Source organism: Streptomyces sp. NPDC058307 (genome assembly GCF_042880295.1).
GTDB lineage: Bacteria > Actinomycetota > Actinomycetes > Streptomycetales > Streptomycetaceae > Streptomyces.
Genome location: NZ_JBHVYZ010000043.1, coordinates 1 through 55869 on the forward strand (window position 1 = coordinate 1; position 55869 = coordinate 55869).

The following is a 55869-nucleotide window of genomic DNA, read 5'->3' on the forward strand; positions in this document are numbered from 1 at the left end:
AGCAATCCGCCCCGCTGGATGAGAACCAGCGGGGCGGATTTACCAACAGCATCCGTCGGAGTGACGGGCGGGGCCTTCGACGTCGTACGACTACCGGCTACTTCAGCAGTGCCGGGATCGTCTCCTCGTGAGCCGTCCGCAGTTCCTCCAGGGACAGTTCGAACTCGCCCTGGAGCTCGACGGAGTCGCCGTCGACGACACCGATGCGGGTGACGGGCAGGCCCCGCGCGCCGCACATGTCGTTGAAGCGGAGCTCCTCGGAGCGGGGGACCGCCACCACCGCGCGGCCGGCCGACTCCGAGAACAGCAGCGTGAACGCGTCCAGACCGTCCGGGACGATCAGGCGGGCGCCCCTGCCGCCGAGCAGCGCCGACTCCACGACCGCCTGGATCAGGCCGCCGTCGGAGAGGTCGTGCGCGGAGTCGATCATGCCGTCGCGGCTGGCGGAGATCAGGATCTCGGCGAGCAGCCGCTCGCGCTCCAGGTCGACCTTGGGCGGCAGACCGCCGAGGTGGTCGTGGACGACCTGCGACCAGGCCGAGCCGCCGAACTCCTCACGGGTGTCACCGAGGAGGTACAGCAGCTGGCCCTCCTCCTGGAAGGCGACCGGGGTGCGGCGGGCGACGTCGTCGATGACGCCCAGGACCGCGACGACCGGGGTGGGGTGGATGGCCACGTCACCGGTCTGGTTGTAGAGCGAGACGTTGCCGCCGGTCACCGGGGTGCCCAACTGCTGGCAGGCGTCGGCCAGGCCGCGGATGGCCTCCGCGAACTGCCACATGACGGCCGGGTCCTCGGGCGAGCCGAAGTTCAGGCAGTCGGAGACCGCGAGGGGCTTGGCACCGGTCGTCGCCACGTTCCGGTAGGCCTCCGAGAGCGCCAGTTGCGCGCCCGCGTACGGGTCGAGCTTCGCGTAGCGGCCGTTGCCGTCCGTCGCGATGGCGACGCCGAGCCCCGTCTCCTCGTCGATGCGGATCATGCCGGAGTCCTCCGGCTGGGCCAGCACCGTGTTGCCCTGCACGAAGTGGTCGTACTGCGAGGTGATCCACTTCTTGGAGGCCTGGTTCGGGGAGGAGACCAGCGCGAGGACCTGGTCCTTCAGCTCCTCGCCCGTCTGCGGCCGGGGCAGCTTGTTCGCGTCGTCCGCCTGGAGCGCGTCCTGCCAGTCCGGACGGGCGTACGGGCGCTCGTAGACCGGGCCGTCGTGGGCCACGGTCCGCGGGTCGACGTCGACGATCTTGCCGCCGTGCCAGTAGATCTCCAGGCGGTCGCCGTCGGTGACCTCACCGATGACGGTGGCGATGACGTCCCACTTGTCGCAGATCTCCAGGAACCGGTCGACCTTCCCCGGCTCCACGACCGCGCACATGCGCTCCTGGGACTCGCTCATGAGGATCTCCTCGGGCGAGAGCGTGGAGTCGCGCAGCGGTACGTCGTCCAGCGTCACGCGCATGCCGCCGGAGCCGTTGGAGGCGAGCTCGGAGGTGGCACAGGACAGACCGGCCGCGCCCAGGTCCTGGATGCCGACGACCAGCTTCTCCTTGAAGGCCTCCAGGGTGCACTCGATGAGGAGCTTCTCCTGGAAGGGGTCGCCGACCTGGACGGCGGGGCGCTTGGACGGCTTTGCGTCGTCGAAGGTCTCGGAGGCGAGGATCGACGCGCCGCCGATGCCGTCACCGCCCGTGCGGGCCCCGTACAGGATGACCTTGTTGCCCGCGCCGGACGCCTTCGCGAGGTGGATGTCCTCATGCCGCATCACACCGATGGCACCGGCGTTGACCAGCGGGTTTCCCTGGTAGCAGGCGTCGAAGACGACCTCGCCGCCGATGTTCGGCAGGCCCAGGCAGTTGCCGTAGCCGCCGATGCCGGCGACGACACCGGGGAGCACGCGCTTGGTGTCCGGGTGGTCCGCGGCACCGAAGCGCAGGGGGTCGACCACGGCCACCGGCCGCGCGCCCATCGCGATGATGTCGCGGACGATGCCGCCGACACCGGTCGCCGCGCCCTGGTAGGGCTCGACGTAGGAGGGGTGGTTGTGCGACTCGACCTTGAAGGTGACCGCGTAGCCCTGGCCGACGTCCACGACGCCCGCGTTCTCGCCGATGCCGACGAGCAGCGCGTCACTCTGCGGGGCCTTCTCGCCGAACTGGCGCAGGTGCACCTTCGACGACTTGTAAGAGCAGTGTTCGGACCACATGACCGAGTACATGGCGAGCTCGGCACCGGTGGGCCGACGCCCGAGGATCTCGACGACCCTCTCGTACTCGTCCTTCTTCAGGCCCAGTTCGGCCCAGGGCAGCTCGACGTCGGGGGTCGCGGTCGCGTGCTCGACCGTGTCCAGAGGCGTCCGGCTCATACGTTGACCAGCTTCTTGAGGATCGAGGTGAAGAAGGGGAGGCCGTCGGTGCGGCCGGTGCCGATGAGCGGCTCCACGGCGTGCTCCGGGTGCGGCATCAGGCCCACGACGTTGCCCGCCTCGTTGGTGATGCCGGCGATGTCACGGAGGCTGCCGTTGGGGTTGAAGTCCAGGTACCGGAAGGCGACCCGGCCCTCGGCCTCCAGCTTGTCCAGCGTGTACTCGTCGGCGACGTACCGGCCGTCCATGTTCTTCAGCGGAATGTTGATCTCCTGGCCGGCCGAGTAGTCGGTCGTCCAGGCGGTGTCCGCGTTCTCCACCCGCAGCTTCTGGTCGCGGCAGATGAAGTGGAGGTGGTCGTTGCCGAGCATCCCGCCCGGGAGCAGGTGGGCCTCGGTGAGGATCTGGAAGCCGTTGCAGATGCCGAGGACCGGGAGGCCGGCCTTCGCCTGCTCGATGAGGGGCTCCATCACCGGCGAGAAGCGCGCGATGGCACCCGCGCGCAGATAGTCGCCGTAGGAGAAACCGCCGCACAGCACCACGGCGTCGACCTGGTGGAGGTCCTTGTCCTTGTGCCACAGGGCGACCGGCTCGGCGCCCGCGAGGCGGATCGCGCGCTGGGTGTCCCGGTCGTCGAGGCTGCCCGGGAAAGTGACGACGCCAATACGAGCGGTCACTTCGCGGCCCCCGCGACTTCCGCAGAGTCCTCGACCTTCACGGTGAAGTCCTCGATCACGGTGTTGGCGAGGAAGGATTCCGCAAGATCATGGATGCGGGCGAGCGCGGCCTCGTCGACCGGTCCGTCCACTTCCAGTTCGAATCGCTTTCCCTGACGTACGTCGGAGATGCCGTCGAAACCCAGTCGCGGCAGTGCACGCTGCACCGCCTGGCCCTGGGGGTCGAGGATCTCCGGCTTGAGCATGACGTCGACTACGACGCGTGCCACTGGCACTCCCGGTGGTGTGGTGCTGAGCAGGTTCCTTCAGACTACCCGCACAAAATTTCTACGCGCGTTGAGTTGTAGGAATCTACGTGACGGCCATCACGGCACATCGCAGAGGCGGCCGGTCGCGAAAATTTCCCGAAAAGATCTCAGATCGACACCCGATACCTATTGCGCTGGGACACGCGGAAGGATTTAGTCGAGCCCACAATGCATTGTTGGGCACTGTACAAATGAATTGGCAACGTGCCGTACGAAGGGACCGATATTCGTGGCGCAGAAGGTCGTGGTCACTCTCTTTGACGACATCGACGGCTCGGAAGCGGCGGAAACGATCGCCTTCGGACTCGACGGCAAGTCGTACGAGATCGACCTGAATCAAGCCAATGCCAAGAAGCTGCGTAAGGCGCTCGAGCCGTACGTGGAGGCCGGCCGCAAGCGGTCCAGGTCGGGCAAGGCGTACCAGCAGACCGAGGTCGCTCCCGACCCGGCGGCCGTCCGGGCCTGGGCCCAGGCCAACAAGATGGACGTCCCCGCACGCGGACGCATCCCCAAGAAGGTCTACGAGGCGTTCGCCGAGGCCCGGTAGGGCCGGTCGACGCCGGGTCACCCGCCCCTCGGGACAACCGACTTGCGTTGCACCCCACCTGGTCAGCTAGAGTCTGGAGCACGCCGAGGGGCGAGGCCGAAAGGCCCAGCTCACGGAGTACACGCGGGTGTAGTTCAGTAGTAGAACATCCCCCTTCCAGGGGGAAGGCGCAGTGTGCAATTCCTGTCACCCGCTCTGCATCGCCATCCGGACCACTCTGGTGGATCAGGTAGGATGGTGCTCGCGCCGATCGGTGAGAGCCGGTCGGAGGCAATGCGGACGTAGCTCAGTTGGTAGAGCGCAACCTTGCCAAGGTTGAGGTCGCCAGTTCGAACCTGGTCGTCCGCTCCACGAAGAAGGCCCCGGTCATCGCGACCGGGGTCTTTTTCATGCCCGCCGCACCGTCTGACATTTGTCATACGGAGTGGTGACAGCGCGCACTGCTGTCGCCTCCGCTCCGCCGGGACGCTGGCTTCATGAACACCGACGAACACGAACACGTGATTGAGGTCACCGGCCTACGGCGTGTGTACGGGGGCGGGTTCGAGGCCGTGCGGGGGATCAGCTTCTCCGTGGCCCGCGGAGAGGTCTTCGCCCTGCTCGGCACCAACGGCGCCGGCAAGACCTCCACCGTCGAACTCCTCGAGGGACTCGCCCGGCCGACCGACGGCCACGTCCGCGTCCTCGGCCACGATCCGTACACCGAGCGGGCCGCCGTACGTCCGCGGACCGGGGTGATGCTCCAGGAGGGCGGCTTCCCCTCCGAGCTGACCGTCGACGAGACCGCGCGGATGTGGGCCGGCTGCGTCAGCGGGGCCCGGCCACCGCTGGAGGTGCTGGAACTCGTCGGGCTCGCCCGGCGCACCGGCGTACGGGTCAAGCAGCTGTCCGGGGGCGAGCGGCGGCGCCTCGACCTGGCGCTCGCCCTGCTCGGCGACCCCGAGGTGCTGTTCCTGGACGAGCCGACGACCGGCCTCGACGCCGAAGGGCGCCGGGACACCTGGGAGTTGGTGCGGACACTGCGCGACCGAGGCACGACCGTGTTGCTCACCACGCATTACCTGGAGGAGGCCGAGGATCTCGCCGGCCGGCTGGCGATCCTCCACGAGGGGCGGATCGCGGCCACGGGCACACCGGCCGAGGTGACCGCCGCCCAGCCGGCCCGGATCTCCTTCGAGCTGCCGGACGGGTACTTCGTGGGAGACCTGCCCCCGCTCGCGGAGCTCGGGGTGTGCGGGCACGAGGTCGACGGGAACGTCGTACGACTGCGGACGCACGCGGTGCAGCGGGCCGCGACCGGGCTGCTGGTGTGGGCCGATCGGGCCGGTGTGGAGCTGCGGCGGCTCGATGTGCGGCCCGCCTCGCTGGAGGAGGCGTTCCTGGGGATCGCGGCGCGTGCGGAGGTCTCGGCATGAGCATGGTCACCACTCCCGGGAGCCGGCTGGGCGCCCTCGCCCGCGCCGAGTTCACGCTGCTCGGGCGCAGCCGGGCCACGCTCGTCTCGGCGGTACTGATGCCGCTCGCGCTGCCGTTCAGCCTGCGGCCCGTCGTGGACGGCATGGACGTCGAGAAGTCCGGGCTGAGCGTCGGCCTGGTGCTGCTGCCGGCCGCGGTCGGTTTCGCCCTGCTCTTCGGTGTCTACAGCGCCCTCGTCGGGATCTACACCGCCCGGCGCGAGGAACTCGTGCTGAAACGGCTGCGCACCGGCGAGCTGCGGGACGTCGAGATCCTGTGCGGGACCGCGCTGCCGATCGGCGCGACCGGGCTCACGCAGTCCGTGGTGCTGGCGGCCGCGAGCACGGTCCTGCTCGACGTGCCCGCGCCGCACGCGCCCCATCTCGTCGTGCTGGGGCTGCTGTTGGGGCTGGTGATGTGCGTGGCGCTCGCGGCCGTGACGGCGGCCGTGACCCGGACCGTGGAGAGCGCGCAGGTCACCACGCTGCCGTTCGTGGTGGTCTCGATGGCCCTCTCGGGCGTCACCGTGCCCCTGGAGATGCTGCCCGACTGGTTCGCGTCGATGTGCGACCTCCTGCCCCTGTCGCCCGTGATCACCCTGGTCCGCGGCGGCTGGTCGGGCACCCTCTCCGCCCACGATGCCCTGGGCGCCCTCGGCACGGCGGTGGCCTGGACGGTGCTGGCCGTGTTTGCTGTACAGCGGTGGTTCCGGTGGGAGCCGAGGCGCTGACGTACGGGGAGAGCATGCGCGAGGCAGGGGGCTGGTGGCGGCGGAAGAGCACGCCGGCGAAGGTGGAGACGTACACGCGCTGGTCGTTCCACTTCTTCGCGGTGATCTACGTCGCCTCGATCGGCCTGCCGGTCTTCGGGCAGGTGCCGGGGCAGCTCGCGGTCTGGCTGGTGCTGCTGGTGTGCGCGCATGCCCTGGCGTGCGCGGTGACCGCGTCGCGGGCGCTCGACTGGACGCGCGGGCGGCGCGAGCAGCCGGTGCGGGCGCTGTGGGTGCTCGGGGCGGTCACCGCCGCCATCTCCGTCGCGGTGATCGGCATCGCCGAGCGGGGGCCGCAGAGTGACGGGCTGACCATGGCCACGGGCGCGGTCTTCGTGGGCGTGCTGACCTTCGCGGCCGGCATCGGCGCGCTCGGCGTCCGCAGGCGACGGCGCGTGCTCGCGGTCGTGGGCGGCTTCGCCGCAGGCGCGGTGCTCGGCGGCTTCCCCCTGGGGTACGCCCTCCCGGAGTCCCTGGTCACCGGGGTCGTGGTGCTGATCGCCGCCGGGTTCCTCGCCTTCACGTCCGTGTTCTCCGTCTGGCTCCTGAACGCCGTCTACGAACTCGACTCGGCCCGCGAGACCCGCGCCCGGCTCGCCGTCGCCGAGGAACGGCTGCGGTTCGGGCGGGACCTGCACGACGTGATGGGGCGCAACCTGGCCGTGATCGCGCTGAAGAGCGAACTGGCCGTGCAGCTGGCGCGTCGGGGACGCGAGGAGGCCGTGGACCAGATGACCGAGGTGCAGCGGATCGCGCAGGAGACACAGCGCGAGGTGCGGGACGTCGTACGGGGATACCGGGAGGCCGATCTCGGGATCGAACTGGCCGGAGCGCGAGGCGTGTTGCTTGCCGCCGGCATCGACTGCGAGGTCACCGGGGAGCCGGGCGGGCTGCCCGCCGAGGTGCAGTCGGCGCTCGGCTGGGTGGTCCGGGAGGCCACCACGAACGTACTGCGACACGGGGACGCCAAGCGGTGCGAGGTGGCCGTACGGACGGAGGCGGGGCGGGTGGTGCTGACCGTGGAGAACGACGGGGTGCTGAGGTCGTCGGCCGGTGCCGGCGGGTCCGGGCTCGCCGGGCTGCGGGAGCGGCTCGCGGCGGTGGCCGGGACGCTGGAGGCGGGCCCGGTCCGAGAGGGTGTGTTCCGGCTGGTGGCTCAGGTGCCGCTGGTGGCGGCGGAGGGGGTTTCATGAATGGGGGCGGGGTCGTGACCGTATGTGTCGGGTCGCCGGAGGTGGTCTCGTGAGCGTGCGGGTGCTGCTCGCCGATGACGAGCATCTGATCCGGGGCGCGCTCGCCGCGCTACTCTCGCTGGAGGACGATCTGGCGGTCGTCGCGGAGGCGGCGACCGGCCCCGAGGCGCTGGCGATGGCCCGGGCGCACGGGCCCGACGTCGCCGTACTGGATCTCCAGATGCCCGGCGCGGACGGTGTGAAGGTCGCCACATCCCTGCGCACCGAACTGCCCTCGTGCAAGGTGCTGATCGTCACCAGTCACGGGCGGCCGGGGCATCTCAAGCGGGCCCTGGAGGCCGGTGTGCGGGGATTCGTCCCGAAGACCGTGAGCGCGCAGCGGCTCGCCGAGATCATCCGCACGGTGCACGCGGGAAACCGTTACGTCGACCCCGAGTTGGCCGCCGACGCGATCTCCGCCGGGGACTCGCCGCTGACCGCGCGGGAGGCCGAGGTGCTGGAACTCGCCGCCGACGGGGCGCCCGTCGCGGAGATCGCCGAACGGGCCGCGCTGTCGCAGGGGACCGTACGGAACTATCTGTCGTCGGCCGTCTCCAAACTGGGAGCGGAGAACCGTCACACGGCCGTGCGGCTCGCACGGGAGCGAGGTTGGGTATAGTGGTTCTCGCGCCACGGCGCATGCGAACGTAGCTCAGTTGGTAGAGCGCAACCTTGCCAAGGTTGAGGTCGCGAGTTCGAACCTCGTCGTTCGCTCCATCGAGAAGCCCCCCGGTTTTCACCGGGGGGCTTCTCCGTTATGACTACGACCAGCTCGTGCCCGTCAGGCGCTCGAACGCCTCGATGTACTTGGCGCGGGTGCGGTCCACGACCTCCTGCGGCAGCGGCGGCGGGGGCTGCTCGCTCTTGCGGTCCCAGCCGGACTCCGCCGAGGTCAGCCAGTCGCGCACGAACTGCTTGTCGTACGACGGCTGCGCGTGCCCCGGCTCCCACTGGTCGGCCGGCCAGAAGCGGGAGGAGTCCGGGGTGAGGACCTCGTCCGCGATGACGAGGGTGTCCCCGTCGAAGCCGAACTCGAACTTGGTGTCCGCGAGGATGATCCCGCGGTCCCGGGCGATGTCCCGGCCCCGCGAGTACACCGCGAGAGTCGCCTGGCGCAGCTGGGCGGCGGTGTCCGCGCCGACCTGGCGGGCGATCTCCTCGTAGGAGACGTTCTCGTCGTGCTCGCCGACGGCGGCCTTGGTGGCCGGGGTGAAGATCGGGGCGGGGAGCTCGCTGCCGTCGACCAGGCCCTCGGGGAGGGCGAGGCCGCAGACCGTGCGGGACTCGTTGTACTCCAGCAGTCCGGAGCCGGTGAGGTAGCCGCGGGCGACGGCCTCCACGGGGACCATCCGGAGCGACTTGCAGACCAGGGTGCGGCCGGCCCAGTCGGCGGGGGCGCCCTCCGGCACGTCCGTGCTCAGGACGTGGTTCGGCAGCAGGTCGGCGATCTGGTCGAACCACCACAGGGACAGCTGGGTGAGGACGCGGCCCTTGTCGGGGATCTCGGTCGGCAGCACCCAGTCGAAGGCGGAGATACGGTCGCTGGCGACCATCACGAGGTCGCCCGCCTCGTTCTGGTACAGCTCGCGCACCTTGCCGGTGTGCAGGTGCACCAGGCCCGGAACCTGGAGCGGCTCGGGCTTTTCTACGAATCCGGACACGGTTCCTCCCCGTGGGTTGGTCCAACGGGTCGATTGTCCCGTATACCGGGCTGACCTTGGACTTGGGGTCGGCCGCGGGTGCCGTGCGCGGGCTCAGTCACGCTTGCAGATGCGGTCCAGGAGGTTGGCGGTGGCGCGCTGGACGCGGGTGTCGACGTGGCCCGGGCGGTCCAGCGCCGGGGACCAGGCGAAGGTGCCGGCCGCGAAGACCAGGGCGCCGGAGGGGGCGCGGTACAGGGACGTCTCCTGATGGCGGAGGACGCCCTCGCTGTCGGCGTACGGCGAGTGGGCGAGCAGGATGCGGTCGTCGTGCTCGGGGAGCGGGGTGCGCGGGAAGTAGCGGTCGGCCTCGCCCGCGACCAGGCCGGTGAGTTCGTCGCCCTCCTGGGTGCCGGTCGCCTCCCAGAGCCAGTGCTCGGCGTTGCGGACGATCAGGGGATACGGCTCCGGCACCCGGCCCGCGTACTGGATGCCGACCAACTGCTGTTCGGGGCGGTCGACTTCGCGCCAGAGCGCCGGTTTTCCCGGGCCCCTGCGTTTTCGGCAGGTCAGCAGGCGGTCGGGGACGCCGGACGGCGAGGGGCCCAACTCGACCTGCCAGTACATGGTGTTGGCGGAGAGGAAGACCAGGGAGGTGCCGCCGTCCCGGGCGCGCTCGACCGTGCGGCGCATGGCCGTCGACCAGTACTCGTCGTGGCCGGGGAAGACCAGGCCCCGGTAGCGGGCGGGGTCGAGGTGGCCGGCGTGCAGGTCGCGGGCGTCGGCGTAGGCGAGGTCGTAGCCGTAGCGCTCGGCGAAGCGGATGAAGTCGTAGGCGTGGCCCACGTGCATCGGCAGGCCCGCGCCCGCGTACGGCCGGTCGAAGGAGACCGTCGTCGCGGCGTCGGCCTCGCCGAGGAGCCGGCCCTGTTCGTCCCAGGCGTGGTAGAGGCTGGCGCCGGTGCGGCCGTCCTCCGGGTAGAGGTTGTACGCCTGCCAGGTCACGTCGGGCAGCAGGAGCAGTAAGTCCGCGGGGTGGTTGTCGCGGACCGTGAAGGGGATGTGGGAGCGGTAGCCGTCGGCGGTGGTCAGGACGGCGACATACGCCCCGATGCTCCAGTACGACGGGATCTGCAGCCGCCAGGACAGCCACCAGTGATGGCAGGAGACCGTGCGGTCCGCGGTCAGCGGCGGGAGCTGGACGATGCCGGAGAGGCGGGGGCTGGTGGTGATCTTCGCCGCGCCGTCGCCGCCGTAGTGGCCGATGCGATAGATGTCGACGGCGAATTCCTGCGGCGGGTCGACGGTGATGTGGAAGTCGACGGCCTCGCCGGGGGCGACCGCGCCGGTCGAGGTGAAGCCCTTGATCTGGCGGCGGACGTCGTCTGCGGAGCGGGGGCCGCCGCCGGGGTCCGTGCGGGGGGCTGTGCGGGGGGCTGTGCGGGGGGCTGTGCGGGGGGCTGTGCGGGGGGAGGGGACTCGCGGGGTGCCCTGTTTCTGGGTGTGGGCGGGGTCCGTCTCGACGTACCAGGGGACCACCTGGCCGGTGTCGTCGAAGTACGTCTCGCTGCCGCGCAGCCAGGGGAGGGGGCCCTGGCCGAAGGGGTCCGTCACGGCGTGCGCGAGTGCTCCCGACTCCCAGCGGCGGATCTGCTCCGGTCCCGGCCCCATGGTCGCTCCCCTCCCTCGTGCCCCCGTCGTTCGTGCTGCGCGATGTTCTGGTACGCGTGTCGTGCACCTGTCCTATGGCGCGAGCCCTTGCCATGTGCGCGATCGGTCCCAGCACATCACATTCCGCACTTGCACTGTCACTATTCGTTGTGAATTGGCCGAAAGTGGAACTGGTTATTCCGTCTAGACCGTCGACACCGTCGACACCGTCGACACCGTCATCGTCAGACGAGGCGGACCGGCTTCTCGGGCCGTATCCCCGACTTGACCAGCCAGGCGCGCAGGGGGGCCGGGTCGCCGTCCTCCACGAGGCTCAGGACGCGGGGGGCGAGGTCCGCGGCCCGTTCGCCGTTGATGAGGAGCGACGGGCCGTCGAGCCAGTCCAGGCCCGGAGCGGCACCGGCCGTGTCGACCGCGGCACAGCAGACCATCGCGGTGACGTGGTCGGTGAGGAGTTCCCGGGCGCTGCGCGGGGGCTGGAGCGGGAAGAGGGGCAGCGCGGTGTCGTCCCAGGGGGTGTCGTCGGGAGCGGTACGGGAGTCCGGGGCGACGGCTTCCTCACGGGCGAGCTCGGCGGTGAGGGCTGCGGCGAGGATCTCGGCGAGGGGTTCGGGTTCGGGTTCGGGTTCGGTTTCGGGTTCGGTTTCGGCTTCGGCTTCCGCTTCTTTGCTTCGACGGAGGCCGTCGGCGCCGGTTTCGTCGTCGCGTGGAGATTGGGGGGCGGGCTCGCCGGACGGTGGAGTCGGTACGAGGTCTGCGGCGGCGGATGCCGGGACGGGTGCGTCGGTGGGTGCCGGGTGGACGGGCAGGCCGTCGGCCGTGGGGCGGGCCGCCGCGTCAGCGGGTCCCTCGGCTGCCGTGGATCGCGACGACGGACCGGCAAGTCCCTCAGCCTCCGTGGACCGTGACGTCGAGTCGGCGGCCTCGGCCGCGGCACCGGATGACGGACCCGCACCGGCGAGTCCCTCAGCCGGCGTGGGTCGTGCTGTGGGGCCCGTCGGCGGAGGGCAGGACAGATGGGAGAGGACTCGGGAGAGGGTGGGGGCCTCGGATTCCGACGGGGTTCCCGGGGGGCGGCGTACGCCCTGGGCGTCGAGGACTCGGTGGAGGCGGGCCGCGTCCAGGCGCCACTTCCGGTCCACGACCTCTTCCGGGTACTCCTGCCAGTCCACCGGCGACCAGTCCGGGCCGGTCTCCGCCGGACCGCCGTGGAAGAGGCGGGCGGCGAGCAGGGAAGCGGCCTCGTCGATCGCACCGGGCTCTTCGAGCAGGTCGCAGGCGGGGCGCTCACCGAGGCGGGAGGCGAAGCCCTCGGCCAGGCGGTCGCGACGCGACAGCTCGGTCAGGGCGGCCACCACGCCGGCGTCCAGACGGGAGGGCCAGCGGCCCATCCGCCAGGCGGGGAGGGCGACCCGGGTCAGCAGCCGGTCCCAGCCCGCGTACGCCAGGCCCACCTGCTCCTGGGCCACGATCCTGAGGCCGTAGTCCACAGCCTGTGCACGCTCGGAGGCCGCCGCGGCGACCCCGCGCTCCATCTGCGTCGCGTGCTCCCGGCAACTACGCAGGAGCAGGCGGGCCACCCAGGCGACGCCCGCGCACACCACTCGGGTGAGCGGACAGCGGCCGGGGACGGAGCCGACGGCCACCGCCGCGTCCAGACCCCGTACGAAACGGCGGGCCGCCGCTATGTCGGGGTGCGCCGAGGGGCCCGTACCGGCGACGACCGGGGCGAGGACCGCGCGCAGTTCGCCGACGCGCATCCACCACAGGAACGGCGACCCGATGACCAGCACCGGTGCGGCCGGAACCCCACGGTGGGAGCCGCGGACGCCCGCGATCTCGTCCTCGCGGCCCTCCTGCGGGGGCGGGCCGTGGGCCGGGTGGGTCCGGTCCTCGAGCCAGCTGTCGCAGTCCGGGGTGAGCGCTATGGCGGAGGGGGCCGGGACGTCCAGGCGGTCGGCGAGGTCGCGCACCATGCGGTACAGGTCGGGCGCGGACTCCTCGGCGATCGCGACGGTCGGACTGACGGCGGGGCGGGCGCGCGCGATGACCAGGGCGACGGCCCCGGCGGCGAGCAGCACCACGGCCCCGAGAACGCCCATGACCAGCCGGGCGGCGTCCCAGAACCCGCCCACGAGATGGTCGGTGGAACCTCCGGCGAGCAGCACCACGGCCACCGCCGCGGGCAACAGCGCCACGGCCAGCGCACGGCTGCGGATCCGCAGCACGGCCAGGGCCCAGGAGCGCGCGGCCTGCGCGCCCGCCTCCACACCGATACCGGTCATGACCGGACCTCACCCCCTCCCTGCCGTCCTGAATGCCCAGCTTTCCTGGTGTTGCTCACTCCCCCACTGTGGCACCCGCCACTGACATCGCAATGCCGGTGGGCCAAGTGCCGGACCGCTTGCGCCGCACCCTAGTTGGGCCCCGGGCCCCCGTCAGCCGTATAGCTCCCCGGTCACTCGATGGAATGGCTTTGGGGAAAGGTGGATGACGTACAGCAACGATCAGGCCCCGAATCCTTAGACGGATCCGGGGCCGGTCGGGTTGTTCGGGGCGGCTTCGGGAGCCGCTCGGGGGCTGATTGGGGGCCGCTTGGGGGCCGCTTGGGGCGGGGTTTTCGACCCGGTTTTTCGGGCTTCTCAGGCTTCGGACGCCGCCTTCGCCGCGATGTCCGTCCGGTGCTGGGAACCGTCGAGCCGGATACGGCCCACCGCCCGGTACGCGCGCTCGCGGGCCTCGGTGAGGTCCTTGCCGGACGCCGTCACCGACAGCACGCGGCCGCCGGCGCTGACGACGGCGTCGCCGTCCCGCCTGGTGCCGGCGTGCAGGACGTAAGCGTGCGGGGCGTCCTGCTCGGCCACCTCGTCGAGGCCGGTGATCGGGTCGCCGGTGCGCGGGGTGGCGGGGTAGTTGTGGGAGGCGACGACCACGGTGACCGCGGCGTCCTCGCTCCAGCGCAGGGGCGGCAGGTCCTCGAGGTTGCCGCTCGCGGCGGCGAGCAGGACACCGGCCAGCGGGGTCTTGAGGCGGTTCAGCACGACCTGGGTCTCGGGGTCGCCGAAGCGGGCGTTGAACTCGATGACCCGCACGCCCCGGGAAGTGATCGCGAGACCGGCGTACAGCAGTCCGGAGAAGGGGGTGCCGCGGCGGCGCATCTCGTCGACCGTCGGCTGCAGCACCGTCTGCAGGACCTCGTCCACCAGCTTCGGGTCGGCCCACGGCAGCGGGGAGTACGCGCCCATGCCGCCGGTGTTCGGGCCCTCGTCGCCGTCGAGGGCGCGCTTGAAGTCCTGGGCGGGCTGGAGGGGGAGGACGGTGTCGCCGTCGGTGATGGCGAAGAGGGAGACCTCGGGGCCGTCGAGGAACTCCTCGATGACGACTCGGTCGCAGGCGTTCGCGTGGGTCGTCGCGGCCTCGATGTCGTCGGTCACGACGACTCCCTTGCCCGCGGCGAGACCGTCGTCCTTGACGACGTACGGGGCGCCGAAGGCGTCGAGGGCCTCGGCGACCTCCTCGGGGGTCGTGCAGACGTAGGAGCGGGCGGTCGGCACTCCGGCCGCGGCCATGACGTCCTTGGCGAAGGCCTTCGAGCCCTCGAGCTGCGCGGCCTCCCCGGACGGGCCGAAGACCGGGATGCCCACCTCGCGCACGGCGTCGGCGACCCCCGCGACGAGCGGGGCCTCCGGGCCTACGACGACGAGGTCGGCGCCGAGTCGCTGCGCGAGCGCGGCCACCGCCTCGCCGTCGAGGGCGTCGACCGGGTGCAGCTCGGCGACCTCGGCGATACCGGCGTTGCCGGGTGCGCAGTGCAGTGCGCTGACGTCGGGGTCGAGGGACAGGGAGCGGCACAGGGCGTGTTCGCGGGCGCCGTTACCGATGACGAGGACCTTCACGGGGGTCAGCCTAACGGGGTTTTTGTGCGGGCTTCCCAAAGGGCGGAGGGAGAGGAGCCGTAGCTTCCTCCAAGGCTCCGAAGGTGAGGGCCCCTTGCTCGCTCCTTCGCCGCTCCCTACTCGTTGGTGATCTCCTCCACCACGGTCGCCCCGAGCTCCCGCACGATCAGTTCGCGGCCCGAGAGGGCCGACTCGTTGAGGTCGGGGTCGTCGTCCTCGGGGATGTCGTCCTCGATGGAGACGGGCGGGGGTTCCGGCGCGGACCGTTGTGCGGAGGGGGCCTGGGTGGAGGCGGGCGTCGGCCTGGGCTGGGCCGCCTGGGCGGGCGTCGGCTGAGGGGACGGCGGGGCCTGGGTGGCCGGAGCACCATAGCCGCCCGTGCCCGTGCCCGTGTTTCCGGTGCCGTAGCCGCCGGTGTTGCCGCCTCCGCCGTAGCCACCGCCGCCACCGCCGCTGTTGAAGCCGCCGGATGTCGGGGGTGCGGCGCCGCCGCCCGAGGGGTCGACGACGGCCTCGATCTTCCACTGCACGCTGAACTGCTCGGACAGCGCCTGGCGCAGCACCTCCTCGCTGCCGCTGCTCGCGAAGTTGTCGCGGGCGCCGGCGTTGACGAAGGCGAGTTGGAGGGTGGTGCCGTCGAAGCCGGCCACCTGGGCGTTCTGGCTGAGCAGGATCCACGTGAAGCGGCGGCGGTTCTTGACCGCTTCCAGGATGTTGGGCCAGAGCTGGCGGGGGTCGAGGCCACCGGCCGGCGGAGCGTAGGAGCCCGAACCGGGTGCGGAGGCCGCGGGGGCGGGCTGGGCCGGTGCCGGGACGGCCGCGGGTCGGTGCGCCGCGGGCGCCTGGGACTGGCCGCCGCCTGTCGGGGCCGGGGTGGGCCAGCCACCGGGACGCCGGCCGCCACCGGCGGAGGCGGCGGTGGGCCAGGCGCCGGGGGCGGGGGCGGGGGCCGCGGTGGACGGCTGCTGGTGGGTCGGGTGGGGCTGGTCCGGGTGGGCGGCGGCAGGGGATTGACCGGGCGGTGGACCGGCCGGAGCGCCATGGGGCTGGCCCGCGGGAGAGCCGTGCGCCTGGCCGGCGGACGGGCCCGAGGGCGGGCCGGTGGGGGCGGCCGGAGCGGCGAAGGGCGCCGAGTCGGCCGTAGCGCCGGGGAATCCGCCCGGACCACCTGCCGCGCCGGGAATGCCGCCGCCCTGCGCGCCACCGCCGGGGAGGCCACCACCCTGGGCGCCGCTGCCTTCGTTGCCGCTGCCAGGGGCGCCGCCGGACCCCTGACCGCCGGGCGCACCCACGCCGGACGCCCGGACGGCAGCCCTGACCGCAGCCGGACCCCCACCCGGCGGAACCGGGGCCGGAGGCGCAGCGGGAGCCGATGGCGGGACGGCGGCCGTCGAGGGACCCGGGGCGGCTCCCCCGTGCGCCTCCGGCCCCGGCCCCGGTACGTACCCCATCGCGGGGGCGCCGCCACCGGCCGAGAAGTTCACGCCCCGCTCGATGCGGTCGAGGCGGGCCATGACCGAACGCTGGTCCCCATAGGCCGCGGGGAGCAGCACGCGCGCGCAGATGAGTTCCAGCTGGAGGCGGGGCGAGTGGGCGCCGCGCATCTCCGTCAGGCCTTCGTTGACGAGGTCGGCGGCGCGGCTGAGCACCGCCGCGCCGAAGGTGCCGGCCTGGGCCTGCATGCGCTCGATGACGTCGGCGGGGGCGTCGATGAGCCCCTTCTCGGCGGCATCCGGGACGGCGGCGAGGATGACCAGGTCCCGCAGCCGCTCCAGCAGGTCGGCGACGAAACGGCGCGGGTCGTTGCCACCCTCGATGACACGGTCGACGACCTCGAAGGCGGCGGCCCCGTCACCGGTGGCGAAGGCCTCGACGACGGAGTCGAGGAGGGAGCCGTCGGTGTAGCCGAGGAGGGAGGTGGCCATGGCATACGTCACACCCTCCTCCCGCGCGCCGGCGAGCAGCTGGTCCATGACGGACATGGAGTCACGCACGGAGCCCTGCCCCGCCCGCACGACGAGCGGCAGCACGCCCTCCTCGACGGGGATCTTCTCCTTGCCGCACACCTCGCCGAGGTACTCCCGCAGGGTGCCGGGCGGTACGAGCCGGAAGGGGTAGTGATGGGTCCGCGACCGGATCGTCCCGATGACCTTCTCGGGCTCGGTGGTGGCGAAGATGAACTTGAGGTGCTCCGGTGGCTCCTCGACGACCTTCAGCAGCGCGTTGAACCCGGCCGACGTGACCATGTGGGCCTCGTCGATGATGTAGATCTTGTACCGGCTGCTCGCGGGCCCGAAGAAGGCCTTCTCGCGCAGCTCACGGGCGTCGTCCACACCGCCGTGGGAGGCGGCGTCGATCTCGATGACGTCGATGGAACCCGGGCCGTTCCTGGCGAGGTCCTGGCAGGACTGGCACTCACCGCAGGGCGTGGGCGTGGGCCCCTGCTCGCAGTTCAGGCACCTGGCGAGGATGCGCGCGCTGGTCGTCTTGCCGCATCCGCGCGGACCGCTGAACAGGTACGCGTGATTGACCCGGTTGTTCCGCAGCGCCTGCTGCAGCGGGTCGGTGACATGCTCCTGCCCAATGACCTCGGCGAAGGACTCCGGGCGATAGCGGCGGTACAACGCGAGAGACGACACGCATACGAGGTTATAGGCGCCCACTGACAACCCGACCCCGCGCGGGCCCTCCGTCCGGGAACGCGAACGCCCCCCACGCACCCGCCAGAGCCAACCTACCCTTGCTGCCTTCCGGCCCTGGGGGAGTTCAGTCAGATAGCGCCGCGTGAGGGGCTGCCCAAACAGTACCCGATGGCAGGGGGTGGGAACGAGTTCGCGAGCACTCCTCAACGTCTTGTATTGTTTGCCGCGGAGGATTCGCCTAGTGGCCTAGGGCGCACGCTTGGAAAGCGTGTTGGGGGCAACCCCTCACGAGTTCGAATCTCGTATCCTCCGCCAGTGCCTCACCGGGCACGATGTCGAAGGGCCCCACCGTCCGCGGTGGGGCCCTTCGTCGTGCGTGGTCTCAGTTTTGGTCTCAGTTGCAGTGATCGGACTCGGCTGGACCTCGGCGAACAGTGATCTGGTTCACCGCGCCTAATCAGTGAGCCCTTCGCAGCCCTTGGCAGCCCACCTCGATTGCCAGTGACGGTCGTTACGGTTGAGATCACGGAGCGTTCCGGCATGACCGAGCGGATCAGGGGACGACGATGAGCATTCTGCGGGCGGCATGGGTTCCGGACGACGATCCCGAGCGTGACTGGCAGGTGGCTGCCGACCTCGCCGTGCGCTGGGTGGAACGCGAGGCCGCCGAGCAGGATGCGACTGCCGTCCTGGTACTGAACGCCTTCGGTGCTGAGCAGACCGTCCCGGCGTTGCGACGGCTTGCTCAACGGCATCTCGTTGCAACGCCGCGATCGGGCAGACAACGCGTCGGAAGTGGCGTCGGACCAGTACTGGCCTACGTGCCGGACGCGAAGACGCTGGAGTTCGCCACTGGACTGGCGCGGGGCTCGTCGCTCGTGGCGGTTGAGGGGGCCAATCTGTTCCCTCTGCGCGGATGGGCCGCGCAGGTCCAAGCCATCGATCTCACTCGCCCGGAGGACGAAGCCGAGGAGGTGGACTCCCGGCTCACATCGGCGCTGGGCCGTTTGAAGTTCTACGGCAACAACGGCTACGGGCCGCCGTTCGACCGTCAGCAGGCCGCGCGAGTTCTCGATGATCTCCGGTCTGCTGGTCTGCTCGACCGTGACGTGGTTCTCGGCGCCATGGCCGCCCAAGGCATCAGTCCCAACGGTCTTAAGCGCCTTGGCCAGCTCATCGACTCTGCTGGTGGCCGGTAACCGCCGCCCGGCCATCGGGCCTTCTTGGAGTGCCCGGCATCAGTCGGGCACTCCAACTCAGTCCCGTCGGCTCAGACCATGGCAGGCGCACTGTCAGGCTCTGACACCGCGTCGATGTCCGTGCGCGCAGCCAGAGACCGCTCCGCGTCAAGCGCGGCCTGGCAGCCGCTTGCGGCGGCAGTGATGGCCTGGCGGTAGGTGTGATCGGCGACGTCGCCGGCGGCGAAGACACCTGGGATGTTCGTGCGCGTGGAGGGCGAGGCGACTTTCAGGTAGCCCTCGTCGTCCAGGTCCAGCTGATCCTTGAACAGCTCGGTACGCGGGTCGTGGCCGATGGCGATGAACAGGCCGGTCACGTCCAGGTCCCGGGTCTTGCCAGTGAAGACGTCCCGCAGGACGACCCCGGCGAGCATGCCGTTCGCTTCCTTGATCTCCGCGATCTCACTGTCGAAGGCGAAGGAGATCTTGTCGTCGGCGAAGGCACGGTTCTGCATGACCTGGGAGGCCCGCAGCGCCGAGCGGCGGTGCACGACGGTCACGGAGCGGGCGAAGCGCGTGAGGAAGGTGGCCTCCTCCATCGCGGTGTCGCCGCCGCCGACCACGACGATGTCGCGGTCGCGGAAGAAGAAGCCGTCGCAGGTGGCGCACCAGGACACGCCCCGGCCGGACAGTTCCTCCTCGTTCGGCAGGCCGAGCTTGCGGTAGCCGGAGCCGGTCGCCACGATCACCGTCTTCGCGCGGTGCACGGTGCCAGCGGTGTCGGTGACTTCCTTGACTGGACCGGTGAGGTCGACGGCGACGATGTCGTCCTCGACGATCTCGGCGCCGAACCTCTGGGCCTGCGCCCGCATGTTGAGCATCAGGTCCGGGCCGTCGATGCCCTCGGGGAAGCCGGGGAAGTTCTCGACCTCGGTCGTCGTGGTGAGCGAGCCGCCCACGAAGATGGCGCCGCCGAAGATGAGCGGCTTGAGCTGGGCTCGGGCGGTGTAGAGGGCGGCGGTGTATCCGGCGGGGCCGGAGCCGATGATGATGACCTCGCGTATGCCGGTTTCGGTCACGGGGTCACGCCTCCTGCTTCGCGTTGATCTCGGCGATGAGAGCCTCGATGCGCTGCTGGATCTCGTCGCGGATGGGACGGACAGCTTCGATGCCCTTTCCGGCCGGATCTTCGAGGGCCCAGTCGAGGTACTTCTTGCCCGGGAAGATGGGGCAGGCGTCGCCACAGCCCATGGTGATGACGTAGTCGGATGCCTGGACGGCCTCGGTGGTGAGGATCTTCGGCTTGGCGTCGCCGATGTCGATGCCGACTTCCTTCATGGCCTCGACGGCGGAGGGGTTGACCTGGTCGCCCGGGATGGAGCCAGCGGAGCGGACCTCGATCCGGTCGCCCGCGAGATGGGTCAGGAATCCGGCGGCCATCTGCGAGCGGCCGGCGTTGTGGACGCAGACGAACAGCACGGAGGCGAGCGGGCTGGAGGACATGGGTTCTTCCTTCGTGAGCGGTCAGCAGGCGGTGCGGGATGGGCGTCAGCTACTCGGCAGCGAGGCGAGCAGTTCGGTGATGTGGGCGTCGATCTCGTCGCGGATCCCTCGGACGACTACCAGCGAGGCGCCCTCGGGGTCGGTAACCGGCCAGTCGAGGTAGCGGCGGCCCGGAAGGATCGGGCAGGCGTCCCCGCACCCCATCGTGACGACGATGTCGGCGGCCTGCACGATCTCGTCCGTCAGCGGCTTGGGGAAGGCGTCTGCGAGGTCCACGCCCGCCTCGGTCAGGACCTGCGCGACGAGCGGCTCGACCTCGGCGGCCGGGTGCGTACCGGCGGAGGAGGCGATCACATGGCCTCCGGCGCGGTGCGCGAGGAGTGCAGCGGCCATCTGGGAGCGGCCGGCGTTGTGGCTGCACACGAACAGTACGCGCGGCAGGCCGCTGCCCGGGGCGCCCTCGGTACGGGCGAGCGCGTCGAGGCGCTCGGTGGCCAGGTGCTCGGCCAGCACGACCAGGTGAGTGCGGACGCGCGCGTGCTCGGCGAGGCGCTCGTAGGAGTCAGTGATCAGGCGCTGGATGGTCTCCGGCGAGAAGCGCCCCCGGTAGCGGACGGCAAGCCGGGCAATGCCTGCCACGAGGCGTTCGTCTGGCAGGACAGGCGGTGGGGACGCAGTCACGAGGATCCCCTTCGGGGTGTGGGTCCCCACCGGTGTGGGGATGCGGGTCCCATGGATCAGCCCGAGCTGGTATCAGCTAGGAGTGATGTGAGAGTATCAGTCCATGATGACTTCAGTCGACACTGATCTGATGCGAGTCCTCGCCGACCCGCTCCGCCTCCAGATCGTCACCCTCCTTGCCAAGGAGACGCTCTGCTCTACGCACCTGATCGAGGAGACCGGAGCCCGGCAGACCAACCTCTCCAACCACCTGAGAGTGCTGCGCGAGGCCGGGGTCGTGGAGACGGAGCCGTGCGGTCGCTTCACGTACTACAAGCTCAAGCCGGACGTCATCGCTTCGCTCGCCGGCCAGTTCGCTGACCTGGCCGAGTCCGCTCGCACCGCTGCCGACAACAAGAGGGCCTGCCCGTGACCCGCACCGAAGCATCCGCGACGTCCCCCACCGAGGATTCCTCGGTCGTCGCGAAGCTGTCGACGCTCGACCGTTTCCTCGCCGTCTGGATCCTGATCGCCATGGCGCTCGGGCTCGGCCTCGGCCGCGCCATCCCCGGCCTGAACGACGCCCTGGCGAAGGTGGAGATCGGCGGCATTTCCCTGCCGATCGCCGTCGGCCTGCTGATCATGATGTACCCGGTCCTGGCCAAGGTCCGCTACGACAAGCTCGACGCCGTCACCGGCGACAAGAAACTCATGGTCTCCTCGCTGGTCATCAACTGGATCGTCGGGCCCGCGGTGATGTTCGCGCTGGCCTGGATCTTCCTGCCGGACCTGCCCGAGTACCGCACCGGCCTGATCATCGTCGGCCTGGCCCGCTGCATCGCCATGGTCATCATCTGGAACGACCTCGCCTGCGGCGACCGCGAGGCCGCCGCCGTCCTGGTCGCCCTCAACTCCGTCTTCCAGGTCCTCGCATTCGGCCTGCTCGGCTGGTTCTACCTCGACCTGCTGCCCGGCTGGCTGAACCTGGGCGACGGCCAGCACCTCGACATCTCCATGTGGAAGATCGCCCTGAACGTCGTCATCTTCCTCGGCGCCCCGCTGCTGGCCGGCTTCCTCACCCGCCGCATCGGTGAGCAGAAGCTGGGCCGGGAAAAATACGAGACCAACTTCCTGCCGAAGATCGGCCCGTGGGCGCTGTACGGGCTGCTGTTCACGATCGTCATCCTCTTCGCCCTGCAGGGCAAGACGATCACCTCGCAGCCGCTGGACGTGGCCCGGATCGCGCTGCCGCTGCTGGTGTACTTCGCGGTGATGTGGTTCGGCACGTTCGCTCTCGGCAAGGTCATCGGCCTGGCCTACGACCGCACCGCGACCCTCGCCTTCACGGCTGCCGGCAACAACTTCGAGCTCGCGATCGCGGTCGCCATCGCCACCTTCGGCGTCACCTCCGGCCAGGCGCTGTCCGGCGTCGTCGGCCCACTCATCGAGGTGCCCGTCCTGGTCGCACTCGTCTACGTGTCCCTGGCGTGGCGGCGCAAGTTCAGCGCCGGCCAGCAGTTGACGGCGACGCCGCAGGAGAGCTGATGCACTGCCTGGACTGCACCGGCATTGGGGCGCAGGTCGCCGCCGTCGGCGTCTGCGCCCAGTGCGGAGCCGCCGTGTGCGCCGTCCACGCCGAGTTCTCCGAGCAGTACCTGACCTGCCTGAAGCCGATCTCTCGCCAGGTGGCCACCAAGCCGCCGGTGCGACGGCTGCTGTGCAGCACTTGTGCCGAGGCCCACCGCGCCCATGCGGCGTGCTGTCCGGAGTCCGCCCACACGGTGCGGACCTCGTGACGGGCGAGAAGCGCACGCAGGTAGTGATCGTCGGTGGCGGCCAGGCCGGGCTCGCCGCCGGCTACCACCTGCGGCGCCTCGGTGTGGACTTCGTCATCCTCGACGCCCAGGCCGAGCCGGGCGGCGCCTGGCAGCACACCTGGGACTCGCTGCACCTGTTCTCCCCGGCTGCCTACTCCTCCCTGCCCGGACGCCTCATGCCACCGCAGACGGGGGAGGAATACCCGGACGCCGAGCATGTGGTGTCGTACCTGCGCGACTACGAGAAGCGATACGAGCTGCCGATCCAGCGCCCGGTCCAGGTGAAAGATGTTGACCGCGAGGGCGAACGCCTGCGCGTGGAAACCGACTCCGGCACCTGGCACGCTCGCGCCGTCATCAGCGCGACCGGCACCTGGTGGCGCCCCTTCCTACCCGCCATCCCAGGACGCGAAAAATTCGGCGGCAAGCAAGTGCACACCGTCGCCTACCAGCGTCCCCAGGACTTTCAGGGCAGACGCGTGATAGTGGTGGGCGGCGGCAACTCAGGCGCCCAGATCGCCGCCGACCTCGCCCTGGACGGCATTGACCTGACCTGGGTCACCCAACGCCCGCCCCGCTTCCTGGCGGACACCATCGACGGCCGCGCCCTGTTCGACGCGGCCACCGCCCGTCGCCGCGCGCTCGACGCAGGACGCGATGACGCAGGCGGCGTGGCCTCCCTGGGAGACATCGTCGCCGTGGCGCCCGTACGCGAGGCCCGCGACCGCGACCTGCTCAGGGCGACCCCGATGTTCCGCCGTCTCACCACGGGCGGTGTGGAGTGGGCGGACGGCACCAGCGCCGAGACGGACGCGATCATCTGGTGCACCGGCTTCAGGCCAGCCCTCTCCCACCTTGCCCCACTCGGGCTGCGCGGCCCCCGCGGCCACATCCCCACCATCGGCACCCGGGCTGCGACCGAACCGCGTCTGCACCTGCTCGGCTACGGCGACTGGACTGGCCCCGCCTCCGCCACCCTCATCGGCGTCGGACGGACGGCACGCGAGGCGGCGAGGGAGATCGCGATGCTCCTCCGCTGAAGGCTGCGGCCTAGTCGGTTTCCACGCTCGCCGCGTCCACCCAGCGAGCGAGAACGCTGAAGGCCGCCAGCTGCTCCAGCGCTTCATGCTCGGGCAGTTCCGGCAAGCCGTCCTCATGGCTGTTGGGATTGCGGATGCCTGCGTAGCAGCCCTCGGCAAAGGCCATGGCGCCCCGGTGGACGCTTCGGAAGGTGTCGCCGCCGTCGTCCTCCATGAGGCGCAGACGGGGTTCACCGGCCTTCGGCGGGCTCTGCGAGAAGGTGTTCTGGAAGAGCTTCGTCTCGCTCAGATCCCGGCGGCCGACCTTGTTCTGAGTCTCCGCGTTCACCTTACGAGCGGCTGCGGTGACGGCCTCGCGGAGATGGCCGCTCTGCCAGAGGGCCCGGGCGCCGTCCCAGACCCATGGGTGCATCGAACCGGCGCTCAACTGCGGGGCATCGTCGCCCAGGCGGGCCCGGACCTCGGCGTCGCGTTGCAGGGCTGCGTCCGCACGCTGGGCCGCCTCCCGGTGCTGATACCAGCGGTTGACGGACTTGTTTCTCTCGGAGGAGACCTCGGTGCGCCAGCGAGGCACGACCCGGTCGAGGATCTGCTCCACCACATGGGCACTGGCCGCGATGTCAGCCTGAGAGCCACGGTTGGCGAGTTGCGAGGTGAAGTTGACTACGTTCGGCGGACTCGGCGGGCGGTACAACTCCGTGAGTTGGAGAAAATGGGCCAACTCTCCGCGCGCCCAGGTGATGTCGATGCCCATGAGCCCATCGTGCCGCACGGTACTGACAATGTCCGGCCGCCAGCGACGGCCGGACATCACGCCGCGGCCGGCGCGATGGTGAGCAGCTTGCCCATCGCAGCGAGCACGGAGGGCTCCACCCGGTAGTACACCCAGGTGCCGCGCCGCTCGGAGGTCAGCAGGCCGGCCTCCTTGAGCTTCTTCAGGTGGTGGGAGACGGTCGGCTGGGAGACTCCGACGTCGGAGATGTCGCACACGCACGCCTCGCCGCTCTCGTGGGAAGCGACCGCGGAGAACAGCCGCAGCCGGACCGGGTCACCGAGCGCCTTGAACATCCGCGCGGCCGTCTCGGCCTCCTCCGCGGTGAAGGGGCGCTCGGTCAGCGGCGGGCAGCACGGCGCCACACCCTGGTCGTCGGGTTCGAGCAGCGGCAGCACCTTCGTATTCGACATGCGTCTATGTTGACATACGTCGAACCAAGAGGGCGAGGGTCAGCGGCGCCCCAGACGGGCGGCCAGATGACGGGCGACGCGGACCGCGTCCCGGCCCGCCCCCCGAAGGGAATTCGACGACAGGCTGCGCTGCCACTCCAATCCGACAAACGCCAGATCCGGGTGCCATCGAGAGACGCCCTCACGGTGGAAGGGATGCCCGGCGTCGTCCAGGGCGCCGGTGAGGCCGCCGAGATAGGGCAGGTCGGGCCGGTAGCCGGTGGCCAGCAGGATGGTGTCGACGTCTTCCCGCTCCCCGTCCGGCCAGACCACCTTCGTGCCGTCGATGGCGGTGAAGAGCTCTCGCCGCTCCGGCGCACCTGCTGAGAGGGCGGAGCAGTAGCGGCCGTCGTCGATGACGAGCTGCGTTGGGGGCGTGCGCTGGAAGCGGCCGAGCGGCGCTGTGTCCAGACCCGTGTGCTGCAGCCAGAAGTGCAGGTCGCGGCCGAGAATGCGCTGGCGGGCAAACCGCACCGGGGCGCGGCTGGCCAGCGTGACCCGGGCGGCGCCGGCGAGTTCGGAGGCGATCTGCACCGCGGAGTTGCCCGCGCCCACCACCACGACGTGCTGGCCTGCGAACGGTGCCGGGTTTCGGTACTGCGCTGCGTGCAGCACCGTGCCGGTGAACTCTTCCAGGCCAGGCAGGGCGGGCCGGTACGGATGGCCGAAGGTGCCTGAGGCCGCGACCACTGCCCGCGCCGCCATCCGTGCGCCGTCCTCCAACGTCACCTCGAATCCGTCGTCGCCGCGCCGGACGGCGATCACGCGGCGGCCGGTGCGGATGTCCGCAGCCAGCAGGTCGGCGTACGCACTCAGGTAGGCGACAACCTCGTCCCTGTGCGGGTAGCGGTCCGGATCACCGCCCGGGAACGGCATGCCGGGCAGGCAGCTGTACCGAGCCGGGGAAAAGAGGGTGAGGCTGTCGTAGTACTGCGGCCACGATCCGGCCGCCCGCTCGGACGCCTCCAACACCACAGGCCGCAGCCCCTGTCCATGCAGCGCGTGCGCTGCCGCCAGGCCGGCCTGGCCACCACCGATCACTGCCACGTCGATCTGTTCCACGTCCCAACCCCTTGATTCGGCAAATGTCTATGTTGACGCCCATCAATACAGGTGTCATCCTGGGTCCCGCAAGACATCGACAGACGTCGAAACAAAAGGGGAACACCGTGAACGCGCCCACCACCGAGCAGCTGCCTGTCGTGGTTATCGGAGCCGGCCCGGTCGGCCTGGCCGCCGCCGCCCACCTCGTCGAGCGCGGCCTCGAACCGCTCGTCCTGGAAGCTGGCCCCTCCGCCGGCACCGCCGTACGCGACTGGGCGCACGTCCGGCTGCTCTCCCCGTGGTCCGAGGTCACCAACGCCGCCGCCGAGAAGCTCCTGGCCCCCACGGGCTGGGTGCGCCCCGACGGCGCCACCTACCCCACCGGCGGCGACTGGGCCGAGCACTACCTCCAGCCGCTCGCCGACGTGCTGGGCGACAAGGTCCGCTACGGCACGACGGTCACCGGCGTGGCCCGTGCGGGGCGGGACCGCATCGTCGACGCCGACCGCGACGCACAGCCCTTCACCGTGCACATCCAGACCACGGATGGCGGAGAAGAACGCCTTACCGCCCGCGCCGTCATCGACGCCTCCGGCACCTGGACCATCCCCAGCCCAATGGGCGCCGACGGCCTGCCCGCCCTCGGCGAAAAGGCGGCAGCCGACCGCATGTCGTACCGCGTCCCCGACCTGAAGGACCCGGCCGTCCGGGCCCGGTACGCGGGCAAGCGCACCGCCGTCGTCGGCTCCGGCGCCTCCGCCTTCACCGCGCTCGCCTATCTCGCGGATCTGGCCAAGGACGAGCCGGGCACCCACGCGGTGTGGATCCTGCGCCGGGGCATCGGCGCGAACACCTTCGGCGGCGGCGAGGCCGACCAGCTCCCCGCCCGCGGCGCGCTGGGCCTGCGCGCCAAGGCCGCCGTCGAGGCCAGCCACGCCAGCGCGGTCACCGGATTCCGCACCCAGGCCGTGGAGCGCGACGGCGAGCAGCTCGTCCTCGTCGCCGAGGACGGCCGCCACCTGGACCCCGTCGACGAGGTCATCGTGCTCACCGGCATGCGCCCCGACCTCTCCTTCCTCGCCGAACTCCGCCTCGGCCTCGACGAACGCCTCCAGGCCCCGACCGCCCTGGCCCCGCTCATCGACCCGAACGTGCACTCCTGCGGCACCGTCTACCCGCACGGCGTGGGCGAGCTCTCCCACCCCGAGCAGGGCATCTACCTGGTCGGCATGAAGTCCTACGGCCGCGCCCCCACCTTCCTCGCGATGACCGGCTACGAGCAGGTCCGCTCCATCACCGCCGCCCTCGCCGGCGACCAGGAAGCCGCCGAACGCGTCGAACTGGTCCTGCCCGAGACGGGCGTGTGCAGTGGAGGCGGCCTCCTCGACGAGAGCGCAGCTGCGCCCAGCGGTGACGGCGGCGGTTGCTGCGCGGCCCCGGCCACCCTGCAGATCGGCATCGGCACCCCGGCCACGACCGCCGGCGGCTGCTGAACCCGCCATCCCTATCAAGGAGGTTCGCCATGTCCCGCGTACAGCTCGCCATCCGTGTCCCGGATCTCGATGCCTCGGTCGCCTTCTACAGCAAGCTGTTCGGTACCGAGCCCGCCAAGCTCCGCGACGGATACGCCAACTTCGCCGTCACCGAGCCCCCGCTCAAGCTCGTCCTCATCGAAGGCACTCCAGATGAGGCAACCCGCCTGGACCACCTCGGCGTCGAAGTCGAGACGACCGAAGCCGTCCACGCCGCCACCGCCCGCCTCGGCGAGGCCGGCCTGGCCACCGACGTGGAGAACGACACAACCTGCTGCTACGCCCTCCAGGACAAGGTCTGGGTCCACGGCCCCGGCCAGGAACCCTGGGAGGTCTACGTCGTCAAGGCCGACGCCGACTCGCTGGCCAAGCAGCAGGGCGGCACCTGCTGCGCCACCGGCCCGGTCGAGGCCGAAACGGACTCGAAGGAACCGGCCGTCGCGGGCGGCTGCTGCTGACTCCGCCGATGGCCCATCCCCACACCAGCGGGGCCGTGACCGGTACGGGGGACCGGTCACGGCCTCGCGCCGCCCTGCCCGCCCTGTGCGCCACCCAGATCACCAGCTGGGGAATCGTCTACTACGCCTTCCCGGTGCTGAACCCGGAGATCACCGCGGCCACAGGCTGGTCGACCACCGCCACCACCGCGGCCTTCTCGGGCGGCCTGCTGGTCTCCGCCCTCACCGGCATCCCCGTCGGGCGCATCCTCGACCGCCGCGGCCCGCGCGCCGTGATGACCACCGGCTCTGTCCTGGGTGTCGTCGCCGTGCTGGCCATCGCCTACGCGCCCAACCTCGCGGCCTTCACCGCCGCCTGGCTCCTGGCCGGAGTGGCCATGGCCGCCACCTTCTACCAGCCCGCCTTCGCCGCCCTCACCCGCTGGTGGGGACGGGACCGCATCCGCGCCCTCACCGTCGTCACGCTCGCCGGCGGCCTGGCCTCCACTGTCTTCGCCCCGCTGACCGCAACACTCGCCGAGCACCTGAGTTGGCGCACCACATACGCCGTACTCGCGCTGCTCCTGGCCCTCGTTACCATCCCCGCCCACGCCCTCGCGCTACGAGGAACTTGGCCACCCGCACCAGCGTCTTCCTCCCAACGGGACACCAACAGCGGCTCGGTGACCCACAGCCGACCGTTCCTGATGCTCGCCACCGCGCTCACGCTGAACAGCTTCGCCATGTACGCGGTCGTCATCGCCCTCGTCCCCCTACTGATCAGTCGCGGCGCCAGCCCCACCGCCGCCGCCTGGGCCCTCGGCCTGGGGGGCGCAGGGCAGACCCTCGGCCGCACCCTGTACTCAACCCTCGCGAACCACACCGGCGTCACCACCCGCACCGTCACCCTGATCACCCTCGGCGGGACCACGACCGCCGCCTTCGCGCTGGTCTCTGGCCCCTTCCCCCTGCTCGTGGGCATCGCGATCGCGGCCGGCATGGTGCGCGGCAACCTCACCCTGCTCCAGGCCACCGCCGTCACCGACCGCTGGGGCACCACGCACTACGGGCATCTGTCCGGGCTCCTGGCCGCCCCCGCTACCATCGCGTCTGCCCTGGCCCCGTTCGCGGGAGCCGCGCTGGCCGGACCACTCGGCGGTTATCCCGGCCTGTTCACCGCGCTTGCACTGGTCTCCGCTGCAGCGGCCCTCCTCGCTCTAGGCAGCTGACGAAGGTCACTGGATTGGACAAGCTTCCGCGATCAGGCCCAGGGCTCCCTGGATGTCTACGGGCGGTCAGTTGCAGCAATCGCAGCCTGGGCGGCAGCCACACGCACCGTCCGCCTGAGTCTCGATGGCCGGGGCCGCCACTGCGGAGGGCGCGCAGCATCCCTTGCCCTGCCAGGCGTCGCGGCCTTCCTTTGTGGCAACGGCGGCGATGACGAGGGCGGCGATGGGGTCGGCCCACGACCAGCCGAGGGTGGCGTTGAGGACCAGGCCACCGAGGAGCACGGCCGAGAGGTACGTGCACAGCAGCGTCTGCTTGGAGTCGGCGACCGCGCTGGCTGAGCCGAACTCACGGCCTGCGCGACGTTGTGCGGCTGACAGGAACGGCATGACCGCGAGGGAGAGCGCGGCGAGCACGATGCCGGGGATGGAGCGCTCCGCCTCCCCCGTGCCAGCGAGCGCGCGGACGGCGTCGACAGTGACGTAGGCGGCAAGCACAAAGAACGAAAGCGCGATGATCCGCAGCGTTGTCTTCTCCCGTGCCTCGCGCACGGCATGCTCACGGGCGGAGAACTGCCAGGCCACCGCAGCGGCAGAGGAGACCTCTATGACGGAGTCCAGGCCGAAGCCGATCAGGGCGGTGGATGAGGCAAGAGTGCCGGCGGTGATGGCGACGATCGCTTCTATGACGTTGTAGGTGATGGTCGCCGTGACCAACAGACGTATTCGACGGGCGAGTTCGTCTCGGCGGGCTGAGGAAGGCCCGAGGGATATCGCGGTCATCAGCAACATCCCTTGTCGTCGGCGTCGACACAGGTGCGGTCGGTCTCCACGGCGACCACTGCGGCACGCAGGTCGTCCAGCGCGTGGCCGAGGCGCTCGTCCGCCAGTTCGTAGCGGGTGCGGCGACCGTCGGGCAGCGTGACGACCAGGCCGCAGTCGCGCAGGCATGCGAGGTGATTGGAGAGCCGGGTGCGCGAGACGCCGAGCGCCTCGGCGAGATCGGCGGGGTAGGCCGGGGCCTTACACAGCGCGAGCAGGATGCGGCAGCGGATCGGGTCGGCGAGCGCACGGCCGAAGCGGGCCAGCACCTCGATGTCGGAGGCAACAGTCAGCACAGCACGACAGTACATAGATTCCTGAATTCAGGAAACCATGGATCGTTGATGGATGGACCTGCCCCGCCATAACTGGATGGGCTGCACCTGCCGTGGTGCAGCCCACCCGCTTCGGCTCCAACTACCGCTCGTCGCTGTCGCCGTACTTCCCCGGATCCTTCGCGCGATCCACGGCCTGTGCGCAAGCCGCAACAAAGGCCGCCGCCACGGCTCCTTCGTCCGTGCCGCTCGCCCGAACGTCGATCTCTCCTCCCAGTCGGCGAAGAGTGCTCCAGCGCACCACCTGGTCGGTGTAGAGGTCCGTTTCGAACTCCCAGGCGTCCACCGACCAGGGATCGAGACCAGTTCCCGACTCACGCGCCCCGCCGGGCAGGAAGGCGGCGTGGGCGTGGTGGACGACGCGGCGGTCGGGAAGGCGGTCGCGCACGGCGCTCAGGCCACCAGGCCCTTCCCTCTCCCACTTCCGCCGGTCCCACTCCTCCACCTCGGCCACCTGGCCAGGCCGTTCGGAGCGCCAGCGGTCCAGGAGGAAGTCGGCGTGCCCTCGGTCGTGGAAGGGGACGAGGTACTCGCCGATGCAAGCGACGTGCACCGACACGCCAGCGGAGGCGTGGGCGGCTTCGGTGGCCCCCTCCCCTCCGCCGGCGGCTACCGGCCACAGGAGTCCGCCGACCTTGGCAGCCGTGTCCCTCAGAACACGACCGGTCAGGTGCTGGTAGCGGCGGCGCATCCGGGCGGAGTTGCCGGGCTCCCAGCCCATGATCCGGTCGACCACCGCATCGGGGACGCCGAGGATGAGCAGCACGGTCGCCGCAGTGTGGCGGGCGTCGTGGAGACGGCCGTCGCGGACGCCGGCGGCCTTCAGCAGGTCCTTCCAGCGGTGGTAATCGGTGTTGGGGTTGAGCGGCTCACCGGTCAGCGAGGTGAACACGTACCCCTTCTCCACCCACAGGTCGCGAGCGAGGGCGCGCTCGCGGGCCTGCTCCTCCTGGTGCTGCTGGAGCAGCTTCAGGAGTTCCTCGGGGACACCGATCGGACGCTTGCCCGCCTTGGACTTCGTTCCCTTGGTCTCCTTGCGGATGTTGACCTTCTGCGGGCAATACCCGGCCTTACGACCGCAGCGATCACCGCAGCCGTGTTTGTAGCGGGGCCGCAGGCGGCTCTGCCGAACACGGATCACACCGGTGTCGAAGTGGACGTCCTCCCACTGCAGGCCGAGGACCTCGCCCTGGCGCAGGCCGAGTGCGAGGGCGATGACCCACCGGGCGGTGTTGCGGTGCTTACCGGCTTCCAGCAGGAGGCGCTGAACCTCCTCGACCGTGTACGGCTCGACCTCCTCTTCCTCCAGCTTCGGCGCCTTGGCGATCGAGACGGGGTTGAGGGTGATGTGCCGCCGCCGCACAGCCTCGTTGAGGGAGGTGTTCAGGGTGCGGTGGGCCTGGTGCGCGGTGCCGGCGGCGCTGCCTGCCTCCTGCATCTTCTTGTAGAGCCGTTCGATGTGCTCGGGCTCGAGTTTCTCCAGGCGATGGGCTCCCAGACCGGGGATGAGGTGGCGGTAGACGGCGACTCGGTAGCCGTCGATCGTGTACTCGCCGACGCTCGGCGCGGCGATGTTCTCCACCCAGTGCGTGAGCCAGGTCTGCACCGTCCAGTGCTGTCCGGCCTTGCGGACGCTGCCGGCGTCGCGCTGGCGTTCCAGCTCGCGTACGACCTTGGTGATCTCGGCGCGCGTCTTGCGGCTGGCGTGGCGGCGGTCCGGGCTGCCGTCGTCCTTGACGCCGACGGTGACGCGGCCGTGCCAACGGCCGTCCTTGCCAAGGTAGATGGTGGAGGCGCCGTTGGGCTGCCGGGACGTGCGGGGCTTCTTCGGCTGTGCCATGTGCGCCTCGCTCAGGCTGCAGTGCCGAAGTCCGTGGTCCGATAGCGGCGGGCTAGGAATTCTCCGACCGCCTCGGCGGGTATGCGGCGCAGACTGCCGATCTTGACGGACCGGATCTCGCCGGACGAGACGTACTCGTACATCTTCGTCCGGCCGATGCCGAGGCGGCGGGCGGCCTCCTCGACGGTGAGCCCGACGAGGGTGGGGTCGCCTGGTTCGTCGTCCCGCTCGGCCATCAGGGTGCGCAGGGCACCCTCGGGGATGCCGAGCAGCTGGGCGATCTGGGTTACGGGCAGGGGGAACTCGGGCAAGAGGGCTCCTCACCCGGTCACGTACGGAGCGCCAACTCCGGTCGGACCGGTCGTGGTGGTGTGGGTGGTTGGGCGGTTGCGCAGACGCGCGAAGGTGACGCGGTGGTGGGCCCTGGGTGTTCGCAGCACCGAGGGCCTGGCGGCGGGTGGGTTACTCGTCGCCGTCAGCGTCGGTGGGGGCCTGCGGGTTGAAGGCGTCGCCGAGCCAGCGGATCAGCCGGGAGCGGGCTCCCTTGTGGCGGTGGAAGTCGCCGTTGGAGGCAGCGTCCAGTTCGTGGGCGAGCAGGTTGCGGACCATGGTGTCCTGGTCCGGGTTGGCCTTGGTGTACTCCCGGAGCTGGTCCTGGATCGCGTCCATGGACTTTCCGAGGGAACGCCATTCCTTCCACAGCTCGACGTACTCGCCGACCAGCCGACGGATGATCGGGTTGGCCATCTGCCCTGGCGGGCTGGCCAGTTCGTCGAGGGTCATGTCGAAGACCTTGCAGAAGCCGAGCGCCTCGTCGGTGTTGATGCGGCGGCGCGGCTTGCCGCTCTCGATGCGCCAGATCGCGGACTGGCCGATGGGGTGGCCGGCCTCGGCCATCTTCTCGGCCAGGGTGACCGAGCTCCAGCCGCGTGCCTCGCGCTCCAGCTTCACGCGCTCGGCGATGTTGTCCTCGACCGGCGGCCGCGCGTTCGTGGCGCTCGCGTCGTCGTCGCCCTTGCCGCTGGCCATCTTCACCTCCTCATCGTGCGGGCCTGCCGTACAGCTGCGGCCTAGGGTGAACCAGTTAACATCATTTGGAAGCCGAATGCAACTAGACGTCTCCCGAATGTCCGGGGTAGACTTATGGCGTCCGGCGGTGAACGCGGCTGGACAAGCAGAAACCCCCGGTGCTGGAACACCGGGGGCGAAGCGGAAATCCTCACAACCGCCCAACCTTGACGATCTGTGCCGGTGGCCGGAGTTGGCGCTCCATGTGGCCTGCCGGGAGAGGAGTCCTATTGACCCAGAGTACGGGTCACATGCACGAGATGCCATCCCACTTCGGATACGGCCCCACGCCGTCTCCGGACGAGTCTGCGCAGGCTCCTTTCAACTTGGAGGCCGAGAGCGCGGTGCTCGGCGCCTGCATGCACGACAGCGACGTCATCGACACGGTCCGGCCCATCCTGGGCGACGACGCCTTCTATCGCCCCGCGCACGAGACTGTCTGGCGTGCGCTGCTCGCCCTGCATCGCGAGGGCAGGCCGACCGACCCGATCGTCCTCAGCGAGCTGCTCCAGGAGCAGGGGGACTTGAAGCGTGTCGGCGGTGCCGTCTACCTGCACCAGCTCGCCGGTGCGCTCTACGGCACCGGCAACGCGGAGCACCACGCGGAGATCATCCGCAAGAAAGCCGACCTGCGCCGCCTGCGCGCCTCCGCCATACGGACCGTCCAACGCGCCCAGGAGCCGGGCGCCGACCCCGACGAGATCCGCGGCGAGATCGAAGCGGAGGTACGCGCCGAGCGCGAACGCGCGCTCGCCTCGGGCCACGGCCGCCTGTCCCGCTTCGCCAAAGACGGATGGACCTTCGTCAAGGAGACCGGCGCGCACGCCGAACCTCTGTGGGGAACGCGCGACAAGACGGTCTGGGCACCGGGCGAGAGCCTGATGATCGTCGGCGCACCGGGGGTCGGTAAGACCACCCTGGCCCACCAGGTGGTCTTCGCCCGCCTCGGCCTGCAGGAGACGGTCCTGGAGATGCCGGTCGCGCCCAGCAGGCGGGTGCTCTACCTGGCTATGGACCGCCCGAAGCAGATCGCCAAGGCCATGTCCCGCCGGGTCTTCGACACCGACGAGAAGATCCTGCGCGAGCGGCTCGTCGTCTGGGAGGGCCCGCTGCCCGCCAGCCTGGACAAGGAGCCCGACCTCCTCGCCGATCTCGCCGCCGCCCACCGGGCCGACACCATCGTGATCGACAGCCTCAAGGACGCGGTGAGCACGATGGTCGACGACAGCCTTGCGGTCACCTTCCACAACGCCCGCAATCGCGCCCTGCGAGGCGGCGTGGAGATCCTGGAGCTGCACCACCAGCGCAAGGCAACCGCCGACGCCCCGCGCGGTCAACGCCCCAGCCTGGACCAGGTCTACGGCTCCACCTGGTACGTCTCCGGCGCAGGCAGCGTGCTGTTCGTCACCGGCAAGGCCGGCGACCCTGCCGTCACCCTGCACCACCTCAAGACCCCCACCGGGGAGGTCGGCCCGTTGGACGTCACCCACGACCACGTGCGCGGCACCACCACGGTCGACCCCACCAAGGACCCCGCCGTCCTGATCCGCAACGCCCCGAACGGGATGACCGCCCGAGACCTGGCAGTCGCCCTGCTCGGCGGGTGCGACCCCGACCGCGCCGACGTGGAGAAGGCACGACGCCACCTGGGCCGCCTCGTCGACAACGGCCTGGCCACCAAGGCCGACGGGGTCGCCGGGGGCGCCGGAGGCGGGCAGCAGACCCGCTACTACGCCTCCGCACGCCACCTCACCGCCGTCGGCTGAGCCCCACAGGCCCGCGCGAAGCGATCACGCGACCGTACACGCGGCCCACTCGCTCAGATGCCGCCGTGAAGCGCTCACAGCGCGCACGCTGATCGCAAAACCGCAGGTCAAGCGATCACGCGAGCGTCCACGCCGTGCACGCGCCCAAGCGATCACGCGCGGGGCCCCCTTTAGAAGGGGGCCCGCGTGTACGCCCCCTCCGTGAACGCCCCTCACTCCCTCGCTTTCCTCCCCTTGGAGACCGTCTGCATGACCCTCGGCAACACCGCACACGTAAGCGCCGACAGCGGCACTATGTCGCTCCCGCCTCACTGGACCACCTCGTCGGCGGCCGGCGCAGTCCTGTCCCTCGTCGTGGCCCTGCTCGCTGGATGGCTGCTGCGCCGACGCAACCGGACGCCCGGTGTCGGGGAGCGCCGTGGCACCGCTGCCATCCCGGTCGCAGCCGTCGCCGCGATCGGCTGCACCGCCTACAGCGCGGACACCAGTTGGCGATTCGCCGCCGACTACCTCGACATGGGCAGTGCCATCGAGCGCGCCGCGATGTTCGCCGCCGCCGAGCTCGCCCTGTTCGCCGCCGCCCTGATGGCCCGGCAGAACCTCAACGGCCCGAAGCAGGCGCCCGGCCTTCCCGGCACCCTCACCTGGGTGATCACCGCCGTGCAGATCGTGCCCGCCTACGCCGAGTCCGGCCCGGTGGGCGGCACCGTGCGGGCCTTCGTCGGCCCGGTCCTGGCGGCGATGCTGTGGCACCTGGCCATGGGCATCGAACTGCGCAACCGCAGCCCGCACGCCGACTCCCACAGCCTGACCGCCGTCCTCGCCCGGCAGATACGGGAACGGCTGCTGGCCCGCCTGGGGATCGCCGACCGGGACGCGGACGCCACCTGGATCATCCGCGAGCGCGCCCTCGACCGGGCCGTCACCCTGATCCTCCGGGCAGAAGCCATGACGCCCGAACGGCGTGCCAAGGGGCGAGGCCGGCGCCTCACCCGCCACCTGCACCAAGCACTGGAGCAGGCCGACGTCGACCGCGACAAGCGCCAGGACGAGCTGCTCCTGCGCAAGCTCGCCACCCGGCAACAGGCCCTCGCTCTGGCCTCCGTTTCCCTGCCCCGGCGCTGGCCCGCCCTTACCGCGGGCACGCCGAGCGGCTCCACGCCTGCCCGCCCGCGCTCCACAGCGACGAGGCGGGCAGAGAATCCGGGCCGCCCGCCCGAGAACGATGCGGGCGCGGATGACACGGCCCACCGGGCTGCCCACCCGGAGCCCGAAAACCGCCCGCACCGGCCCGCCCGCACCACCACGAGCCCAGAACCGAAACCGGGCGAGGAACCGCCGGATGCTGATCCGGGCAAGGCCGCACGGGCGAAGGCAAAGAAGCCAGGCCCCAAGCCGCGCGCGACACGAGCCGTCCTCACCGACTACGCCCATCGCATCCACGACGAGACCGGACGCCTCTCCCGCGACCTGCTGGAGGACACCGTTCGCGAGGACGGCTACAGCGTCGCCAGCGACACCGCCGGAGAGGTCGTCCGCACCGTCAAGGCCGAACTGAAGGCCACTCGCGCCGGCCACCCCCACTGAACCCGCTCCCCCCACAACGCCCAAGGAAGACCGTCGAATGCACGACTCGCACCACGAACTGCCCGCCAGCCAAAGGGAGATGACCGCCCCAACCACCAGCCCAGCAAGTTGTCCCGGGAGCAATGCTCCCGGGATTCCCGCCCCGGGGGTGGCGGGAACAGCCCGGCGCCAGGGGGCACCGGACCGTCAGGCTGCGACCGAGGGCGGACCGCAGCAGGGAAGGGAACGGCAGGCCGAGTCCCTTGCGAAGAGACGTCAGCGCCCGCGTCAGCCGACATCGCGCAAGCGCCTGCACCAGCCCAGCTGCCGCATGAACGACGCCGAGTTCAAGCGCTTCACTGACGCCGCCGCCCACTGCCAGATGTCCAACGCCGCTTTCCTCGCCTACTCCGTCGACAAAGCCGCCCGCGACCTGACCCGCACCGCCGCCGAGGTCGCCACCGAACGAGAGGTCATCGACGAGCTGTTCGCCGCCCGCCGGCACCTGGGCCGCATCCACGGCCTGTTCAACCAGGTCGCCAAGGCCCTCAACTCCGGCGCCGACGCACCCCACCTGGATGCTGCGGCCGAGGCCGTCGGCAGCGCGGCCCGCCGCATGGAGGACGCCGCCGACGCCCTGCTCGCCCACCGCAACGGCGGTGCCCCGGCGTGATCCCCAGCATCCACAAGCGCGGCAGCGAGACCATCGGGCTGATCCGCTACCTGTACGGCCCCGGCACCGAAGAGGAACACATCGATCCCCACCTGGTGGCCGCCTTCGACCCGCTCACCCCCGACCCCGGCCGCGACCCGAAGACCACCTACGAGCAGCTTCAGCGCCTGCTCGACCAGCCCGTCAACGCCCTGCCCGTCGGCAAGCGCCCCGAGAAGCACGTGTGGCATCTGTCGGTGCGGGCTGCCCCGGAGGATCCGATCCTGACCGACGAGGACTGGGCGGCCATCGCCCGCCGCATGGTCGCCGCCACCGGCATCGCCCCCGACGGCGACGAAGCCGCCTGCCGGTGGGCAGCCGTCCGCCATGCCGACGACCACATCCACATCATCGCCACCCTCGTCCGCGACGACGGCCGCCGGCCCCGCCTGCACAACGAGGCCCGCCGCGCCCAGGCCGAAGCCCGCCGCATCGAAGCCGACTACGACCTGCGCCGCGTCCCACCCGGGGACGGCACCGCCGCCAAGCGCCCCGCCAGCGCCGAACTCCACAAGGCCGAACGTGAGGGCAGGGAACAACCGGCACGCGAGGAACTGCGGGAGACCGTACGGCGGGCAGTGGCGGGAGCGACGAGCGAGGAGGAGTTCTTCGACCGCCTGGCTGCTGCCGGCCTGCTGATCCGCAAGCGCGTCGCGCCCTCCGGCGACCTGCTCGGCTACAAGGTCGCCCTCCCGGACAACCGCAACGGCGAGAAGGAGCCGGTGTTCTACGCGGGCTCCACCCTCTCCCCCGACCTGTCCCTGCCCCGCGTCCGCAAACGCTTCTCCGGCGACAACGACGCTGCCGACCGAAGCGACAGGGCACCGTCCGACCGAGCCTCCGATCCCGCGCCAAGCGGTCCGGCTACTGCGCGGCGCCGGGCAGCCGCGGCGGTATGGCAGGCGGTGCTGGTCGTCGACGACGGTGAGGACGCGGCGGTGGCCGCGCACATCGCGGCGGCCGGGGAGGTCCTAGATGCGCTCGCCAAAACCTCCGCCGCCCACACCCGCACCGAACTGCGCGAGGCGGCCTTCGTGTTCGAGCGGGCCACCCGCTCCCACATCAAAGCCGAGCGCGGGCACGACCGCGCCCTGCGCCAAGCAGCCCGCGATCTCGTCTACAGCGGGCCGGCGCTCGGCCGCGGGGAAGACGGGGCGACCACGGCGATGGTGATCGACATGGCGTTCTTCCTCGTCACCGCCGCCGCTCACTGGCATGCGAAGAAGGGGCACGCTCAGCAGGCAGCCGCTGCCCGGGAGGCCGCCGAGCACTTGCGCGCCGCCTATCAGGCCGCTGCCAACGTCCCACTGGGCGTGCTGCACCAGCGGGGTCAGCGCCTGTCGCAGTCTCTGCGCCAGAGGCAGACCGTCCACCTGCGTCAGGCGGTGCCGGAGTTGGCGGATCAGGTTCTCACCGAACCGGGCTGGCACGCCCTGGCCGCCACGCTCGCCGACGCCGAGAGCGCCGGCCACGACCCGGCGGCGCTGCTGACCGAGGCTGCCAGGCGGCGGGAGCTGGGCACCGCCGGGTCGATCAGCGACGTGCTCGTGTGGCGGCTGCGACGCATGGCCGACCTGCCCGCCGACGCCACCCCGATGCCCAACCACACCACCGCTGCGGCGAAGGGCGCAACTACTGCCCGGCCCTCGCCCAGCCGACACGACGGGCCTCGCAACGCACGGTAATCCGGGTATACGCCGGTGACCCTCTGCCAAGGCAGAGGGTCACCGGTAAAGCGGGTGGTCAGGAGGCAGGGAAGGCCGTCTGGATCGACATGGACCTCCCTGCTCCGCTGGTCAACGACCCGACGGTGACTGCTTGGAGACCGCTACGCGTGGCCAACGCACGATGTTGTCTACTCCGAAAGCCGGCGCGGCAAGGCAAAGTCGGGCAGCTCGTCGCAGCGGTGTGGAGCCGGTGGACACCGGCTCCATGACCTTGGAGGCAGGGTGCCGTTGGCGCCCGGTTTCACTTTCGCTAACTTGCCGATCACGTGACTATTAAGGGGAAGCGTGATCATCGCATTCTTACGGGGGCTGGTCTCCCTTCCGATCGGGGTCGTCGGTTTATGGATCCCCGTCCTCACGACGCGATATCTGCGTGCCCGGACGGCTTCCATGGCGGCAGACGAGCCCGCACGCGCTGGTACACCGTGGGCCTGGGTCCTGGGGCTCCGAAACGGGCGAGTCCGCGAGGCAAATCGGGTCTACGTACGGAACCTGTGTGCCTACTACGATTGCTCGCACCGGGATCTGTGCCAACACCTTGTGGTCCACATACCGTCCAGCCCGGTTGAACTGCGTCGACGTGCGCTGAACCGTCGAGACTCCTCGGTTGGCCACATGCTCTACGCCGCGCGCCACGCTTGTACGCGTTTTGGCTTCGAGACGGAGGCCGTCGACTGGCAGGCGATAGCTGGCGCGCAGTTACCTCCCCCAGCCCTGCGGAACTACGCCCGCGAAGCGGTGGGTGCCGTCCTGTTCCTGGTCTCGTCTGGGCTGCTGACGTGGTATGTCACCAGTCCTTCGGCTCCGCACTGGCTCAGCTCGTCACCGGCATCCACCACTGCGTCCGACCGGGCGGGGGCTGCTGGCGTTGTTGTCGGCTTCTACGGCATCCTTGCGGTGTGGTGGCTTCGCCGTCGATGGACGGCGCGCTGGCGTGCATTCAGATACTCGGGAGCGGACGCCCCGGTGTTCGTCGGCCTCGGGCTCCTCTTCGCCACATCGGCCTTGGCCGGTGCCGAAGCCGGTCCTGAACGCGCTCGCTTGCTCAGGGACGTGCACCGCATGGGCGCAACACTTGCCAAGGCGGTCGTTGTGACCGGCCGTTGTGCGGCGGGCATGGCGCCCCACAGCCGGCACGTGAACGCGACGATGCATACCGACACCGGGTCGTTTGCCCTCGGATTCGCGACCAACCGAGGTCTCGACCGCGCCACGCGTGTCCGTCTGCGGGGCGCGATGGAACCGCACACGCGTCGAGTGGCCGATGCGTTGTTCGGCTTGGTGGAACAACTCACCACGGGCAAGCCCGATGCACCGAAGGACTTGGCCGCCGCCGCGCTGCACATCGTGCAGGCATGCGCTCATGGTCGCTACCTGGCGCTGCTACCCGAGGAGCAGCTCGGTGAGGACCCCGGGCGCGACCGCGTCGACGGCCGTCGTCTTGCCTTGGTCGTCCTTGGCAGCCTCGCCGTCGCAGCAGCAGTCAGTGCAGTCACAGTGCGCCTCATCGGCTCGTTCTTGCCTGCGTGGTTCGGATTCGCCGTCTTCGCTGCTGTGTTTGCCGCGGCCCTGTTGTTCACTTACGGGCAGAACGGGGCTGCCGCCCGCGTCGCTCTCGTCCGCGACACTCTTGCTGTGCTTCCCGGCGGGGGCGGGGCGCCGTAGTCGCGGACTGTCTTGGCCATCACAAGGGCACAAGTTCAGGGGTCCGTTAGGGCGTGGATCGTCAACTACGGCGGACGACTGTGAGCCGCCCCTCGGCGCTCTTGGGCACTATTCGGCGGGGCACCGGGACCCGTGAGGTAAGCGATGACGTGAACGCGGCCACCAGGCCGTTCGGAACGCTGGCGCTGAAGCTGGCACACCACAGGTACGGGGCGCCGAGCACGGGTTCCGCCCACGCCTGCCAGCCCACCAAGTCAGGGCGCGGGTCGGCGTCCTGGATGAGCGGTGGCATCAGCTCCAGGGAGACGCAGCCGGAGAGACCGGGGTCCGTGGCGGTGGTGTGGGGGCGATCCACGTCGCGGAGCCAGCCTTGGGCACTGAGCGCGTTGAGCACCGTCTCGGCCCCGCCGAAGTCGGTATCGGGTGCCTCGCGGGCGTCGATCGCCGCGAGGAGATCGGCGAGCGCCTCGTACGGGACGCCAGTGGTGAAGTACGCGTTCCACTCCGTCATCGCCGAGGTGGCGTGCGGACGGGCGCTCAACTGCCAGGCAACAGGCAGTCCGCCCAGCTCGAACGGGTAGGCCGCGAGGATCCACTCGGCACCGCACAGGTCGTCCGGGCTCACATACAGCAGGGTGTGGCGGGAAGTGGGCCACATGCGCCAGCCAAGGCCGGCCAAGGTGTCGCCGATCCGCTCGGCGAGCGCATCGTCGTCACCGGACAAGTGGCGCGGCGTGACCCAGTACACCGGGTCCGGCGAATCGGGACGGGAAGGATCGCTGGGATGGTGGGGGTACAGGGGCGCCTCCGTGCACTCGGGAGAGGTTACTGACCGTCGTTGACCTGGTGTTTCGGAAGGTCGTCCACGTTGGCATGCCAACCCGCAAAGCACCAATAGTTTCGGGATCTTCCCTGTCTGCCTCCGGCAAACTGGTGAATCGCCTAAGTGATCCGCACGCATGCGTCCGTGTGTCGACCAGAGAGTCCTCACTCGACGGGCGATTTCAGCCGTTTCCCAGCCTGGGACGGCACCTCTTCTCCCGGACTCAAGGAAGGACGGACAGCAATCGAATCCGGCCATCCCTGGGGGTGCTGCGGCCGGTCCGCTCTTCATCGCTCTTACCCCGGCCGCGTAAGGTCAACTTCCGTACGCCTGGCAAGTTTCGGCAAGTTCCTCGCTCCAAGGCCCAGCCACGGGCAAGCTCTGGCACAGAGATCGTTACCGGCATCCGAGGAGGACATCATGGCCCTGCGTAAGCTCGGTAAGGACCCGGAGAGTCCCAGTGGCGGCTCCCCCACCATCTACCTCGACGAGGAGAAGGACAGCTACCTCGTGCAGGGGTTGAAGGTGGAGGACATCGAGCGCCTCGGGCAGATGGACATTCCCGGCCATGAGTCGGTGGTGGAGATCCCCCGGCGCATGGTGCAGTTCTTCCTGGAGGTGAAGAAGGTTGACGAGGACCCCGACGTTTGAGGAACTGTTCCGCGACTGCCAGAGGACGGCCGTCCATCTGGAGATGCGCGACGCCTACATGAAGTCGGACCGGGCCTTCATCGACTGGAAGGCCGGCATGACACTCGACCCGGCCGAGCGCTGGGGGGACTGGCACAGCATCGTCACGGAGGCGACCTCCCGAGGCGTCGAGGTCCGCCGGGCCCGAGTCGTCTCGACTCCCGTCAGCGAGTACATCCGCTTCGAGTACGACGTGACGGATGGACTGAACATCGCCGCCGGCGAAGACGTGCGCTGGCTCTCCCGGCGAAATGCAACGGGCCTCGCACTTCCGGGCAACGACTTCTGGCTCTTCGACTCCAGTCTCGTTCTCGTCAACCACTTCGACGGCGAAGGCGAAAACATGGAGGTGGAACTCACGGACGGCCCCGAGGTGGCAAAGCTCTGCGAGTCGGCTTTCGAGGCCGTATGGGCGCGGGCAACACCGCACGCAGAGTTCCAGCCGGCCTGACAGCCCGAACAGCAACGTCGCAGCGACATGACATCGCCATCTTCGAGCGTTCTGGAAGCCCGCAGGGCCCTTGGGAAACGCCTGAGCGAAATCCGGCTCGAAGCCGGGCTCACCAAGCGAGCGTTGGCCAGCAGCCTCGGCTGGCACGAGTCGAAGTGCTCGCGCTTCGAGAGCGGCACGCGTCCGCCCTCGGAGCGCGACCTTCGTGCGTGGGCCGCTGCTTGCGGCGCACAGAACGCGGCCGAGGATCTCGTCTCGACAGCCCGCGGCATCGAGGGCATGTACGTCGAGTGGCGCCGGATGGAGCGCACCGGCCTGAAGCAGGCCCAGGAGTCAGTCCTCCCCTTGTGGGAACGCACCCAGCGCTTCCGTATCTACTCGCCGTGGCTCATTCCCGGCCCGGTGCAGACGGCCTCGTACATCACCGCACTGCTCACCTCTATTCGCGACCGCCGCGGCCTCATTGATGACGTGCCGGCGGCCGTCAAGGTGCGTGTGGAGAAGCAGCGAATCGTGTACGGCAATCACACCTTCGCGATCCTCCTTGAAGAGGGAGCACTCCGGAAGCGCATAGGCGGGACGGATGTAATGGCCGGCCAACTCGGCTATCTGCTCAGCGTTATGGCGCTGCCTTCGGTGAGTATCGGCATCATTCCTGAGGACGCCGACCGTTCCAGCCTCTGGCCCGTCGAGGGCTTCTTCCTGTACGACGACCACACCGTCCACGTCGAACTCGTTTCGGCCCACCTCGCCGTCACGCAGAAGCACGAACTTGCCATGTATGCCCAGACGTTCACGGATCTGGCCGAACTTGCCGTCTACGGCCCGGCGGCGCGCGAACTCATCACGGCAGCCATCGAATCCGTGGGGTGAATGCCGGGCAAGTTCCGGCACACTCGTAGAGCCCCTCCTGTCGCCCTTCTTAGCGTTACTGGCACGGCCGGAAACGCGTATTGAAGGGGCGAGACGGTGATCACTGTGGCAAGTAGTGGCAAGGCATCGAGAGCAACCGACAGCGCGGGTACCGAAGTTCTCCCAGTCGCCATCGAGACCATTTCGGAGAGCACCGAGGCAGCCCTCTCCATGCAGATGGCCACCTCCACCCGCAAGGACATGAACACATCCCTGCCGGAGATCATCGGACACCTCAACCTTCTACTCGGTGAGGATCTGGGGGCAGACGAGGACCAGGACGTGCGGGACCTGCTCCGCAAGGGATACCGACTCCTCGACCTGCAGAACCGGCCGACCGCGGAGACCCCGTCGTTCGGCGTCTTCATCTACCTCCGGGATGCCGCCGACGTCACGCGAAGGCTCCTGTGGATCTACACACAGCGCCACGGGCTCGGTGCCCCGTGAGTATCCGGGAGGACCAGATCGTCCGGGAGCTGTCCCACTACATCTACGAGCACCCTGACGAGCAGATGGCGCTGATGCCGGTGTACGACGCCGCCCGCGACCACGCACGGCGCGGAACCTGCACCCACAGCCGGCGCTGCCCCCTCGTGACGACGGGCGCGGTCGTCGTCGACGAACACAATCGCGTCCTGTCCCTGCGGCATGGAGGAGCCTTCGCCCTAGCCGAAGCAGAGCCGGAGGAACAGGACAACTCGCTCGGAGGTTCAGCCCTACGTCTACTGGCCGAGGCGGTCGGCATCCGGGACGTGTGGACGGAACCCGACAGCGATGGCCCCTTCCTGATCGACGTGACCAGAGCGGGGCACCACAGGTACGGCCCCCGCCTCCGGATCGGCTTCAGATACCTCTTCCGGGCCCACTCCGGCGCCATCGCTCCGATGGTGATCGGAGCCGGCGCAGCGGCCTGGATGCCCCTCGGGGAGATCGGTATCCCATCAGTCCGCGACCGCCTTCACGACCACCTGGTCGGCGCCCCGTGAGCCCCCGGAAGCAACAAGTCTGCTACGTGGCAAGCCTCTTGGCACTCGGCGGCTCGATCCTCCTTGCCATCTGGAGAGGCTGAATGTACAAGCACCGCACCACCGAACCGACCTCCGTGCCTCCTCCCCTCGACACCATCCCCGGTTACAGGCAACCAAGCGATGTCCACATAGGCGATTTCGTTTTCCTCGACGGGTCGTACCTGCGGGTCCGCGACATGAGGTCCGCAGGCACCGCGGGGCGCCGGGTCCTGATCTTCGACGGGCACTCCCCGTGGGTCATGAGGGAGTCGGCCACCACGTATCGGCCCGTCGAACTCCTCTGACCCGAAGCCCCATTCAGCCGTCACGAGAACTGTCACCTCACGCCAGCGAGGAGCTTCGCCATGCGCTTCCGCAAGATCCACGGAGCGGGGAACGACTTCGTCCTGTTATCCGACCCCGCGCCGGACGGCGAGAAAAACTGGCCAAAGGAGGCCGAGCGCCTCTGCGCCAGACGAACCGGCGTAGGCGCGGACGGCCTCGTCATCAGCAGCCTGATCAGCATCAGCCCGGTCGTCCTCGAAGTCGGCTGCTTCAACGCTGACGGCTCGATCGCGACGATGTGCGGTAACGCTCTGCGGTGTACTGCCTGGGCCGCCCACCACGACCACGGCTTCCGCGAGATGAGCCTCCGCATGGCGGGGGTGATGCACGAGGCGATCGTGAGCGATGACTCCGTGTGGGTCACCGCCGAGGTCGGCGCGGTCCACCCCCGACGCGTTCAGACCATCATCAACGGCAAGCCCACTTGGTTCGACAGCGCCCACACCGGCACCGAACACGTCGTCGCCATCGTGGACGACGTGGACGCCATCGACGCGGTACTCGTCGGACGCCTCATCCGCCACCACGCCGACCTTGCCCCGCTGGGGACGAACGTCAACTTCGTAGAGGCCGCCGGCAGGCAAGCGCTGAAGATCCGCACCTACGAGCGCGGCGTCGAGGCGGAAACTCTGTCATGCGGGAGCGGAGCCGTCGCGGCCGTAGTCATCGCCACCCTGCGCGGACTCGTATCGCCGCGTGCCGTCACCGTCCACAACCGCGCCGGGGAGCCGCTCACGGTCCGGCCACATCCCGACCGGCCGAAGTGGACCCACTGGGTCGGCGGACCGGTCACCAACACCTTCGAAGGGGTCCTCGCATGACTCAGTTCCTCGGCTCCAGCTCTGGCCTCGCGGTACAGGAAGCCGCCCAGGACCTTCGCGCCTGGCAGCGCGACCACGAGGGCCTCGGTGTCGCCCTCGTATACGGGCCGGTGTCAGCAGAGGACCGGCTCTACCATTCGAAGTGCCCCGTGGATCAGCGTTCCGTGACTGCCCTGTCCGAGGCTCTCGACGACATCGGTGCCCGCTGGAAAGTGCTGAACCCCTGCGAGCCGGACTTCATCACGGAGTTGGCCGGGTACGACGTGGCCCTCTCGAACCTTCACGGCCCGTACGGGGAAGACGGGAGGCTGCAGGGCCTGCTCGACTACCTGCGCGTGCCGTACTGCGGCAGCGGAGTCGCAGCGTCCGCGGTGGCCGCCGACAAGATCCTGTGCAAACGCGTGATGCTGAGCCTCGGCATCCCCACGCCGGGATGGTGGGTGTGGTCCGGCGGCCCGATGCACTGGAACGGGCAGGCAGCGATGGTCAAACCGCCCTTCGGCGGCTCCAGCGTGGGCATGAGCCTGGTACGCGAACAGGCGGACCTTCCCAGGGCGCTGGCGGACGCTGCCGGCGAGGAAGGCGACGCCGTACTGGTCGAGGACTACCTGACCGGCGTACCACTAACCGTGGGACTCCTGGAACTACCCGGAGGCGCGGTCGTCGTACTTCCCCCGCTGGCCACCGAAGCCACCGAGGCGGAGTTCTACGACGCCGACACGAAGCTCGACGTGGAGTCGAGGGGCGCCGTAGCCGTACGGGCAGCCGAGCCGTCACCCGAGGTACTGGCCAAGGTCACCGAGTACGCCACGACGCTGTGGGACGGGCTCGGGTTGCGGGGATCGGCGCGCGTCGACTTCATCCTCACCGAGGACGACCAGCCGTACGTGCTGGAGGTCAACAGCACGCCGGGCATGTCCCGTGACAGCAACTTCGTGGTGGGCGCCGCGATGGTCGGACTCACGCACACAGATGTCGTAGTGGCGATGTTGCACGAGGCGTTGACCCGACCGCCATACGATGTTCCTCTGCCCACTCCCGCGTTCTCCAGCACCACACTGACTCGGGAGGCTGCCGTCTCACCGTAGGAGCCCGCCCACTGTGTCGCGCGTCCACGATGTCCCCATGTGCCGACAGCTCATCGCCCCCGAGGAATGGGATCTGCACGGAGGATGGGCACTCGGGGACAGGCTGGAATGGTCCAACCGGGCGTGCGGCCTGGCGTCGCTGAGAATGATCCTCCTCGCCTACGGACGCGCGGCACCCACGGTCACGGAGCTACTGAAACTCGCGGCCAAGCACGAGGTCCTGACCCCGCGTGGAGCACTCCACGCGGGGATCGCGAGCCTGGCTACCGACCTCGGGGTCCCATCGACCGCCGAGCCGGTCCTGGTCGAAGACCTGACGAGGCGGCTCGACGACGCTCCGCTCATCGTCTCCGTGACCGAGCAGTTCCCCGACGACGGCCGGGCAGGCGGCCACCTCGTCATCCTTCGTGGCTACGAGGACGGCCCCGACCCGACGGCCCACTTCCGAGACCCGTCGGCCTGGGGCCAGACCCACGATCGAGTCCCACTCAGCCGCGTATCCGCTTCCTATACCGGCCGCGCGATCACCTTCGCGCCCCTCATTCACAACGGAGAGTCTTGATGACCGAGGCAGACGGCGACACGACCGAGGCCGCAGGCGGCCGGAGGATCGCCGTACTCGGAGAGATGCTGGAGCTGGGCGACGAGGCCGTCGAAGCGCACCGCGAGGTCGGGCGCATGGCGGCCGAGAACGGCGTCGATCTCGTCGTCGCGGTCGGCGACGCTCTCGCCAAGCAACTTGCCCTCGCGGCGGGAGCGGCAGGCGTACCGGACATCGCGATGGTCGGTGACAACGCCACCGCCGCCGCTTACCTGAAGTCCATCATCCGCCCCGGTGACGTCGTTCTGGTGAAGGCGTCCCGCGGCGGTCAGCTGTGGCAAGTCGCGCAGGCACTCACAGGACAGCCTGTTACGGGGTTGTGAGTCTTCCTCAATCCCAACGCGTGGCTCCACGCCCTGCCCGTCGACCTGAACGCCCCATCCACCCTTCAAAGCGGCTACGCCGCAGGCAATTCCTCGGAAGGTTCCGGTTCAGCTGACAGGCTGCCAATAGTGAGACCCAGCATAAGAGCCCCTTCGAGCGCCGCGAGGATGCTCAAGAGCTGACTCTTCTCCTCAGGCGTCCCGTAATCAGCGTGCTTCATCTTCTGCAACTGATTCCGAATGGAAACCAATGAAATAGCGATCACATCGTGGATAAAGTCGGGACCTTGACCATCATCGTTCTCGCTAGCCTCGCGTGGCATGATGGGGTCGCCGCCATAAACAAAGCATAGGGCTTCCGCACGCTTGGTCGGGCGCCTTTGCCCTTGCACTTCGTGCGTCAGATCTATCCCATCCGGAAGGTTGACATCCACCCAGGCCAGAACTTCTGCAGGCTTGAAGCTTTCTCGCATGATGCGATCAAGCAACTCGATGAGAGAGTTGGCGGCCTGGGAAACGCCGTCCTCCGAGAACCGAAGAGCGTCTCGCGCGCCTCGAATTTTCCTTACAAGCGGAGAATTTCTGCGCTCCACACGCTTGACCGAAGCCTCCGCCACCATGGAGCGAAAGCTGGCCACGAGGTCGTCTATGCCTTCTGGCGCCAGCGTCGCAAGATCAGATTCGTTCGCACCCGTCACTTCCATGGGAAGAGCGGCGAGGACCTTCTCCCCGAGGAAGTCGTCGAGCGACACCAGCATTTCGACGGCATTCACCGCGAGAACATTGGCTGACTGGACACCCTTGAGCTGATTTTGTGAAGAAATCTTGACAGCGTCATTCCATGCCACAACGAAAGGAGTGAGTGCGCGCACCCCGCGTCGAACGGCCAGCGCGACCACAGCGCCATCTTGCTTCAGGGAATCAATGAAGCGCTTATACGTTGCTGCCCCCAGAAGGCGCTCAGCGAAGCTGCTGTAGTTCTGATTCTTGAACCGCTCCGCCCAGCGTTGCAGCTGCTCACCTTCGCATTCATCAACGAAGGCTTGGACCATTTCCTTCAGCCGCTCTTCCGTAACCTCTGAAAAACAGTCTTCAACCCGTTCCTGCCACGGCCGCGGGTCACTGTCGTTGGTCAGCGCCTTGCACAGCGAGACGAAAGCCTCCATCAAGAGCACGGCAGATTCACTGATACGCAGTGTCTCGAGCAGCCCAGGATCCAACGTCCGCGTGCAGGCGGCAAAGCTGGACTGGTAGACGGTGACAGGTATGGGTTCTTGCACTGTGCCTCGCCTCACTCTGACAAGTACGCGCGCTCATCAAAGAAAGTACCGATGTACGCAACGATGCGGTACGGAATTTCGGACGGAGCTGCCGACAGAAACCGGCAGGGTCTCCTGTGAGTGGACTGTACGACACGCCACTGACATCGCTGAATGACCATCAGATACCCGTGCTGTGACTCGACATCGACCGGCTCAGCATCTGCTGGCGGGGCGCATCGATGCGCCGAGCAACTGGGACCGACCCGAGGACATGCCCGAAATCACGGGGTTGGAGGTGGGGAACGCAGGCATCCCGGTACTGGCAGAGCGGGCCGAGCTCGACGCAGCGAAGTTCCTCCAGCAGCTATGCGAGCTGTAGCAGCGTGTGCTTGAACACACCACGGCCTCTGGGAGATTGGCAGCGGCGCCCGCGCCATACGCCGGGCATCGCCTGCCTACGGTGAGCCCCGCCAGCCCGTGACTACGCCCTGGACCTCTTCGCCGCGGCGCGAGCCGAATTCGCGTTGGCGGCTGCGTTGAGTCGGGCCAGATGCGCGCGTTGCGAGACTTCGCCCCCGTAAGAGGACCAGCCGTACAGAGACGCAAGCAGTTCGGCTGCAACAGCTGCGGCTGCCGTCAAGCCGGCCATAGTCCTGGACATGGACGCAGGGGGCCTGGCAACCAACCGACCTCGGCTTTGCGCAGCCGTGATGGCACATTGCTCCGACCAGAGCTCGAAGACCTGAGCGAGACGGGCGAAAAAGGCGGCCGCCGCGGCCAAGCAGGCGTAGAAGGCGACGAGCCCTCCGCCGATGCGGGCAGCGATGCCCGGAGCCGGTTCATGGTCGGTCCAAGGCCAGCCCATGACCGCATAGACGACGGCCAGACCAGCCGAAGCGGAAACCCATGCAGCCACGATCAGAGATCCCAGGACGCCCTCGTAGTCATCCTCATCCTCGTCATCCTGCTCGGGCTGTCGCTTCGTCGGCGCCGGATTGCCGGACGTCTTCTTTCCGTAGGGCGGGAGAAAGACCTGCCAGAGGCCACCGTGGACGTCGCCGCCCACGAACGTGCCCGAGCCGTGGTTGTGCTGTTCCCGGTGCTCAGTGTCCGCCATCTGGCGCCCCGCCGTAGTTGAAGGCCAGGCCACCGTGGACGTCACCACCGATGAACGTTCCTGTTCCGGTGTTGTGCTGGTTCCAGACCTTCGAGGCCGCCGGAGTGGGCACCGCGAGTTCGTCCACCTCACTCATGGCGTCGTTGTGCTCGGCAAGGTATTGAGCGATGAGCTGCGCCCAGGCGGTCGCTGCGAGCGCCTGAACCTCTACAGAGGGTGAGGTGAGCTGCGCGGCGGTGTCATCCACTGCTTGGGCAGCCGCTCTCTGCTGATCCGGAGTGGCCAGGCGGAAGAAGTGCGCGACCTTCAGGCGCATCTTCTCAGCGCCCGACGTGGCTATGGCTGCGACGAGCGTGCCGGCCGCACCGGTGGCCACGGCCATTAATTCGGCGTCATACATGATCGAGATGTCTCCCCGTTCGTAGTGGCGTACCGCAGCAGAACCTACCGGGCACCACTGACACTCCGAGGGGACAATCCGCATACACAGACTCCGAGAGGGCCACGCACCCAGCCAGGCGACACCGGCTCCTGATCGGCACGTCGCTGCGGCTCGAATGCGGCGCCTGACCAGGTAGAACACCGGGGACCTTGGTCTCAGTTCTGGTCTCATTCGCCCCCGTCCGGCGCCGTTCAAGGGCGCCGCTGCCACCCTCTCCACCCCAGGTCAGAACGCCCCCGTCCCCCACCGAACCCCCAGACGAAGACTTGGAAAGCGTGTTGGGGGCAACCCCTCACGAGTTCGAATCTCGTATCCTCCGCCATTGCTCTCACCGGGCAATACGTCGAAGGGCCCCACCGCTTGCGGTGGGGCCCTTCGACGTTTGGCGTGGCCGTAGCCCAGGCCGTGTTCCGTCTTGAGCCAGGTGACCAGTCCCTGTGCTCGGTCAGGGGCGAGGCGCGGATGAGGTCCTTCCACTCCGCGATCGGTCGGCCGTACTTCTTCTCGATCGAGGTGAAGTAGCTCGCGGGGCCCTTCACGGGTTCGGCCGTGGCTGCGTTTCCGTTCGTCTGCGGCGTGGTGGTGCTGCCTGTACGACCTGGACCGAGGCGCGAATACATCGGTCGGGAAGGCGTGATCCACGCCACAGTAAAGATCGAACGTCTGTCCTTGCCCCTCGTTAGAATTCGCTCGCCCCAAGAGCCCTCGTGAGCACCACAGGGACGGGGCCTGCGCTTTCCAGGGGGGAACGCATGCTTCACACGTCCATCAGGGAACAACGCCGAAGACGACACGCGTCCAGGGGGGCCACTTCGCTTCTCGCGCTGATCGTCGCCGTCCTGGCCTCGTTCACCGCACAGACCGGCACGGCTTCCGCCGTGGCCGTGCCGACCCCGAAGACCACGGCCGCGGCCTCCGGGCCCGCGACACCGAAGTCACCGAAGTCACCGAAGTCACCGAAGTCACCGAAGAAGAAGGCGGCTCCCGAGGCGCTGCACGCCACCGCCGCGCGCGAGATCGGCCGTAGCGACGCGGCCGACACCTGCTCCGGGGCGATTGAATCGGGAACGGTCTACACCTGCTCCGCCGGGCCCGAGGGCGGCGCGAGCTTCACCTTCGCCCTGCCGAACCCCGACGACCTGGTGTTCCTCCAGGTCGTCTCCACCGATGACCAGCCCCAGTACCCGACGCTCACCGCACCGGACGGTTCGACGGTCACCTGCGACCGGCCCGACGGCGCGTACGGGGCGGCACGGTGTCCGACGAGCCGGGCCGGTACGTACACCGTGCAGGCCGGGGCCGCGCCGAGTGGCTTCTCGGTGTCGTACACGGCTCTGCTGTCCGGCACTTCCTGCACCGCGGTCTCCAAGGACGACACCGCCCTCGGGGCGCCGAAGTCCCTCGCCGACACGCTTACCGCCGGGTCCGCCGGCCACTGCTTCGGCCTGCCGTCCGCCGCCGGGGACGTTCTGCGGAGCCATCTGTCCGCGTGGCAGGTGACCGGGACCGTCTACGACGCCACCGGCACGGAGGTCTGCACGACCCGTGAGAACAACGCCACGGACTTCGACTGCACCCTCAAGGGCAACGCACCGTTCCGTGTGCTGACGAACCAGTCGTACGCGGCGAGCATGGACTACAGCCTCACGTCGGCCCGCCTCTCCGCTCCCGCCGGCTGCCCCACCGTCCAGCCGCTGGCCTACGGCACGGTCCCGGACGCCACGTCCACCGCGCGCTGCCGCGTCCTGCACGTACCCGCCTCCGGGCCCTATCTCTTCGACACCGTCGGCGACAGCGTCTCCGGGAGCCTCTACGCCACCGACGGCACGTCCCGCTGCACCCCCACGCTGCTCGCCCCCTGCACCCTGACCGCAGGTGATTACACCTGGGCGCGCGACGGGCGCAGCAGCGCCCCGGCCGCCTTCGGGGTCCGGCTGTACGCGACGAACCTGACGCAGGGCTGCACCGCCGTACGCGACGACGGCTTCGCCTCCGGCGCGGTGAAGGGTGCCTTCGGCGGACCGGGCGAGCAGCAGTGTCTGTCCCTCCCGACGGCCACCGGCCACGGCCTCTACCTGATCGACCGGACACCGGACGGCGGAGTCAACCCGAGCTACCGAGTGTTCGACGCCAAGGGCATCGCGCAGTGCGACAACGACGACTCCCCGGTGATCTGCAAGCTGACCGGGACCGCCCCGTTCCACGCGGTGCTCTCGGGCTCCGCCGCAGGTGAGTACCAGCTCGCCGTCCAGGACACCGGGAAGACCGCGGGCTGCACGGCCTGGCCGCAGTCGGCGTTCGACGGCACCTGGGGCGTGTCGGTTCCGCTCACCAGCACGACCCAGGCCGTGTGCCTGGGCATCGCCGCCGACCAGCACTCCACCGCCGAGATGTTCGACTACACGAACAACACCAACAGGGTCAACGCCGCGGTGCGGGTGTTCGACGGCGCCGGCAACGAGCTGTGCACCACTGTCGGCGGCTCCACGACCACCTGCCGGTTCACGGCCGGTGTCGGCTACACGGCCCTGCTGACGGGCACCGGCGCCTCGGACACGTACAAGCTGGTCCGCCGGGACATCTCTTCGACGGCGAAGTGCGCCGCTCCGGCCTCGCTCACCGTCGGTGGAGCCTCCACGTCCTTCACCCTCGACTCCGCACTGGACAGCCGGTGTCTGCGTGTCACTGCAGCGGCCACGGACAAGCTCTGGATGTCCGCGCGGACCCCGACCGCCGCCCGGAACACGGGCGTGGTGCTGAAGGTGGTCGACGCCTCGGGCACGAGCGTGTGCCGGCAGTGGGGCGTCTCCTGCCGCGTCACCGGCTCGACCTCGTACATCGTCATCATCCTGGCCTCGGGGTACGACGAGACCCCCATTTCCGCACACGTCGACACCTGGCGCGTCGGCACCGCCTCGGGCTGGGCCCCGGAGTGCACGGCGAACAAGGTGTCCCCGCAGGGCTTTTCCGTGCGGAGCGGCATGTTCACCGAGTCCGCAACCGCGTACTGCGCCGTGATCCCCATGCAGCCGTCGCAGCGCTTCCAGGTGTACGGCACCCAGAGCAGCAGCACGGGCACCCCGTGGGTGAGCCTGCTGAGCACCACCCGCTTCGCCGGCGCGAGCGCCGACTACTCCTACCAGTGCAACGGTGACAACGCCGGTGTCTTCAGCTACTCCTGCCTCACCACCTCCAGCGCCTCCGCGGGCGACTACCTGATGCTGGTGAGCCCGTACCAGGCGGACACTCCGGTCGAGTACTCCATGCAGGGTGTCTGCAAGAGCGGCTGCACCACTCAGCCGAAGTCGGCCGACGTCACCTCGCTGGGCCCGACGAGCGGACCTGCCGGGACGTCCAACCAGGTTGTGCTGCACGGCGCGAACCTGACCCTCGGCACCCAGGTGGAACTCCGGTCCGGGGACGACTCCCGCACCGCCGAGCCGGTCTCCGTCAGCGCCGATGGCACCACGCTCACCGTGCGGCTCGGTACGTACGACCTCCCTCCGGGCGCGTACGACCTGGTAATCGACAACGTCGGGTACACATCCGGCATCCCGTCACCCGGCTACCTTCCGGGCGCCTACACCGTCACCGCCGCACCGGCGGCGACCCACAACCGCCTCGTCCCGGTCTCGCCGACGCGCTTCCTGGACACCCGCAACGGCACCGGCGCCCCCAGGGCACAGGTCGGCGCGGGCGGAATCGTCGAGCTCAAGGTCGCCGGGACGCACGGTATCCCCGCCACCGGGGTCACCGCCGTCGTCATGAACGTCACCGCCGTCCGGCCCACCGGCAACGGCCACGTCGACGTGTACCCCGCCGGTCAGCCGCTGCCGACCGTCTCCAGCGTCAACTACACGGCGCCGCAGACCATCGCCAACCTGGTGACGGTTCCCGTACGGAACGGATCGGTGGACCTGCGCAACAGTGCGGGCTCCGTCGACCTCCTCGCCGACGTCACGGGCTACTACGCGGAGGGGAGTTCAGGTTCGGCCTTGACGCCGGTCTCGCCGACGCGCTTCCTGGACACCCGCAACGGCACCGGCGCCCCCAAGGCGCGGATCGGCGCGGGCGGAATCGTCGAGCTCAAGGTCGCCGGGACGCACGGTATCCCCGCCACCGGGGTCACCGCCGTCGTAATGAACGTCACCGCCGTCCGGCCCACCGGCAACGGCAACGTCGACGTGTACCCCGCCGGTCAGCCGCTGCCGACCGTCTCCAGCGTCAACTACACGGCGCCGCAGACCATCGCCAACCTGGTGACGGTTCCCGTACGGAACGGTTCGGTGGACCTGCGCAACAGTGCGGGCTCCGTCGACCTCCTCGCCGATGTCACGGGATACTTCTCCGCCACCGGTTCGACCTTCACCCCGGCGGGCCCGCTGCGGCTACTGGACACACGCAGCGGACTGGGTGCCCGGCCCGGAGCCGTCGCCCCGGGCGGTCTGGTCAGCCTCCCGGTCACCGGTACGGCCGGCGTCCCCTCCTCCGGGGTCACGGCAGTGGTGCTCAACGTGACGGTCACGGCGCCTTCGGTCGGGGGATATCTGACGGTCCACCCGCACGGTCTGCCGGAGCCCGGGGTCTCGAACCTCAACTTCGGCGCAGGGCAGACTATTTCCAACATGGTCGTGGTGCCGGTGGTTGACGGACGAGTCACCTTCGCCAACCACACCGGTTCGGTCCAGGTGATCGCCGACCTGGCCGGGTACTACAGCAGCTGACCACCAGGTCGGGGGCGGGGCTCGCACCGCCCCCGACCGCTCCCTGTACACACCGAAACTGCCGCGCGCTCCGGCGAACGTCGGCCGGGCTGCGGTGTGCTCTCTGCTCGTGCGCTGATCCGGCGGGCGAGTGCGAGCGGGCCCACTGCGGCGAGGGCGCCCGCGGCGAGTGCCGTGCGCCCTGGTAGCGGCCGCGGGCGTGGACCGGGGCGAGGCCGGCGACGACCGAGGCGGCGATGCCGGCCTCGGAGTCCTCGCCCAGCGACCGGACGACCACCGACACCGCGAAGCGCGGTAGGCGTCGGCCCCATATCCGGAACGGATCATCCTCACCGAACCACTCCGCTTCCCGGCCGCGGCTCCTGGAACGTCTCCCGGTAACACCGCCCCTGCGCGATAACAGGCCCGAACATGGCCACGAACGTATGCCGCGGCACCCCAGCCAGTCCGACATGCCCTTCTGCCGATCAAGCTCATGGAACGGGAGGCAATCGTCCCGCTTGCCGATGACTCGAATCGCCATCCTCGGCGGCCATGGAGATCGGTTCCCCCCTCATCAAACACCCGCCTCCAAGGTCGGAGTCAACCTGCCAGGCAGCACGAAACGCGATGCGTCAAGTGGGGCCTGCCCAGGCAGAACGCGACCGTCTCTGGTCTCACTTCCGGTCTCATTCGCCCACGTTCAGGGCCGTTCAGAAGATCGCGTGCAAGGCGCTTCAGCGCAGTTCAGGACGTTCCTGATGTTCCGTGAACCTCTGGACGAAGACTTGGAAAGCGTGTTGGGGGCAACCCCTCACGAGTTCGACTCTCGTATCCTCCGCCAGTGCCTCACCGGGCACGATGTCGAAGGGCCCCACCGCGAGGTGGGGCCCTTCGTCGTTGTCCGTCTCCGTTTTCGGCGCGTGATC

General features: G+C 69.5%; 51 protein-coding genes, 4 tRNA genes, 1 other RNA gene and 2 pseudogenes. 32 read left to right on the forward strand and 26 right to left on the reverse strand.

Annotated features, from left to right (window positions below; translation table 11 throughout):
• Positions 1 to 97 precede the first annotated feature (97 nt).
• From purL to purS, 3 genes are read right to left on the reverse strand one after another with little or no spacing between them, the layout of a single operon-like run.
• Positions 98 to 2356 carry a phosphoribosylformylglycinamidine synthase subunit PurL gene (gene purL, locus ACFVYN_RS27325; RefSeq protein ID WP_390002796.1) on the reverse strand — a complete coding sequence of 753 codons (2259 nt, stop codon included), beginning with the start codon at positions 2354 to 2356 and terminating at the stop codon, positions 98 to 100.
• A complete protein-coding gene (purQ, locus tag ACFVYN_RS27330) occupies positions 2353 to 3033 on the reverse strand; it encodes a phosphoribosylformylglycinamidine synthase subunit PurQ (protein WP_030683039.1) in 681 nt (226 codons plus the stop codon). Before purQ ends, purL begins: the two co-directional genes overlap by 4 nt.
• Positions 3030 to 3302, reverse strand: coding sequence for a phosphoribosylformylglycinamidine synthase subunit PurS (purS, locus tag ACFVYN_RS27335; RefSeq protein WP_352391849.1), 273 nt, complete (start codon positions 3300 to 3302; stop codon positions 3030 to 3032). The genes purQ and purS overlap by 4 nt, the downstream gene beginning before the upstream one ends.
• Positions 3303 to 3570: 268 nt before the next feature.
• Between purS and ACFVYN_RS27340 the strand changes: the two genes are divergently transcribed.
• From ACFVYN_RS27340 to ACFVYN_RS27375, 8 genes are all read left to right on the forward strand, one after another.
• The gene (locus ACFVYN_RS27340) at positions 3571 to 3888 is read left to right on the forward strand and encodes an Lsr2 family protein (protein ID WP_390002799.1); all 318 of its coding nucleotides are present in this window, start codon (positions 3571 to 3573) and stop codon (positions 3886 to 3888) included.
• 123 nt (positions 3889 to 4011) lie between these two features.
• Positions 4012 to 4083: transfer RNA gene (locus ACFVYN_RS27345), tRNA-Gly, on the forward strand.
• A gap of 80 nt (positions 4084 to 4163) precedes the next feature.
• Positions 4164 to 4239: transfer RNA gene (locus tag ACFVYN_RS27350), tRNA-Gly, on the forward strand.
• 125 nt (positions 4240 to 4364) lie between these two features.
• On the forward strand, positions 4365 to 5303 hold the full coding sequence (locus ACFVYN_RS27355; protein ID WP_390002802.1) for an ABC transporter ATP-binding protein: 939 nt from the start codon (positions 4365 to 4367) through the stop codon (positions 5301 to 5303).
• Entirely contained in the window at positions 5300 to 6073 is a 774-nt protein-coding gene (locus ACFVYN_RS27360) for an ABC transporter permease (protein ID WP_390002805.1), read from the forward strand. The genes ACFVYN_RS27355 and ACFVYN_RS27360 overlap by 4 nt, the downstream gene beginning before the upstream one ends.
• Positions 6074 to 6087: 14 nt before the next feature.
• Complete coding sequence (locus tag ACFVYN_RS27365; RefSeq protein ID WP_390002808.1) at positions 6088 to 7305, forward strand: sensor histidine kinase; 1218 nt, start codon at positions 6088 to 6090, stop codon at positions 7303 to 7305.
• A 22-nt stretch (positions 7306 to 7327) separates the two neighbouring features.
• A complete protein-coding gene (locus tag ACFVYN_RS27370; protein WP_390002811.1) occupies positions 7328 to 7963 on the forward strand; it encodes a response regulator in 636 nt (211 codons plus the stop codon).
• 22 nt (positions 7964 to 7985) lie between these two features.
• Positions 7986 to 8061, forward strand: a tRNA-Gly gene (locus ACFVYN_RS27375).
• 44 nt (positions 8062 to 8105) lie between these two features.
• Here ACFVYN_RS27375 and ACFVYN_RS27380 read toward each other — a convergent pair.
• The 6 genes from ACFVYN_RS27380 to ffs form a co-directional block, all read right to left on the reverse strand.
• The gene (locus ACFVYN_RS27380) at positions 8106 to 9005 is read right to left on the reverse strand and encodes a phosphoribosylaminoimidazolesuccinocarboxamide synthase (RefSeq protein ID WP_390002813.1); all 900 of its coding nucleotides are present in this window, start codon (positions 9003 to 9005) and stop codon (positions 8106 to 8108) included.
• Between the two features lie 93 nt (positions 9006 to 9098).
• Positions 9099 to 10655 (reverse strand): N,N-dimethylformamidase beta subunit family domain-containing protein, encoded by a 1557-nt coding sequence (locus ACFVYN_RS27385; RefSeq protein WP_390002815.1) that lies wholly within the window; start codon positions 10653 to 10655, stop codon positions 9099 to 9101.
• 224 nt (positions 10656 to 10879) lie between these two features.
• A complete protein-coding gene (locus ACFVYN_RS27390; protein WP_390002818.1) occupies positions 10880 to 12940 on the reverse strand; it encodes a hypothetical protein in 2061 nt (686 codons plus the stop codon).
• A 357-nt stretch (positions 12941 to 13297) separates the two neighbouring features.
• A complete protein-coding gene (gene purD / locus ACFVYN_RS27395; protein WP_390002820.1) occupies positions 13298 to 14551 on the reverse strand; it encodes a phosphoribosylamine--glycine ligase in 1254 nt (417 codons plus the stop codon).
• Between the two features lie 116 nt (positions 14552 to 14667).
• Positions 14668 to 17190 (reverse strand): DNA polymerase III subunit gamma and tau, encoded by a 2523-nt coding sequence (locus ACFVYN_RS27400; RefSeq protein WP_390002823.1) that lies wholly within the window; start codon positions 17188 to 17190, stop codon positions 14668 to 14670.
• Positions 17191 to 17249: 59 nt separating this feature from the next.
• Positions 17250 to 17348, reverse strand: an RNA gene (ffs, locus tag ACFVYN_RS27405) — signal recognition particle sRNA small type.
• A gap of 72 nt (positions 17349 to 17420) precedes the next feature.
• Between ffs and ACFVYN_RS27410 the strand changes: the two genes are divergently transcribed.
• Positions 17421 to 17508: transfer RNA gene (locus tag ACFVYN_RS27410), tRNA-Ser, on the forward strand.
• Between the two features lie 251 nt (positions 17509 to 17759).
• Positions 17760 to 18392 carry a hypothetical protein gene (locus ACFVYN_RS27415; protein WP_390002827.1) on the forward strand — a complete coding sequence of 211 codons (633 nt, stop codon included), beginning with the start codon at positions 17760 to 17762 and terminating at the stop codon, positions 18390 to 18392.
• Between the two features lie 71 nt (positions 18393 to 18463).
• On the opposite strand, the gene trxB is transcribed toward ACFVYN_RS27415, so the two are convergent.
• Genes trxB through ACFVYN_RS27430 form a run of 3 tightly spaced genes read right to left on the reverse strand, consistent with a single transcriptional unit; the run spans position 18464 to position 20513 of the window.
• Positions 18464 to 19450: a thioredoxin-disulfide reductase gene (gene trxB / locus ACFVYN_RS27420; RefSeq protein WP_390002830.1), complete on the reverse strand. Its 987-nt coding sequence runs from the start codon at positions 19448 to 19450 to the stop codon at positions 18464 to 18466.
• A gap of 4 nt (positions 19451 to 19454) precedes the next feature.
• Positions 19455 to 19874, reverse strand: coding sequence for an arsenate reductase ArsC (locus tag ACFVYN_RS27425; protein ID WP_390002832.1), 420 nt, complete (start codon positions 19872 to 19874; stop codon positions 19455 to 19457).
• A 45-nt stretch (positions 19875 to 19919) separates the two neighbouring features.
• Complete coding sequence (locus ACFVYN_RS27430; protein WP_390002835.1) at positions 19920 to 20513, reverse strand: low molecular weight phosphatase family protein; 594 nt, start codon at positions 20511 to 20513, stop codon at positions 19920 to 19922.
• A 145-nt stretch (positions 20514 to 20658) separates the two neighbouring features.
• Here ACFVYN_RS27430 and ACFVYN_RS27435 point away from each other — a divergent pair, with 145 nt between their 5' ends.
• From ACFVYN_RS27435 to ACFVYN_RS27450, 4 genes are read left to right on the forward strand one after another with little or no spacing between them, the layout of a single operon-like run.
• The gene (locus tag ACFVYN_RS27435) at positions 20659 to 20967 is read left to right on the forward strand and encodes a metalloregulator ArsR/SmtB family transcription factor (protein WP_318810656.1); all 309 of its coding nucleotides are present in this window, start codon (positions 20659 to 20661) and stop codon (positions 20965 to 20967) included.
• Positions 20964 to 22079 carry an ACR3 family arsenite efflux transporter gene (arsB, locus tag ACFVYN_RS27440; RefSeq protein ID WP_390002839.1) on the forward strand — a complete coding sequence of 372 codons (1116 nt, stop codon included), beginning with the start codon at positions 20964 to 20966 and terminating at the stop codon, positions 22077 to 22079. The genes ACFVYN_RS27435 and arsB overlap by 4 nt, the downstream gene beginning before the upstream one ends.
• Positions 22079 to 22330, forward strand: coding sequence for a DUF2180 family protein (locus ACFVYN_RS27445; RefSeq protein ID WP_390002842.1), 252 nt, complete (start codon positions 22079 to 22081; stop codon positions 22328 to 22330). Before arsB ends, ACFVYN_RS27445 begins: the two co-directional genes overlap by 1 nt.
• Complete coding sequence (locus tag ACFVYN_RS27450) at positions 22327 to 23391, forward strand: ArsO family NAD(P)H-dependent flavin-containing monooxygenase (RefSeq protein WP_390002845.1); 1065 nt, start codon at positions 22327 to 22329, stop codon at positions 23389 to 23391. The genes ACFVYN_RS27445 and ACFVYN_RS27450 overlap by 4 nt, the downstream gene beginning before the upstream one ends.
• 10 nt (positions 23392 to 23401) lie before the next feature.
• On the opposite strand, the gene ACFVYN_RS27455 is transcribed toward ACFVYN_RS27450, so the two are convergent.
• Genes ACFVYN_RS27455 through ACFVYN_RS27465 form a run of 3 tightly spaced genes read right to left on the reverse strand, consistent with a single transcriptional unit; the run spans position 23402 to position 25677 of the window.
• Positions 23402 to 24145: a TIGR02391 family protein gene (locus ACFVYN_RS27455; RefSeq protein WP_390002848.1), complete on the reverse strand. Its 744-nt coding sequence runs from the start codon at positions 24143 to 24145 to the stop codon at positions 23402 to 23404.
• A 56-nt stretch (positions 24146 to 24201) separates the two neighbouring features.
• A complete protein-coding gene (locus ACFVYN_RS27460; protein WP_390002851.1) occupies positions 24202 to 24576 on the reverse strand; it encodes an ArsR/SmtB family transcription factor in 375 nt (124 codons plus the stop codon).
• Between the two features lie 39 nt (positions 24577 to 24615).
• Complete coding sequence (locus tag ACFVYN_RS27465) at positions 24616 to 25677, reverse strand: flavin-containing monooxygenase (protein WP_390002853.1); 1062 nt, start codon at positions 25675 to 25677, stop codon at positions 24616 to 24618.
• Positions 25678 to 25784: 107 nt separating this feature from the next.
• On the opposite strand from ACFVYN_RS27465, the gene ACFVYN_RS27470 reads away from it, so the two are divergent.
• The 3 genes from ACFVYN_RS27470 to ACFVYN_RS27480 are packed head-to-tail and all read left to right on the forward strand — an operon-like array spanning position 25785 to position 28857.
• Positions 25785 to 27152 (forward strand): FAD-dependent oxidoreductase, encoded by a 1368-nt coding sequence (locus ACFVYN_RS27470; protein WP_390002856.1) that lies wholly within the window; start codon positions 25785 to 25787, stop codon positions 27150 to 27152.
• Between the two features lie 29 nt (positions 27153 to 27181).
• Positions 27182 to 27649, forward strand: coding sequence for an ArsI/CadI family heavy metal resistance metalloenzyme (locus ACFVYN_RS27475; protein ID WP_390002858.1), 468 nt, complete (start codon positions 27182 to 27184; stop codon positions 27647 to 27649).
• Between the two features lie 8 nt (positions 27650 to 27657).
• Positions 27658 to 28857 (forward strand): MFS transporter, encoded by a 1200-nt coding sequence (locus tag ACFVYN_RS27480; protein ID WP_390002861.1) that lies wholly within the window; start codon positions 27658 to 27660, stop codon positions 28855 to 28857.
• 66 nt (positions 28858 to 28923) lie between these two features.
• Here ACFVYN_RS27480 and ACFVYN_RS27485 read toward each other — a convergent pair whose 3' ends face one another.
• From ACFVYN_RS27485 to ACFVYN_RS27505, 5 genes are all read right to left on the reverse strand, one after another.
• Positions 28924 to 29637 carry a cation transporter gene (locus ACFVYN_RS27485; protein ID WP_390002863.1) on the reverse strand — a complete coding sequence of 238 codons (714 nt, stop codon included), beginning with the start codon at positions 29635 to 29637 and terminating at the stop codon, positions 28924 to 28926.
• Positions 29637 to 29972: an ArsR/SmtB family transcription factor gene (locus ACFVYN_RS27490; RefSeq protein WP_390002865.1), complete on the reverse strand. Its 336-nt coding sequence runs from the start codon at positions 29970 to 29972 to the stop codon at positions 29637 to 29639. The genes ACFVYN_RS27485 and ACFVYN_RS27490 overlap by 1 nt, the downstream gene beginning before the upstream one ends.
• 121 nt (positions 29973 to 30093) lie before the next feature.
• Positions 30094 to 31851, reverse strand: a complete 1758-nt coding sequence (locus ACFVYN_RS27495; protein WP_390002868.1) for a tyrosine-type recombinase/integrase — start codon at positions 31849 to 31851, stop codon at positions 30094 to 30096.
• Between the two features lie 11 nt (positions 31852 to 31862).
• Positions 31863 to 32162, reverse strand: coding sequence for a helix-turn-helix domain-containing protein (locus ACFVYN_RS27500; protein ID WP_390002870.1), 300 nt, complete (start codon positions 32160 to 32162; stop codon positions 31863 to 31865).
• A 151-nt stretch (positions 32163 to 32313) separates the two neighbouring features.
• The gene (locus ACFVYN_RS27505; RefSeq protein ID WP_390002872.1) at positions 32314 to 32880 is read right to left on the reverse strand and encodes a helix-turn-helix domain-containing protein; all 567 of its coding nucleotides are present in this window, start codon (positions 32878 to 32880) and stop codon (positions 32314 to 32316) included.
• Positions 32881 to 33170: 290 nt separating this feature from the next.
• Here ACFVYN_RS27505 and ACFVYN_RS27510 point away from each other — a divergent pair, with 290 nt between their 5' ends.
• The 5 genes from ACFVYN_RS27510 to ACFVYN_RS27530 all read left to right on the forward strand — a co-directional run bounded on the left by ACFVYN_RS27510 (position 33171) and on the right by ACFVYN_RS27530 (position 40355).
• Complete coding sequence (locus ACFVYN_RS27510; RefSeq protein WP_390002874.1) at positions 33171 to 34685, forward strand: DnaB-like helicase N-terminal domain-containing protein; 1515 nt, start codon at positions 33171 to 33173, stop codon at positions 34683 to 34685.
• A 294-nt stretch (positions 34686 to 34979) separates the two neighbouring features.
• Complete coding sequence (locus ACFVYN_RS27515) at positions 34980 to 36272, forward strand: hypothetical protein (RefSeq protein WP_390002944.1); 1293 nt, start codon at positions 34980 to 34982, stop codon at positions 36270 to 36272.
• A gap of 310 nt (positions 36273 to 36582) precedes the next feature.
• The gene (locus ACFVYN_RS27520) at positions 36583 to 36924 is read left to right on the forward strand and encodes a plasmid mobilization relaxosome protein MobC (protein WP_390002877.1); all 342 of its coding nucleotides are present in this window, start codon (positions 36583 to 36585) and stop codon (positions 36922 to 36924) included.
• Positions 36921 to 38648, forward strand: a complete 1728-nt coding sequence (locus ACFVYN_RS27525) for a relaxase/mobilization nuclease domain-containing protein (RefSeq protein WP_390002879.1) — start codon at positions 36921 to 36923, stop codon at positions 38646 to 38648. Before ACFVYN_RS27520 ends, ACFVYN_RS27525 begins: the two co-directional genes overlap by 4 nt.
• Before the next feature lie 657 nt (positions 38649 to 39305).
• The gene (locus ACFVYN_RS27530; protein WP_390002882.1) at positions 39306 to 40355 is read left to right on the forward strand and encodes a hypothetical protein; all 1050 of its coding nucleotides are present in this window, start codon (positions 39306 to 39308) and stop codon (positions 40353 to 40355) included.
• Positions 40356 to 40416: 61 nt separating this feature from the next.
• Here ACFVYN_RS27530 and ACFVYN_RS27535 read toward each other — a convergent pair whose 3' ends face one another.
• Positions 40417 to 41103, reverse strand: a complete 687-nt coding sequence (locus ACFVYN_RS27535; protein ID WP_390002884.1) for a DUF317 domain-containing protein — start codon at positions 41101 to 41103, stop codon at positions 40417 to 40419.
• A gap of 495 nt (positions 41104 to 41598) precedes the next feature.
• On the opposite strand from ACFVYN_RS27535, the gene ACFVYN_RS27540 reads away from it, so the two are divergent.
• The 9 genes from ACFVYN_RS27540 (at position 41599) to ACFVYN_RS27580 (ending at position 47416) form a co-directional block, all read left to right on the forward strand.
• Positions 41599 to 41829 (forward strand): hypothetical protein, encoded by a 231-nt coding sequence (locus ACFVYN_RS27540; protein ID WP_067022411.1) that lies wholly within the window; start codon positions 41599 to 41601, stop codon positions 41827 to 41829.
• The gene (locus ACFVYN_RS27545) at positions 41807 to 42319 is read left to right on the forward strand and encodes a DUF6879 family protein (protein ID WP_390002886.1); all 513 of its coding nucleotides are present in this window, start codon (positions 41807 to 41809) and stop codon (positions 42317 to 42319) included. The genes ACFVYN_RS27540 and ACFVYN_RS27545 overlap by 23 nt, the downstream gene beginning before the upstream one ends.
• A 27-nt stretch (positions 42320 to 42346) precedes the next feature.
• On the forward strand, positions 42347 to 43192 hold the full coding sequence (locus ACFVYN_RS27550; protein WP_390002888.1) for a helix-turn-helix domain-containing protein: 846 nt from the start codon (positions 42347 to 42349) through the stop codon (positions 43190 to 43192).
• A 96-nt stretch (positions 43193 to 43288) separates the two neighbouring features.
• Positions 43289 to 43678 carry a hypothetical protein gene (locus ACFVYN_RS27555; RefSeq protein WP_390002891.1) on the forward strand — a complete coding sequence of 130 codons (390 nt, stop codon included), beginning with the start codon at positions 43289 to 43291 and terminating at the stop codon, positions 43676 to 43678.
• Positions 43675 to 44217, forward strand: a complete 543-nt coding sequence (locus ACFVYN_RS27560; protein ID WP_390002892.1) for an NUDIX hydrolase — start codon at positions 43675 to 43677, stop codon at positions 44215 to 44217. Before ACFVYN_RS27555 ends, ACFVYN_RS27560 begins: the two co-directional genes overlap by 4 nt.
• Before the next feature lie 386 nt (positions 44218 to 44603).
• On the forward strand, positions 44604 to 45404 hold the full coding sequence (gene dapF / locus ACFVYN_RS27565) for a diaminopimelate epimerase (RefSeq protein WP_390002894.1): 801 nt from the start codon (positions 44604 to 44606) through the stop codon (positions 45402 to 45404).
• Complete coding sequence (locus tag ACFVYN_RS27570) at positions 45401 to 46492, forward strand: ATP-grasp domain-containing protein (RefSeq protein WP_390002895.1); 1092 nt, start codon at positions 45401 to 45403, stop codon at positions 46490 to 46492. Before dapF ends, ACFVYN_RS27570 begins: the two co-directional genes overlap by 4 nt.
• Before the next feature lie 37 nt (positions 46493 to 46529).
• Positions 46530 to 47054: a C39 family peptidase gene (locus ACFVYN_RS27575; RefSeq protein ID WP_390002896.1), complete on the forward strand. Its 525-nt coding sequence runs from the start codon at positions 46530 to 46532 to the stop codon at positions 47052 to 47054.
• Positions 47054 to 47416 carry a glutamate ligase domain-containing protein gene (locus tag ACFVYN_RS27580; RefSeq protein ID WP_390002898.1) on the forward strand — a complete coding sequence of 121 codons (363 nt, stop codon included), beginning with the start codon at positions 47054 to 47056 and terminating at the stop codon, positions 47414 to 47416. The genes ACFVYN_RS27575 and ACFVYN_RS27580 overlap by 1 nt, the downstream gene beginning before the upstream one ends.
• 74 nt (positions 47417 to 47490) lie before the next feature.
• On the opposite strand, the gene ACFVYN_RS27585 is transcribed toward ACFVYN_RS27580, so the two are convergent.
• The 4 genes and pseudogenes from ACFVYN_RS27585 to ACFVYN_RS27600 form a co-directional block, all read right to left on the reverse strand.
• Positions 47491 to 48696: a hypothetical protein gene (locus ACFVYN_RS27585; RefSeq protein WP_390002900.1), complete on the reverse strand. Its 1206-nt coding sequence runs from the start codon at positions 48694 to 48696 to the stop codon at positions 47491 to 47493.
• A gap of 463 nt (positions 48697 to 49159) precedes the next feature.
• Positions 49160 to 49795, reverse strand: a complete 636-nt coding sequence (locus ACFVYN_RS27590) for a hypothetical protein (protein WP_390002902.1) — start codon at positions 49793 to 49795, stop codon at positions 49160 to 49162.
• A complete protein-coding gene (locus ACFVYN_RS27595; RefSeq protein WP_390002904.1) occupies positions 49782 to 50195 on the reverse strand; it encodes a hypothetical protein in 414 nt (137 codons plus the stop codon). Before ACFVYN_RS27595 ends, ACFVYN_RS27590 begins: the two co-directional genes overlap by 14 nt.
• A gap of 426 nt (positions 50196 to 50621) precedes the next feature.
• Positions 50622 to 50776, reverse strand: a pseudogene (locus ACFVYN_RS27600) (DUF4287 domain-containing protein); the annotation flags it as partial.
• A 213-nt stretch (positions 50777 to 50989) separates the two neighbouring features.
• On the opposite strand from ACFVYN_RS27600, the gene ACFVYN_RS27605 reads away from it, so the two are divergent.
• On the forward strand, positions 50990 to 54961 hold the full coding sequence (locus ACFVYN_RS27605; protein WP_390002907.1) for a hypothetical protein: 3972 nt from the start codon (positions 50990 to 50992) through the stop codon (positions 54959 to 54961).
• A gap of 347 nt (positions 54962 to 55308) precedes the next feature.
• On the opposite strand, the pseudogene ACFVYN_RS27610 reads toward ACFVYN_RS27605, so the two are convergent.
• Positions 55309 to 55401 (reverse strand): annotated as a pseudogene (locus ACFVYN_RS27610) (haloacid dehalogenase); the annotation flags it as partial.
• Positions 55402 to 55869: the final 468 nt, after the last annotated feature.

What these genes read in the sequence shown, in the direction of transcription:
- purL (WP_390002796.1), bottom strand. Translation starts at nt 2,356, where the DNA reads ATGAGCCGGACGCCTCTGGACACGGTCGAGCACGCGACCGCGACCCCC.
- ACFVYN_RS27355 (WP_390002802.1), top strand. Translation starts at nt 4,365, where the DNA reads ATGAACACCGACGAACACGAACACGTGATTGAGGTCACCGGCCTACGG.
- ACFVYN_RS27360 (WP_390002805.1), top strand. Translation starts at nt 5,300, where the DNA reads ATGAGCATGGTCACCACTCCCGGGAGCCGGCTGGGCGCCCTCGCCCGC.
- ACFVYN_RS27365 (WP_390002808.1), top strand. Translation starts at nt 6,088, where the DNA reads ATGCGCGAGGCAGGGGGCTGGTGGCGGCGGAAGAGCACGCCGGCGAAG.
- ACFVYN_RS27370 (WP_390002811.1), top strand. Translation starts at nt 7,328, where the DNA reads ATGTGTCGGGTCGCCGGAGGTGGTCTCGTGAGCGTGCGGGTGCTGCTC.
- ACFVYN_RS27385 (WP_390002815.1), bottom strand. Translation starts at nt 10,655, where the DNA reads ATGGGGCCGGGACCGGAGCAGATCCGCCGCTGGGAGTCGGGAGCACTC.
- ACFVYN_RS27390 (WP_390002818.1), bottom strand. Translation starts at nt 12,940, where the DNA reads ATGACCGGTATCGGTGTGGAGGCGGGCGCGCAGGCCGCGCGCTCCTGG.
- ACFVYN_RS27415 (WP_390002827.1), top strand. Translation starts at nt 17,760, where the DNA reads ATGAGCATTCTGCGGGCGGCATGGGTTCCGGACGACGATCCCGAGCGT.
- ACFVYN_RS27425 (WP_390002832.1), bottom strand. Translation starts at nt 19,874, where the DNA reads ATGTCCTCCAGCCCGCTCGCCTCCGTGCTGTTCGTCTGCGTCCACAAC.
- ACFVYN_RS27435 (WP_318810656.1), top strand. Translation starts at nt 20,659, where the DNA reads ATGATGACTTCAGTCGACACTGATCTGATGCGAGTCCTCGCCGACCCG.
- ACFVYN_RS27445 (WP_390002842.1), top strand. Translation starts at nt 22,079, where the DNA reads ATGCACTGCCTGGACTGCACCGGCATTGGGGCGCAGGTCGCCGCCGTC.
- ACFVYN_RS27455 (WP_390002848.1), bottom strand. Translation starts at nt 24,145, where the DNA reads ATGGGCATCGACATCACCTGGGCGCGCGGAGAGTTGGCCCATTTTCTC.
- ACFVYN_RS27460 (WP_390002851.1), bottom strand. Translation starts at nt 24,576, where the DNA reads ATGTCGAATACGAAGGTGCTGCCGCTGCTCGAACCCGACGACCAGGGT.
- ACFVYN_RS27475 (WP_390002858.1), top strand. Translation starts at nt 27,182, where the DNA reads ATGTCCCGCGTACAGCTCGCCATCCGTGTCCCGGATCTCGATGCCTCG.
- ACFVYN_RS27480 (WP_390002861.1), top strand. Translation starts at nt 27,658, where the DNA reads ATGGCCCATCCCCACACCAGCGGGGCCGTGACCGGTACGGGGGACCGG.
- ACFVYN_RS27485 (WP_390002863.1), bottom strand. Translation starts at nt 29,637, where the DNA reads ATGACCGCGATATCCCTCGGGCCTTCCTCAGCCCGCCGAGACGAACTC.
- ACFVYN_RS27495 (WP_390002868.1), bottom strand. Translation starts at nt 31,851, where the DNA reads ATGGCACAGCCGAAGAAGCCCCGCACGTCCCGGCAGCCCAACGGCGCC.
- ACFVYN_RS27505 (WP_390002872.1), bottom strand. Translation starts at nt 32,880, where the DNA reads ATGGCCAGCGGCAAGGGCGACGACGACGCGAGCGCCACGAACGCGCGG.
- ACFVYN_RS27510 (WP_390002874.1), top strand. Translation starts at nt 33,171, where the DNA reads ATGCACGAGATGCCATCCCACTTCGGATACGGCCCCACGCCGTCTCCG.
- ACFVYN_RS27515 (WP_390002944.1), top strand. Translation starts at nt 34,980, where the DNA reads ATGTCGCTCCCGCCTCACTGGACCACCTCGTCGGCGGCCGGCGCAGTC.
- ACFVYN_RS27520 (WP_390002877.1), top strand. Translation starts at nt 36,583, where the DNA reads ATGAACGACGCCGAGTTCAAGCGCTTCACTGACGCCGCCGCCCACTGC.
- ACFVYN_RS27530 (WP_390002882.1), top strand. Translation starts at nt 39,306, where the DNA reads ATGCTCTACGCCGCGCGCCACGCTTGTACGCGTTTTGGCTTCGAGACG.
- ACFVYN_RS27540 (WP_067022411.1), top strand. Translation starts at nt 41,599, where the DNA reads ATGGCCCTGCGTAAGCTCGGTAAGGACCCGGAGAGTCCCAGTGGCGGC.
- ACFVYN_RS27550 (WP_390002888.1), top strand. Translation starts at nt 42,347, where the DNA reads ATGACATCGCCATCTTCGAGCGTTCTGGAAGCCCGCAGGGCCCTTGGG.
- dapF (WP_390002894.1), top strand. Translation starts at nt 44,604, where the DNA reads ATGCGCTTCCGCAAGATCCACGGAGCGGGGAACGACTTCGTCCTGTTA.
- ACFVYN_RS27570 (WP_390002895.1), top strand. Translation starts at nt 45,401, where the DNA reads ATGACTCAGTTCCTCGGCTCCAGCTCTGGCCTCGCGGTACAGGAAGCC.
- ACFVYN_RS27575 (WP_390002896.1), top strand. Translation starts at nt 46,530, where the DNA reads ATGTGCCGACAGCTCATCGCCCCCGAGGAATGGGATCTGCACGGAGGA.
- ACFVYN_RS27580 (WP_390002898.1), top strand. Translation starts at nt 47,054, where the DNA reads ATGACCGAGGCAGACGGCGACACGACCGAGGCCGCAGGCGGCCGGAGG.
- ACFVYN_RS27590 (WP_390002902.1), bottom strand. Translation starts at nt 49,795, where the DNA reads ATGGCGGACACTGAGCACCGGGAACAGCACAACCACGGCTCGGGCACG.
- ACFVYN_RS27595 (WP_390002904.1), bottom strand. Translation starts at nt 50,195, where the DNA reads ATGTATGACGCCGAATTAATGGCCGTGGCCACCGGTGCGGCCGGCACG.
- ACFVYN_RS27605 (WP_390002907.1), top strand. Translation starts at nt 50,990, where the DNA reads ATGCTTCACACGTCCATCAGGGAACAACGCCGAAGACGACACGCGTCC.